The organism is Bradyrhizobium sp. WSM1743, assembly GCF_000473065.1.
Classification (GTDB): Bacteria; Pseudomonadota; Alphaproteobacteria; order Rhizobiales; family Xanthobacteraceae; genus Bradyrhizobium.
The window spans coordinates 1-45,195 of sequence record NZ_AXAZ01000069.1 but is presented as its reverse complement, the minus strand read 5'-3'; the positions used below and the strand labels follow the sequence as shown (position 1 = coordinate 45,195).

Genomic DNA, 45,195 nt, shown 5'->3' with positions numbered 1-45,195 from the left:
GAGCAGGCGACGATTCCCCCCTCAGGACCTCGTTCCGCCCCGTCGGTCCAGGTCCCTCCCTTACCCGACGATTANCGACCCAGAGGNTCCGCCCGCGCGGCCTGAACGCCATGTCCCGAACTCGATCGCAACCATGCACGCCCGCTTGCTTCGGGCGCTCATCAAGACCTTGCCGCGATGTCCGTGCTGTGGCGCCCGCGAAGCATCAAATGGACGTCGACGCCCATGACGCAGTAAGACTAACCCACCCTACAGCGTCACCACGATCTTGCCGAACTGATTGTTCGACTCCAGGAAGCGATGCGCCTCGACGATGTTCTCGAAGCGAAACGTCTTGGCAATGATCGGCTTCAACGTGCGGTCCGACAGCCCGTCGAGAATGAACGCCTTTGCCTTTGCAAGGCGCGCGGGATCGCGGATGATCTCGTGCACGAGATAGCCGCGCAGCGTCAGGCTCTTGCCGAGTACGTTGAAGAGCGGGAACGGCGTCGGCTCGGGGCTCAGGCCGCCATACTCGATCAGGATCCCGCCCGGCGACATCGCGCCTGTCAGTGGCTCGAATGCGGGACCACCGACGGCATCAAATACCACGCGGACGCCCTTCGAACCGGCGATCTCCAGCAGTCGCGCTCCGACAAGCTCCTCGCCTGAGACAACAACGTGGGCGGCGCCGGCATCGAGCAACGCCCGCCGCTTGACCGAGGTCCGCGTCAGGGCGACCGGGACCGCGCCGATCCGGTTCGCAATCTGGATCGCAGCAAGCCCGACACTGCTCGATGCCGCCGTGATGGCAACGATGTCCCCTCGCCCAAGTCCGGCGATGTCGACCAGCGCGCCATAGGCCGTCAGATACTGCATCCACACCGCGGCCGCAGTTTCGAAGCCAAGCTCCGGCGGATGCTTCACAATGAGCTCGGCCGGAAAGGTCGCGAGCTCGGCATAGGCCGGCCATCGCACCATCGACAGCGGCGGGACGATGCTCACGATATCGCCTGGCACAAAGCCGGTCACATCATCCCCGACCGCTTCGACGACGCCTGCCGCCTCCAGACCCAGCCCCGACGGAAATGTCGCGCTCTCGATATACGTCCCCCTTCGCAACAGGGCCTCGGCACGGTTGAGACCGAGTGCCTTGACGCGAATCTGCACCTCGCCCGTTGCCGGCGGCGGGACATCGACGCTCTCGATGCGCAGCACTTCGGGACCACCATGGTGATGAAAGCGAACGGCGCGGGCCATGGATACACTCCAAAACAATTGAACTGAATGGAGCTATGCCGATCCGGGCGAAGGGGATAAATCGCCTAATCAAGCGAACAGTCAAAACCAGGAGTTTTCAATCATGGACCGCCTGACCAGCATGGCCGTGTTCGTCAGGGCCGTCGATCTCGGCTCGTTCGCAGCCGCGGCCGACGCCCTGGAGATGTCGGGGCCGATGGTCGGAAAGCATGTGCGCTTTCTCGAAGACCGACTCGGCGTCCGCCTGCTCAACCGCACCACGCGGCGCCAGAGCCTGACCGAGGCTGGCCAGGCCTATTACGAGCGCTGCCGCGCGGTGCTCGCCGAGGCGGAAGCCGCCGACGCCGTCGTGTCCGACGAGCTCTCCGAGCCGCGCGGCAGGCTGCGCGTGACCATGCCGGCCCTGCTGGGACGGCACTGCATCGCTCCGTTGCTGATAAAGCTCGCGCGGAAATATCCACATCTCGAGCTCGACCTCTCCTTCGGCGATCCGATCGCTGACATCATCGAAGTCGGCTATGATCTTGCGATCCGGACCGGCGATCTCGACGACCAGTCCGGCCTGATCGCGCGGCGCATTGCAAGCCAGCGCATGGTGGTGTGCGGCGCGCGCTCGTATTTGCGCATCAACGGCAAGCCAAAATCGCTCGACGACCTCGCCGCACATCAGGCGATCATCTATCGTCGCTCAGGGCGCGTCAGGCCTTGGCTGTTTCCGCAGCAAGGCGAGCGCCCGCGCGAGATCATGCCCTTGGGCAGGCTGAGACTCGACGATCTGGAGGCGATCGCCGATGCCGCCGCGCAAGGCATGGGGCTCGCCTGGCTGCCCTACTGGCTGGTTCGCGAACGCCTCAACACCGGTGCGCTGGTCAGCCTCTTCGCCGGCCAGCCTGAATTCCTCTACGACTGCCACGCGCTGTGGCCCCGTTCGCCCCGGCTGTCGCCAAAGGTCCGCACCGCCGTGGACACCCTGGCGGCGGCCCTGCCGAAGCTGATGACGTGACGGTGACCTCGCCGGCATTAACTCCCCGTCCACCATCCGGCAGCCGACACGGCCGGTAACCACGAGAATTAACAGACCCTCAACGCACGCCCGACAAATCTATCAATGTTTCTGGAGATTTCGCCGTGGATCTGTTGGTTTTCGAGTTCCTGGGACTGGCTCTGGTCGCCATGTGCGTGATCGTGGTGGCGCTGCCCTGCGCGCGAAAACCCTCGCAGCGGGTCCGTTACGAGTAGGAATTTGGTCGGAAAGTCCCGATCCGGGCCTGATGCAAGGCTCGAATTCGCTTAGAGCCCCTTGACATCACAGCACTTTCGGCAGAACGGCTGATATCACGTGTCATGGGCCGTTCATGGATTTGATTACCACCACCGCTGACCTCGCGGCTGCCTGCAGCCGGCTGGCCAAGCACCCCGTCATCACCGTCGATACCGAGTTTCTGCGCGAGACCACCTATTACCCGCTGCTGTGCGTGGTGCAGATGGCCAGCGCCGAGGAAGCCGTGGTCATCGACGCCCTGGCCGAGGGCATCGATCTCAAGCCGTTCTTCGAGCTGATGGGCAACGAGGGCGTGCTGAAGGTGTTTCACGCCGCCCGCCAGGACATCGAGATCATCTGGCACCAGGCGGGCATCATCCCGCATCCGGTGTTCGACACCCAGGTTGCCGCGATGGTGCTCGGCTACGGCGACAGCATCGCCTACGACGCGCTGGTCGAGAAGGTCACCGGCCACCGTCCGGACAAGACCCACCGCTTCACCGACTGGTCGCGCCGACCGCTGACCAAGGAGCAGATGCATTACGCGGTGTCCGACGTCACCCATTTGCGCGACGTGTTCGCAGCGCTCGACACCGACCTGAAGAAGCGCCGGCGCAGCGAATGGGTCTCGATCGAGATGGAAGTCCTGACCTCGCCCCGCACCTATGATTTCCACCCCGAGCGCGCCTGGGAGCGGCTGAAGACGCGGGTGCGCAAGCCCAAGGACCTCGCGGTGCTGATGGAGGTCGCGGCCTGGCGCGAGCAGGAGGCGCAGAGCCGCGACGTGCCGCGCGGCCGCGTGCTGCGCGACGAAGCCATCACCGACATCGCGAGCCACGCGCCCACCACGCTGGAGAAGCTCGCGCATCTGCGCTCGGTGCCGAAGGGGTTCGAGAAATCCAAATGGGGCGCGGACATCGTCGCCGCGGTCGAGCGCGGGCTGGCGCGGGACTTCTCGAAGTTGCCCAAGCTGGAGAAACCGCGCAACAATTCGAATGGCGCAGCCATCGTCGAGCTGTTGAAAGTGCTGCTGCGCATGACCGCCGAGCGCCACGCGGTCGCAAGCAAGGTGATCGCGACCGTCGACGATCTCGAAGAGATCGCGGCCGACGATGAGGCCGACGTGCCAGCCTTGCGCGGCTGGCGCCGCGAGCTGTTCGGCGACGCCGCGCTGAAGCTCAAGCGCGGCGAGCTGGCGCTGGCGATCGAGAAGGGCCGCGTGGTCGGGGTGCAGCGGGCGTAGGGCTTCGTCGCCAAATTGCAAACGCGGGCCAATTGCCAGACCGTCATCCCCGCGCAACGGCGAAGCCGTTGCGCGGGGGTGACGGCGATGGATTGGGCCCGCTGCCTCCACACCGTCATTGCGAGCGCAGCGAAGCAATCCAGAATCTTTCCACAGAGGCAGTCTGGATTGCTTCGTCGCCAGCGCAAAATTGCTTCGCAATTCTGTCGCGGGCTCCTCGCAATGACGGGGAGAGAGCCCGCTATGCCGGCGTCAGCTTCGCCACTTCCGCCTTCATGTCGTTCAGCACGCCTGAGATCACGTCCACCAGCTCGTCGATCTGGGCCTTGGTCGTGATCAGCGGCGGGCAGATGGCGATGGCATCCAGCATATTGCGCGAGATCACGCCGCGCTCCTGGAGCATGCGGCTGGCGATGCCGCCGACGGCGCCGGGCGTCGCCGCTGCGGTCTTGCGTCCCTTGTCGAGCACGAGCTCGAGCGCTGCGATCATGCCGACGCCGCGGACCTCGCCGACCAGCGGGTGGCTGGCGAGCTCACGCAGCTTGCCCTGCATGTAGGCACCGAGCTCGGCGGCATGTGCGACCAGGCCGCGCTCCTCGATGATCTTGAGGTTCTCCAGCGCAATCGCCGCGCCGACGGGATGGCCGCCCGCGGTAAAACCGTGGCCGAGCACGCCGATCTTGTTGCTCTCGTCGGCGATCGGCTCGAACATGCGATCGTTCAGCATGACCGCCGACAGCGGGAAATAGCTCGAGGTGATCTGCTTGGAGACCACCATCGCGTCGGGCTTGATGCCATAGGTGTCGCAGCCGAACATTTTGCCGGTGCGGCCGAAGCCGCAGATCACTTCGTCGGCGACCAGCAGGATGTCGTACTTCTTCAGGACCTTCTGGATCTTGTCCCAATAGGTCGCCGGCGGAACGACGACGCCGCCTGCCCCCATCACCGGCTCACCGAAGAAGGCCGCGATCGTATCCGGCCCTTCCTTCTGGATCAGCGCGTCGAGCTCCTCGGCGCGTCGCGTGGCGAAGGCTTCCTCGCTCTCGCCGGGAGCACCGTCCTTGTAGAAGTGCGGCGAGCCCGTGTGCAGGATGTTCGGCAGCGGCAGGTCGAACGAGCGGTGGTTGTTCGGAAGACCCGTGAGGCTGGCCGACGCGATGGTGACGCCGTGATAAGCGCGCAGGCGGCTGATCACCTTCTTGCGCTGGGGCTGACCGAGTGCATTGGAGCGATAGGCGATCAGCTTCAGCACGGTGTCGTTGGCTTCCGAGCCGGAATTGGTGAAGAACACCTTGCTCATCGTAACAGGCGCGAGCGCGACCAGCTTCTCGGCGAGGTCGATCGAGGGCCCGTGCGATTTGGCGGAGAACGTGTGGTAGAACGGCAACGCCTGCATCTGCCTGTGCGCCGCCTCGACCAGCCGTTTCTCGTTGAAGCCAAGCCCGACGCTCCACAGGCCGGCCATCGCTTCGAAATAGCGCTTGCCCGTCGCGTCGAAGACATAAGGCCCCTCGCCGCGCTCGATCACCAGGGGGCCTGCCTGCTGATGCGTGCGCGCGTTGGTGTAGGGATGGAGCTGGTAGGCCACATCCCGGGCCTCTTGCGAATTGGGCAGCATGGACATTTGCGGGGATCCTTGAAAGCGTCACGGCGCCGGCGCAGCCGGCGTCATCACTCGATGATCAAGATACTTGGCTATTGCGCCGAGGCAGAACTTGCAACGCCAATGTGTCGGCAGCAAGCGCTCAGCAGCGTTGCACAAAGCCGCACATGACAGGACCGCAGTGGGGAAGTCCTCACGCTGCGCCGTCGTCGTCCCCATCGTCGGTGGCGGCAACGGCCTCCTTCACCTCCACAAGCGCCATCGAGAGCAAATAAACTGTCGTGGGCAGCCCAAGCCTGCGCGCCTTCTCGGCGGCACGCGACAGATCGCTCGCTAGCTCCCTGAGTTCGTCTCCCCGCGACAATTGTCACCCCATCCACCAGTCGCGGCCGCCTACACCGCAACGGCGCCGCTGGTTCTGATCAGTTCGGCGCCGGATTGAATTGTAGCAAAATTCCCGATGACATTCACTACCGCATGCCGGTAGGCGGCGGCATCGTCGGTGCCCGGCTGCCGGCAAGCCACGGCATCAGTGATCACCTGGTAGCGATGACTGCGGTGAAACCCGTCGACGGCGGTGGCCAGGATGGTCTCGTCCAGGGAAAAGCCGATCAGAATGCAGCGCGTGGTGCGGATACTGGACATATAGTCCACAAACCGCGACGAGCTGTAGGCGGACGGCAGCGGGTGCTCGAACGTCATCTCTCCCGGCCGCGGTTTGGTCTGTGCGATCCAATCGGTCAGCCTGGATGACGGATTGAACCAGGCCGCTTGCGCGATGCGCTTCAGATGCATCACCGGCCACAGATTGCCGCGCCACAGAGTCAGGAGTTCCAGGCAACGCGCCGTTGTCGCCTCACCGTCGAGGATGACGTGGCGGCGGCCGGGGGTCAGGTACTCGACCTGAAGATCCGCACAGACCAGGATCGGCGGATCATCGTGGATGGAAGCCAGCATTTTGTTGCGCGCAGCTGCACCCGTTTCAGCGGTCGGCGAGTGCGAGGTCGCGCAGCGGTGAGGTCACCGCCCGCCGCGCCGAGGCATCGAGCACGCCAGGCCGGTCCCAATCGCCCTCGGGACGGATGATCACATAGGGATCGCTGTCCAGCGTGATGGCGTCCGGGCCCGGCTCGATCTCCAGCAGCATCTCCGTGTAGGAGAAATCGGAGAAGGTGATTTTGCGGTTGTGACCGAGCGGCCTGGCGCCGAAATGGGCCCAGAAATCGACCAGCCGGTCCTGCGCCTGGCCGTAGATCTTGCGAAAGCCCTTGCGCTTCACATAGTCGACACTGGCCTGCACCAGCTTGAACGAGACGCGCGAGCGCCGATATTGGTGACGCACCGCGAGCCGCTCGACCTTGGCGAAATCGCCGAAGAAGCGCACCCTCAGGCAGCCCGCCGGCTCGTTGCCGACATAGCCGATGAAATGCGCGGCGACCATGTCGTTGCCGTCGAACTCCTCCTCGAACGGACAATCCTGCTCGGCAAGATAGACTGCCGAGCGGATGGCGGTGACCAGCATGAGATCGCTGGGATCGCGCGCGAGGCGGATGGTGATGGCGCGGGAGTCGGGCTTGGCGAGAGGAATCCTAGTGCCGTGCATCTGCAAAGCTCCTTGCTTGGATGATCGCGCCTGGCATGCGCATCGGCTGCCGATGCCAGGGGCGCTCGTAGCACCAAAGGTCGGGTTGGAAGCTCGGGACGGGCGCAAATCCTGTCGCCTTCATGATGTCGCGTCCGGCCACCGTTGACGGCTGCGCATAGCAATCCGCACCGCGAAACCTTATCTGCCGCAGATGAGCCGCGGCCTTGCCGAGACCGGCGATGCCACGGCCCATCGCCGCGATCGCCCAGATGTAGATGGCGGCGACGTCTTCATTCGCCGATGCGAGATAGCGCGTCTCGGGCGCGGTGAGGCAGATCTCGTCGAGCAGCAGCGCATCGTGTCCGCGGTCATTGAGGAACTGGAAGGCCATGCCGCCGACGAGCTTGCCTTTGCGGCTGAACGTCAGAATACTCTGAGGATCGAGAGTGAAGTATCTCGCAAGCTCCACTGCGCCGATCTGCACGCCCGGCACCAGCCGGTGCGCCATCTCCGAAAGCGCCGCAATTTCGGAAAATTGCGCACAGCGGACGTCGACATCCGGGCTCAGCGGCAAGGCATCGAAATCATGCCTTGCGGCAAACGAGCCCCTTTCCATACTCATAACACGCCTCTATCGTTCGAGGCTTTCATGCCCCGCTATGGCCACGAGCTTAGCGGTTGGGGACCAGGAGTATGCAGCAGTTATTGCACCGGGGTGCTGCGATCATGCAGCACCGTGAAGAAGCCCTGGGCGCGTCCTGGGACGATTTGAAGCTGTTTTTAGCGTGCGCAAAATATAAAAGTTTCCGCAATGCCGCCGAAGAGCTCGGGCTCACCTCCACCACTCTGATGCGCCGCATCGACCGGCTCGAAGAGAGCATCGGGTGCAAGCTGTTCCTGCGCGACCAGAGCGGGCTCACGCTCAGCGATGAAGGCACCGCGATGATCGCCGACGTCACCCATATGGAGCGTCATGCCTTCAACGTCTTCCGCCGCGCCGCGCGATCGTCGAACGACACCTCAGGCACCGTGCGCGTCGCGGTGACAGAAGGCCCCGGCAATTTCTGGATCCTGCCGCGACTGATCGATTTCCAGAAGACCTACCGCAAGATCACGGTCGACCTGCGCTGCGCGATGGAGCAGGCCGACGTCGCGCGGCTCGAATCCGATATCGCGATCCAGCTCGAGCCGCCGACCAATCCCGATCTGATCGTGGCCAAGCTCGGCCGTCTCCACATCTATCCCTTCGTCTCCAAGGAATACGAAAGCCTCTACGGCGTGCCGGCGACGCTCGCCGAGCTGCAGAACCATCGCATCATCAAGCAGAGCGCGCCGCAAGTCGACGACGGCGCCTATGCCCGCGTGCTCGGATTGCAATCGCTGGAAGGCATCGTTGGGATCAAGACCAACTCCTCGGTCGGCGTGCTCTACGCGGTGGAGCGCGGCGCCGGCATCGGCTTCCTGCCGACAGTGTCGATCGCGCTCGGTGCGCCGCTCGTTGCCGTCGATCTCGGCGTCAGCCATCACGCCGATCTCTGGCTCACCTATCACAAGGAGTTCCGCACTTCCGAGCGGCACAAGATCGTGGTCGACTGGCTGAAGAAGATCTTCGATGCCAGGACCTATCCCTGCTTCCGCGACGAGTTCATCCATCCGAACGCGCTGGTGCCGATGATGACGGCCGCGCGCGAGGGGTTTGGACTGGCGGGCTATGTCGCGGCAACGCCGACGTGAGCGCCTTTCTTTTGGAGCATGATCTTATCGGAAAACCGCTACGCACTTTTCCGGATCATGCTTGCGCTCACCATTTGTATTCCAAGCCGACCGTGCCCTGGTGCGAGGTGAGCTCGTTGCGGAACTTGCCGTCGTAATTGACGTAAAGCCGTGCCACGTTGGTCAGGCTGAGCGAAGCCGAGGCACCGGCATCCACGCCGTAACGGCTCTCGCCGATGCCGGGGACGATGATGCTCTGGGCGCCCAGGCTGACCTGAATGGACCCCAGGTCCTGGTGGAAGTTATCGACGAACTTGCCGTAGGCGGACAGGTCCAGGATCTTCTGATCGACGATGAAATAGCGGCCGATCTCGGCCCCGATCATGATGCGCGCGCGCGAGAGCGCCGTCGAGCCGACGTTGAGCGGGCCGAGACCGCCGGCCTCCTGGAACGCGGCACTGGTGGCGCGCACATATTCCAGCGCGCCCTTGGGCACGATGCGCATCTGGTCCTTGGTCCAGTAATAGCTGATCTCAGTCAGCGCGCCGTCGATGGCGGCGCGATAGCCCGCGGTGGCAAGGCCAAGGCCGGTGTCGCGGCTGGAATGGACCTTGCCGAAGCCGTGCACCACGGCAAAGGCCCATGTCCATGGGCCCTTGTCGACCGATCCGGTGAAGCCGAGCTGGGTCAGGTCGAGCGTTGCGGACTGCAGCGCCAGCGGCACGTCGATGTCGGTGTGGCTCTGGTCGATGGAGAATCCGATGTTGACGCCGGGCGCGAGCCGCGCGCCGAAACCGGCGACGCCGCCAAAGGTCTTGCGCTTGTCGCCGACGAAATCCCCTTGCGCATCGGTGCGGACCGAGATGCCGTAGCCCTCGAACCAGGTGCGGTAGCGCGGATCTTCCGTACTCGCCGACGCGCCGCCGCCGCCGGGATTGGTGCGGAACGCCCGGTTGAAACCATTCGATGCCTGATTGCCGAGCCGCTCCAGGAAGTTGGAGCCGAGATTGAGTGTACTGCTGCCGGCTGACTGATCGTAATTGGTCGAGGTCGGCGATGGGATCGGGGTCGGTGACGGCGTAGGCGTAGGAGTCGGGGTCGGCGTGGGCGTCGGACTTTGCGCGTAGCTGGGCGTCACAGCCGCCATCATCACGACCAGCGCAAACGTCATCGCAATCGCAGCCGCGATCCGGCGGACGCGGTCCAGCCCGATCGTCTGCCGTGTCCCGGAGAGCTGCGCGGCGCAGCGCATGACGATGAATCCCGAAGCAAAGTGGCGGCGCGCAAAAATGCAACACGGTCTGCGGCGCTTGCTACGATTTGTGCCGAACTGCCACGGAGGGTCAACCGGTTGGCGCATGACGGCCGAGGCTATTGCACCGATTGTGGTTCCGCTGCCACAGGTCGCAAATTGCGCTTGAAGACACCTGGTCCGGACTTGAAATCCGCGCGCAGCTTGCTAGCGGGCGATTTTCATGTTGCAATATCGGTCACAATCGGAATTGGCCGCTGGACTGTGCGTTTCGCGACATTGAGCCTCAAGACTCGAACAGACTTCCGGAAGCCCGTTTGTGGCGTGGCACGCAAAATGCGGCCGCGTCTTTTTTATATCTAGTGGAGGAGACTAGCGATGCCGCAAAAGGGCACCGTCAAATGGTTCAACCCGACCAAGGGTTATGGGTTCATCAAGCCGAACGGCAGCGACAAGGACGTGTTCGTCCACATCTCCGCCGTCGAGCGTGCCGGACTCTCCACCCTCAATGAGAACCAGGTGGTTGAATTCGACCTCGTGGAGAACCGCGGCAAATCATCCGCGGAGAACCTCAAGGTCTCCTGACGTCTCTCAACTGAACGCGAGAGATCATGACGTTGCCCCCGGCCCTGCCGGGGGATTTTGTTTGGGGATGGAAGGCACAACGAACACAGCGCTTGGCTGGAGCAGCAAATATCACCACCAATCGACAAGAGATGACGAGGGACAAACTCCAACGCCAAGCTTCGGCGCGCGACGAGGGGGTAACCTCCGCTTTTGATGTTTTCGGCTCGGACCTTCCCGACGAGGCATTCGCTGGGGTATTCGACCATCCCCGGCAAATCGGCAGACCGGTCGATCGGCTATTCTACGACCCCGGAATCCCGCGCTGTCGCTAGCTCACCATCGGTGCAACCAAAAAATTCTCCGACGGCCCGCTGCCATCCGTCTTGCACACATCGCCCTCGATGCGGACCTTGCCGGTGGCGAGCAGCCGCAGCGCCTCGGGATAGATGCGGTGCTCGACCTCGAGGATGCGCTCCGACAGCGTGTCCGCCGTGTCGTGGTCGCTGACGGGAACCGCGCCCTGCATCACGATCGGGCCGGCATCGGTCTCGGGGATGACGAAATGTACGGTCGCGCCGGACAACTTCACTCCGGCGCGCAGCGCCTGGCGGTGCGGATCCAAACCGGGGAAGGACGGCAGCAGGGAGGGATGGATGTTGAGCATCCTCCCATACCAGGCCTTGGTGAATTCCGCCGTGAACAGGCGCATGAAGCCGCCCAGACAGATCAGCTCGATGCCGTGCTGGTCGAGCGCGGCCTGCAGCACCTTCTCGAAGCCGGCGCGATCCTTGCCGAACGACTTGCTCTCGATCACCTCGGTCTTCACGCCGCTCGCCCGGGCACGTTCGAGTCCGAGCGCATCGGCCTTGTTCGAAATGACGAGCGATATCTCGGCCGGAAAATCCGCAGCGGCGGCGGCCCTGATCAGCGCGGCCATGTTGGAGCCGCGCCCGGAGATCAGGATGGCGACGCGGCGTCTCATCACAGCGCCAGATCGAGGCGGCCGTTATAGACGACGCGGTGCTCGCCGTCGGCCGGGATCACGGTGCCGAGCTGCGCCACGGTCTCGCCGGCGGCGGTGAAGACCTCGACGACCTTGTCGACCTTGTCAGGCTCGACGATCGCGATCATGCCAATGCCGCAGTTGAAGGTGCGCAGCATTTCCAGCTCGGCGATGCCGGCCTGCGCCGCCAGCCATTTGAACACCGGCAGCACCGGCAGGCGGGCGAGGTCGATGCCGACGCCGAGATGCTTGGGCAGGACGCGAGGGATGTTGTCGGTGAAGCCGCCGCCGGTGATGTGGGCGAGCCCCTTCACCGCGCCGGTCTCGCGGATCGCACGCAGGCAGGATTTGACGTAGAGCCGCGTCGGCGTCAGCAGCGCGCCGCCGAGCGTCATCACGGGCGCGAACGGCGCCTGCGCCGCGAAGCCGAGACCGGATTGTTCCACGATCTTGCGCACCAGCGAGAAGCCGTTGGAATGCACGCCCGACGAGGCAAGACCGATCACGGCATCGCCCGCCGCGATGTCCTGGCGCGGCAGCAGCGTGCCGCGCTCCGCGGCGCCGACGGCAAAGCCGCCGAGGTCATAGTCGCCGTCCTTGTAGAGGCCGGGCATCTCGGCGGTCTCGCCGCCGATCAGGGCGCAGCCGGATTCGCGGCAGCCCTCCGCAACGCCGGCGACGATCGCGGCGGTGGCCTCGGGGTCGAGCTTGCCGCAGGCGAAATAATCCAGGAAAAACAGCGGCTCGGCGCCCTGCACCACGAGGTCGTTGACGCTCATGGCGACGAGGTCGATGCCGATGCCGCCATGCAGGCCGGTCTCGATCGCGATCTTGACCTTCGTGCCGACACCGTCGGTCGCTGCCACGAGGACCGGGTCCTTGAAACCGGCCGCCTTGAGGTCGAACAGGCCGCCGAAACCGCCGATCTCGGCATCCGCGCCCGGCCGTGCGGTGGCGCGCACCATCGGCTTGATCAGGTCGACCAATCGGTTGCCCGCGTCGATATCGACGCCTGAATCGGCGTAAGTGAGGCCGTTTTTGCGGTCGGTCATGCCCGATTTCCAGTGGGTTTGCGGCTGGTTACGTCGAATTCCGGGGACGCGCAATGGCTCGCATGGCGCTCCTCCCTATACTATGTAGAGATATCAACCGGTTCAGCCTCCCGAGGGGCCGGATTCGAGGGTCAGACCGGGTGCCGGGAAGCGCTTTCGTGAGTATTCCGAACATCATTACCCTGGGCCGCATCATGCTGGTCCCGATCATCGTCTGGGCCATCGTGTCGAGCCAAATGGAGGTGGCATTCGCCGTCTTCTTGATCGCCGGCATCAGTGATGCCGTGGACGGCTTCTTGGCCAAGCGCTTCAACATGACGAGCGAACTCGGTGCCCTGCTCGATCCGCTCGCGGACAAGGCGCTGCTGGTCTCGATCTACATGGCGCTCGGCATCTGGGGCGCAATCCCGCGCTGGATCGTGATCTTGGTGGTCTCACGCGACATCATGATCGTCGCCGCCGTGATCGTATCCTGGTTGTTCGACCGGCCGGTCGAGATGAAGCCGTCGAAGGTGTCCAAGCTCAACACCGTGGCACAAGTGGCGTTCGCGGCGCTGGTGCTGGCGGCGCTTGCCTTCGGCTTCAAGCCGGCACCTTATGATATCATCCTGATGGGCCTCGTCACGGTCTTCACGCTCACCTCCGTGTCGCTCTATCTCGTCGAGTGGCTGCGGCACATGAGCACGATCGAGGCCAAATGAGGTTGAGGATGCGGCCCCGCAAAAGGCCAAGTCCGGCACGATTAAGTCCGGCACGATCAAGTCGAACCTCTTCAAACGGGCCGGCGCGCCGGCATGGAGCAAAGCAAGCGTGGCAGGCTGCGTTCATCCCCGACAATTGGCGTTTTCACTTCCGCATGCGGAGAGCCTCAGCCGGGACAACTTCCTCGAAGGCCCCGCCAATGCGGCCGGTCTCGGCCTGATCGACAGCTGGCCGGAATGGCCGAACCGGATCATGTGGCTGGCGGGCCCGGAGGGAAGCGGCAAGAGCCATCTCGCCGCGATCTGGGCCGAGGAAGCCGGCGCTCGCTCGACCATCGCCAGTGCACTGACCGCGGCGGGCGTTCCCGGCGCGCTCGCCACCGGCGCACTGGTGGTCGAGGATCTCAAGGCAAATGACTTTGACGAGCGCGCCCTGTTTCACCTCATGAACCTCGCCCGCGAGGACGGCGCCTACGTCCTCTTCACCGGGCGCGAGGCGCCGGCCTCGCTGGAGATCGAGCTTCGCGACCTGCGCTCGCGCCTGCGGGCCGTTCCGGTGGTCGCGCTGCTGCCCCCCGACGACCAGCTCTTCCGCGGCCTGATCGTCAAATTCTGCGCCGACCGCCAGCTCACCGTCGACGAGAGCGTGGTCGGCTACCTCGCCACCCGCCTGGAGCGGTCCTCGGCGGCCGCCCGACAGGCCGTGGAGCTGCTCGACAGCGAGGCCCTGCGGCTCGGCCGCCCCGTCACCCGGGCGCTGGCCGCCGAGCTGCTCCGGGACCCCTGACCGGCTCGCGTTCTCCCAAAGCGGCCTGAAACCCGCCTTGACGTGGCGCGGCGGCGGAACATCAATGTCATCGAAACGTCATCGCTCTAACACATGCTCCCGCCGATTTTGCGCGTAAGTCGCAATTGGGGTGAACTGGATGGACCGACTTTTGATGGACTCTGCGCAAGCTATTGAAACCAAAGAGAAAGCCCCGGAAACCGAGGGCCTGCCGGCGATCGCATCCAGCCCCGAACGGTTCATCAACCGCGAGCTGTCCTGGTTGCATTTCAACCGCCGCGTCCTGGAGGAATCGGTCAATCCCAGCCACCCTGTGCTGGAGCGGGTGCGATTCCTGTCGATTTCGGCGAATAACCTCGACGAGTTCTTCATGGTCCGCGTCGCCGGCATCAAGGCCCAGGTGCGCGAGGGCATCGCGGAGCGCAGCCCCGACGGTCTGACGCCGTCGGAGCAGCTCGCACTGATCAACCGCACCGTCTCCCAGCTCGCCTCCGACCAGCAGGCGATCTGGCGCGACCTGCGCGGCACGCTGGCCGAAGTCGGCATCGTGCTGGTGGACGGCAAGGACGTCACCAAGGCGGAACGGAACTGGGTCGAGGACTACTTCCTCAACAACGTGTTCCCGCTGCTGACGCCGCTCGCGATCGATCCCGCCCACCCCTTCCCGTTCATTCCGAGCCTCGGCTTCACCATCGCGCTGCAGCTCACGCGCGCCGCCGACGGCAAGCAGATGAACGCGCTGATCCGCATGCCGGGCAAGATCGACCGCTTCATCCGCCTGCCGGCCGACGGCAAGGCCGTCCGGCTGATCTCGCTGGAGCAGGCCACCGCCCTGTTCATCAACCGCCTGTTCCCCGGCTACAATCTGCACGGCCAGGGCGCCTTCCGGATCATCCGCGACTCCGAACTCGAAATCGAGGAAGAGGCGGAAGACCTCGTCCGCCTGTTCGAGACCGCGCTGAAGCGCCGCCGCCGCGGATCGGTGATCCGGCTCGAGATCGACGCCAAGATGCCGGAAGAGCTGCGCAGCTTCGTGCAGCATGCGCTGTCGGCCGCCGACGACGAGGTGTTCCTGGTTGACGGCGTGCAGGCCATGAACGAGCTCTCGCAGCTCACCCGCCTCGACCGGCCCGATCTCGAATTCACCCCCTACGTGCCGCGCCATCCCGAGCGCGTGCGCGAGCATGGCGGCGACATCTTTGCCGCGATCCGGCAGAAGGACCTGATCGTCCACCATCCCTATGAATCCTTCGACGTCGTCGTACAGTTCCTGCAGCAGGCCACGCGCGACCCTGATGTCGTCGCGATCAAGCAGACGCTCTACCGCACCTCCAACAACTCACCGATCGTGCGCGCGCTCGCCGAAGCGGCCGAAGCCGGCAAGTCGGTCACGGCGTTGATCGAGCTGAAGGCGCGGTTCGACGAAGAAGCAAACATCCGCTGGGCGCGCGACCTCGAACGCGCCGGCGTGCAGGTCGTCTACGGCTTCCTCGAATTGAAGACGCACGCGAAACTCTCGATGGTGGTGCGACGCGAGGGCGGCAACCTCACGACCTACGTCCATACCGGCACCGGCAACTATCACCCGGTCACCGCGCGCATCTACACCGACCTCTCCTACTTCACCTCCGATCCGACCATCGGCCGCGATGCCGCGCGCGTGTTCAACTTCATCACCGGCTATGCTGCGCCGAGCGATCTGGAAAAGATGGCAGTGTCGCCACTGACCTTGCGCAAGCGCATCATCGAGCACATTCAAGGCGAGACCGCGCATGCGCGGCACGGCCGGCCCGGCGCGGTCTGGATGAAGATGAATGCGCTGGTCGACCCCGACATCATCGACGCGCTCTACGAGGCCTCCCAGGCCGGCGTCCAGGTCGAGCTCGTGGTGCGCGGCATCTGTTGCCTCAGGCCCGGCATCCCCGGCCTGTCGGAGAATATCAGGGTCAAGTCGATCATCGGGCGCTTCCTGGAACATGGCCGAATCTATTGCTTCGGCATGGGCCAGGGCCTGCCGGGCGCGAAAGCGGCTGTGTATATCTCCTCCGCCGACATGATGCCGCGCAATCTCGACCGCCGCGTCGAGGTGCTGTGTCCGCTGCAAAATCCGACGGTGCATCAGCAGGTTCTCGAACAGATCATGGTCGCGAACCTGAAGGACAACGAGCAGAGCTGGCAGTTGTTGCCGGATGGGTCTTCAACGCGTATGAAGACCGCGAAGGGCGAGGAGCCTTTCAACGTCCACAACTACTTCATGACAAATCCGAGTCTGTCTGGCCGTGGAAAGTCGCTCAAGGAATCCTCGCCGCGTCGTCTCACGCGCCGGACCGAACGCCAACAATCCTGATCGGGGATTTGCGACGTGAAGCAGCCGCGCAAGCGCGGCTCGAGCGTCGCGGTTATCGACATCGGCTCCAACTCGGTCCGTCTCGTCGTCTATGAGGGACTGTCGCGGAGCCTCATCCCGATCTTCAACGAGAAGACGCTGTGCGGCCTCGGGCGCGAGGTGCAGAGCACGGGCCTGCTCGCGCCCGACGCCGTCGACAAGGCGCTGACCTCGCTCAAGCGCTTCCGCGCATTGTGCCGCGTGATGCAGGTCGGGCGCGTGTTCGCGATTGCGACCGCGGCTTGCCGCGACGCCTCCAACGGCCCCGACTTCATCGCCAAGGCCGAGCGCATCTGCGCCGTCAAGATCGAGATCCTGTCGGGCCCGCGCGAGGCACGGCTGTCGGCACTCGGCGTGATCTCCGGCGTGCACCTTCCCGATGGCATCGTCGGCGACCTCGGCGGCGGCTCGCTCGAGCTGATCGACGTGCGCAAGAACGCCGTACGCAGCGGCGTGACGCTGCCGCTCGGCGGGCTCGCGCTCCAGGACCTCGCGCACAAATCGCTCAAGCGCGCCGATCGCATCGTGCGCGAGGAGCTCGACGAGGTGCCGCAGCTCACCGCAGGCCGCGGCCGCACCTTTTATGCCGTCGGCGGCACCTGGCGTGCGCTCGCGCGCATCCACATCATCCAGAGCGGCTATCCGCTCCAGGTGATGCACGGCTATTCGATTTCGGCGGCTGAGGCGCTCGACTTCTCGCGCCGTCTCCGGCGTCTGGCTGCCGCCGACATGCTCGCCGACATCGAGATCGTCGCTGACGCGCGCCGCCCTCTCCTCACCTATGCAGCGCTGGTGCTCGAGCACATCATCCGCGTCGCAAAACCCAAGACGATCGTGTTCTCGACCTTCGGCGTGCGCGAGGGCCTGCTGCACGAGAAGCTGCCGGAAACCGAGCGCAGCAAGGATGGGCTGATCTGCGCGGCCGAGGAGCTGAACCAGTTGCTGTCACGCTCGGCTAAACACGCCCGCGAGCTGATCGCCTGGACCGACCGCCTGGTACGCGTCGTGAAGCTGCGCGAGACCGAAGAGGACCGCCGCTTGCGCCACACCGCGTGCCTGCTCTCCGACATCGGCTGGCGCGTGCATCCCGACCATCGCGGCGAGCAGACGCTCAGCCTCGTCGTCAACGGCAATTTCGGCGCGATCACCCACACCGAACGCGCCTTCGTCGGACTATCGGTGTTCTATCGCTATGCCGGCCTCAGCGAGGAAAACCAGCCGCCGGCCACCATGCAGGAGCTGCTGGCGCCGGGCCAGCTCGAACGCGCACGCCTCTTGGGCGCTGCGTTTCGCGTCGCGCATCTGATCTCGGCGGCGCGTCCGGGCGTCTTGCCCGCCACGCATTTCCGCAGCCAGAGCCGCAACTTGATGCTGGTGTTCGAGCACCGGCTCGGCGACCTCGTCGCCGACCGCGTCGGCAGCCGCTTCAAGCAGCTCGCCCGCCTGATCGGCCGCTCGGGGTCGATCGTGCGGCGATAGACGAGCTGGGCTGCCGGCTCAAAAATCCGTCGACATCGACAATAGCAGGGTTCGCGGCGAGCCTTGCGCCAGTGCGGAGAAGCTTGCGACGCCAGCCCAGTAATTGGTGTCGAACACGTTCTGGACCAGAGCGCGAACCGTGACCGGCCGATTGTTGATGCGCGTGTTGTAGCGCGCGCCAAGATCGAGCCTCGTCCAGGCCGGGACAAGCTGCGTATTTGCCCCATTCAGATATTGGTGTCCGGTATAGATGGTGTTTGCGACCAGCGTCAGTCCGGGGGCGAACGGAGTATCCCATTCGGCGGACAGATTGGCCTGCACCTCGGGCACTCCGATCGGCGTCTTGCCGAGATTGGCCAGCGTGCTCGTCTTCGTCAGCTCCGCGTCGATCAACGTCACGCCTCCAAGAACGCGAATGCCGGGCTGCACTTCTCCGAACACTGTGAATTCCACGCCGCGATTGCGCTGCTCCTGATCAGCCCGGAAGACGTTGCCGGCACCCAGCTGTCCCGACGGCTTGGTGATCTCGAACAGGCTGACCGTGGTTGCGAGCGTGCCGAAATCGACCTTGACGCCTGCTTCCTTCTGCTGGCTGAAATACGGCGCAAGGACCTCGCCTTGATTGAACGCCCCCGTCGGGGCGGTCTCGCCTTTGCTGAGCCCTTCGATGTAATTGGCGTAGAGCGAAACGTTACTCCAGGGTTTGACCACCACGCCGACCAACGGTGTGAACGCCGTCTGGTCGTAGGCCGCGGTCACAGCTCCCGTGGTGGTGTTGTAGTTGTTCGACCTGACGCCCTGCTGCCTGACGCCGATCGTCAGCTGAAGCCGCTCCTGGAGAACCGACATGGTGTCGGCCAGCGCAATGCCGGTCAGCTCGGTGTCCGACAGCCTCGGCACGGTCGCGGGAGCCGAAACGAGCTGCTGGGGACGGGCGATCGGCGCATAGATGTTGGACGACACCGCAGTGCCGTTCACCGAGCCGCGCGAAACCTCGTCCATGTAGTAGCTGCCCTGGAAGCTCACGGCATGACTGATGGCGCCGGTCTCGATCCGGGCCCGCACGCCGGCGTCGGCCACGTTTCTGTCGATGTCGAACTTGAAGCGCCCTGGTATCGATGTGGTATTGCCGGCCGCGTTCAGGATCGTCGGCGTGCCGAACAGACGATCAACCTGGGTCCTACCGCCGCCGGCGTCGGCGAACACCGTCACGGACTCCGTCACATCATATTCGGCGCGTGCCAGCAGGGAGTTGTCGTGAACCTTGGCCCATTCCCAAGCCTGTGTGACGTTGCGCCGTCCGACCGGCGCGGTCGGGACGGCCACGCCTGTTGCGACCAGGAACGGCCTCGTGGGCGCATCGAACTTTTCTTCCTGATCGATGAAGTCGAGCGAAGCTCTGAATTTCTCGCCGCGGTAGTCGAATGCCGCGGAGCCGACATGCGCCTCCCGGGTCTGGTTATCCAGCGGCGTATCGCCATTGTGATAGCTGCCATTGACGCGAATGCCGAATTCGCGGTTCTCGCCGAACCGTCGGCCCACGTCGACATGGGTGCCGAGCTGGGAGCCGGTCGTGTAGTCGGTCGTGACCCGCGTGAGGTCGACATCCCCTGCACGCTTTGGAACGATGTTGATGGTGCCGCCGACGCTGCTGTTCGGCGCCATCCCGTAAAGCAGCGCGGTCGGGCCTTTGATGATTTCGATGCGCTCGACGTAGTCGGTGAAGACACGGTAGTTCGGTGCAACGCCATAGACACCGTTGAAGGCAATTTCTCCGACATTGCCCTCGCCGATCGGAAAGCCGCGGATGAAGAAGGAGTCGAGAATGCCGCCGGTCTGGCCGGTGAAACGGACCGAGGGATCGTTGCTGACGACATCGGCGACCGTGACGGCCTGTTGATCTTCGATCTTCTTCGCCGTGTAGCTCGTGATGTTGAACGGCGTATCCATGAAATCCTTGTTGCCCAGCAAGCCGACCTGGCCTCCCCGCGCAACCTGTCCGCCTGCGTAGGACGGAGGGAGTGCGCCACGCTTCGCCGCACCAGGGGCGGCTTCCGCCTGCATCTTGGCCCGCTCACTTGCGGGCGCAGTTTGACGACCCACCCTTCGGCTGGGGTTGGATCGTGGACGTGCGCGCGGCTTCGGCGCGTCTGCAGTGACGGTCACCGCCGGCAACGTAGCGCCCTGCTGCGTCCCCGTCACAGCGCTCTGCGCACTGGTGCCGTGCAGGACGCCGTCGCAAACCAAGGCGATGGAGGCCACGGAGACCGCAAAGGCTCTCGGGCTGGCGCCTGTCAAAAGTGTTTTGATGCGAGCGGCAAGAACAGCAACAGGACGGCAAATCACTTTCGACGACATCGCACCAGCTTCCGATTTCATGAACATGAACGTCGGAGCGACGTGCCGTGGGAGCCTTCAGCGAGTCAACGAAGGAACCCTTTGTTTTCAGTAGTTTATAATAAGACAATGTCTAAATCGCGTAGTGGTTGCGCAAGGGGACCCTCTACGCAACGCCCACGCGCACGACCGCGCAACGAGGATCCCGCGACGCGCGAGGCGCGCGGTTATACGAACGCAATGATGGGAAACTTCGGCTCTTGCGCCGAGCCTATGCCGGTGATCGCTCGTGTTCTGCCAACGAGGCGAGCGTCTCGGCGACGTGCTTGCCTCTCATCACTGGAGAGGAAGGCCATACCGATTAGCGCTTCAAGGTCACTCCGCTGAGGCCTTGGCGTGGCTTTCGGAGGATTCCAGCGCGGCCTGGATCAGGCTGCGTCGGCGCCAGATGGAGCCGACCACCAGCACGACCACCACGCCGAGCACGGCGCAGAGATATTCGCCGCCTCCGCCGCCATGGCCGAACTGCGGCGGGATGCGCAGCGCGCCGAGCATGCTGTCCAGGGAGGCACCAAGCGGGCCGTCGAACAGCGCGTGCAGCCTCGGCGCGACGCCCGGGTCAGTCGCGATCACCTCGCCCGCGATCCAGCCGAGCAGCGCCGCGCCGGCCCAGACCAGCACCGGCAGCTTTGCGAGCAGCGCCATGATTAGCGCGGCGCCGGCGACGATCAGCGGCACGCTGATGGCGAGGCCGAGGATCAAGAGCGGCACGCTGCCATTGGCCGCGGCGGCGACCGCAATGACGTTGTCGAGACTCATGACGATGTCGGCGACCACGACGATCTGGATGGCCTGCCACAGATGCGAGGCGGACTCGATGTCGTCCTCGTCCTCGTTTTCCGGCACCAGGAGCTTGGCCGCGATCACGATCAGGGCGAGGCCGCCGACGAGCTTGAGATACGGCAGCTCCATCAGGGTCGCGACGATGCCGGTGAAGATGATCCGCAGCATCACCGCCGCGCCGGCACCGAAGATCATGCCCCAGAGCCGGTGCCGCGGATTGAGGCCGCGGCAGGCGAGCGCAATCACCAGCGCGTTGTCGCCGGAGAGCAGGATGTTGATCCAGATGATCTTGCCGACCGCGATCCAGAACGTCGGCGCAGCCATTTCGTTGCGAAACTGGGTGAAGAATGCCCCGATCGTAGCGGGATCGAAGATCTGCCAGAGCCAGTCCACAATGAGTCCTTTCGCCGTCGTCCTAAGCTATCGGCTGACGGATCAGCCGACGATCTCGTTGCCCGAGAAGAACTGCGCGATCTCGACCGCGGCGGTCTCCGGTGCGTCCGAACCATGCACCGAGTTCTCGCCGATCGACTTGGCGTAAAGCTTGCGCACGGTGCCTTCGGCCGCCTTGGCCGGATCAGTCGCGCCCATCACCTCGCGGTACTTGGCGATCGCGCCCTCGCCTTCCAGAACCTGAACCACGACCGGTCCGGAGGTCATGAAGTCCACGAGCTCGCCGAAGAACGGGCGGGCCTTGTGGACGGCATAGAAGGTCTCGGCCTGCTCCTTGGTCATGCGGATGCGTTTCTGCGCGACGATGCGCAGGCCCGCCTTCTCGATCACGGCGTTGACCGCGCCGGTCAGGTTACGCTCGGTCGCGTCGGGCTTGATGATCGAGAAAGTGCGTTCGAGAGCCATAATCTTGTCCTTGGGAAGAAAGCCGTGGTTCGGAGTTGCGGGGCTTATATCGGCGCCTTTGCCGGACGGCAAGCGATCGCCGAAACGGCCTCACAGGCGCTTCGCCGCAGGCACGGGCTCCCCGATTTCCAGCTTGGATGACAACAATTTCACCCAGATGAACCCAATCTGAAACCGCCGTCAGGGTTCGGTTCAGCTTCGCCGGCTTAAGGTTGGGTCCATCGAAACCGAAGCCTGATCATCAGGCGGACCGTTTCGACGGCCTTTCCATCGACGCGGATCGCCCCGCGCCGGCAGTCTTTAGGAGATCACCATGTTGAGGAAACTTTCGCTTGCCGCTGTCGCCGCGGTCGCGCTGGGCGCCGCGCTGGCGCCGACCTCTGCATCCGCCCATTGGCATGGCGGCGGCTGGGGCTGGCACGGCGGTGGCTGGCATCACGGCTACGGCTGGGGTGGCCCGCGCTTCTATGCCCCCGTCTCTTACGGTTATGGCGGCTGCTATGTGCGCCGGCTGGTCCCGACCCCCTGGGGACCCCGCTGGCGGCTGATCAACCGCTGCTACTGAGCCCGTCAGCACCTTCATGAGGGTACCTAAGCCCCCCAAGGTACCTTCCAAGAGAAGCCCCGGCGCTCCCCTCGCCGGGGCTTTGCCTTGAGCGGATAAGGCGCCGTTCATACAATTTTTACGAGAATATCCCGCATTCCCCACGGTCAGCGAAACCATTTCGGCGGCAATGACTTGGTACCGTGTCCTTACTTTGAAAGCACGGAACCTTGCGATGGCTGGGCCCTTTTGCGATGACAGCGAACAGATTGACCGGCGGACCAGCCGCTCGATTTGCGACGCCGTGGGCGAGCGGCTCCAGCAGAGCCTCCGGCCCGAGCCTCGCCTCCCGACACATCTCGAGCAGCTCCTGAACGAGCTGCAGCGGCGCGAGCGCGAGCCGCATTGACGGAAAAACGGGTTGCGTTCGACGCGCCTTGCGGTGACAAGGCCGCATGCTTGCTATCACCGACCTCTCCATCCGCCTCGCCGGACGTCTTTTGATCGACCAGAGTTCCGTGCAGATCACGCCGGGATCGCGCGTCGGCCTGGTCGGACGCAACGGCACCGGCAAATCGACGCTGTTCAAGGTGATCCGCGGCGAGCTCGCGGCCGAGCACGGTTCGGTGACCCTGCCGCCGCGCTGGCGCATCGGCAGCCTGGCGCAGGAAGCGCCGAACGGCCCCGAAAGCCTGATCTCGGTCGTGCTCAAGGCCGACCTCGAACGCGACGCGCTGCTTGCGGAGGCCGAGCACGCGACCGATCCGCACCGGATCGCCGAGATCCAGACCCGGCTCGTCGACATCGACGCGCATTCGGCGCCGAGCCGTGCCGCCGCGATCCTCTCCGGTCTCGGCTTCTCCGCCGCCGATCAGCTGCGCCCCTGCGCCGAGTTCTCCGGCGGCTGGCGCATGCGCGTCGCGCTCGCTGCAACGCTGTTCGCGGCCCCCGACCTTCTGCTGCTCGATGAGCCCACCAACTATCTCGATCTCGAAGGCACGCTGTGGCTGGAGGATCACCTCGCGCATTATCCGCGCACGGTGATCGTGATCAGCCACGACCGCGACCTCCTGGAAAGCTCGGTCGACCAGATCCTGCATCTGGAGCGCGGCAAGCTCACGCTCTACAAGGGCACCTACTCCTCGTTCGAGGAGCAGCGCGCCGCGCGCGAGCTGCTCGATGCCAAAGCGGTCAAGCGACAAGAGGCCGAGCGCGCCCGCCTGCAGTCCTTCGTCGACCGCTTCAAGGCCAAGGCCTCGAAGGCGCGCCAGGCCCAATCGCGCGTGAAGATGCTGGAGCGGCTGAAGCCGATCACGGCGCTGGTCACCGAGGATGTGCGCGAGATCAGCTTTCCCGCGCCGGAGAAGATCCTGTCGCCGCCGATCATCGCGGCCGACAACGTGTCGGTCGGCTACGATCCGGCCAGCCCCGTGCTCAATCGCGTCACCTTGCGCATCGACAATGACGACCGCATCGCGCTTCTCGGCGCCAACGGCAACGGCAAATCGACGCTGGTGAAACTGCTCGCGGGACGTCTCGCGCCGTTCTCGGGCAAGGTGACGCGCGCCGACAAGCTGTCGATCGCCTATTTCGCGCAGCACCAGCTCGACGAGCTCAACGAGGACGCCTCCGCCTACGATCACGTCCGCAAGTTGATGGGCGATGCGCCCGAGGCGAAAGTGCGCGCCCGCGCCGGTGCGATCGGCTTCTCTGGCAAGGCCGCCGACACCAAGGCCGGCAAATTGTCAGGCGGTGAGAAGGCGCGGCTGCTGCTGGGGCTAGCGACCTTCTTCGGCCCCAACATGATCATCCTGGACGAGCCGACCAACCATCTCGACATCGACAGCCGCGCCGCGCTTGCCGAAGCAATCAACGAGTTTCCCGGCGCGGTGATCATGGTCTCGCACGACCGCTACCTGATCGAGGCCTGCGCCGAGCGGCTCTGGATCGTCGCCGACCGCACCGTGACCAATTACGACGGCGATCTCGACGAGTACCGCCGCCTGGTGCTGTCGACACGCAACGCGGAAGCCCCGCGCGAGCGCAGTGCGCCAAGCGAGAAGCCGCAACGCCTGAGATCGGACAATCGCGGCTCGCTGAAGAAGCGCATCGCGGAGGCCGAGGCCGAGATCGCCCGCGTCAGCGAGATCATCGCCAAGATCGACACGGCACTCGCCTTGCCCGACATCTTTGCGCGCGATCCCAAGCAGGCCGCCCAATTGTCGAAAGCGCGCGCCAATGCTGCCGACGCGCTCGCGCGCGCCGAGGAGCAATGGCTGGAGGCGAGCACGCAGTTCGAAGAGGCGGCGGGGTAACGCCCCCAGCGAGAGGGCCGACCATCAAAACGTGCAAAACAACCCCATGCACAGTACCGGCATTATAACACCGCTAAGTTAGCCCTTGATCGAGCTGTTCTTTACCCATTCAGCTGAAGATCTCCAACGCGCCGGAATGGCTCAGTCCGCGTATTGCCCGGCTGCCTTGATGATCGGCGCCCAGCGGTCGATCTCACTCGTCAGCATCGCACCCAACGCCTCGGGCGTCGCCTTGTCCTGCGGGACCGGCTCGGTGTTGATGTCGTTGAATCGGGCAATCAGCGCGGCATCCTTGAGCGCCGCCTGAAGTGCCGCCGTCAGCTTCTGAACCACCGCCGGCGGTGTGCCCTTGGGCGCATAGATGCCGTGCCAGACGCCGAGCTCGAAACCCTTGAGGCCGGCCTCATCGGCCGTCGGCAGATCGGGCAGGCTCTTCAGCCGCTCCTTGGTGGTGATCGCGTAGGCCTTGACCTGCTTGGCCGTGATCGGCCCGGTGGTGTTCGTGGCCTGATCGCAGGTGAGATCGATCTGCTTGCCGAGCAGATCGTTCATGATGGGACCGTTGCCCTTGTAGGGCACCGTGGTGAGCTGCTTCTGGATCGCCGTCATGAACAGCATGCCGCACAGATGCGATGCCGCGCCGAGCCCGGCATTGGCGTAAGTCAACTTGTCGCCCTGCTGTTGGGCGTAGGCGACCAGTTCCTTGAGCGTGTCGGCCGGGAAATCGGGACGCGCGATGATGGTCATCGGCGCGTTGGTCACGAGCCCGATCGGTGCAAAGGCCGTCTTCGTGTCATAGCTGAGATTGCGGTAGAGCGTCGCGGCGGTCGAGATGCCGACATGATGGATCAGCAGCGTGTAGCCGTCCGGCTGGGCGCGGGCGGCGCGGGTCGTGCCGATGGTGCCGCCGGCGCCGGTCGCGTTCTCGACGATGACCTGCTGTCCCAGGGATTTTGCCATGCCGGCCGCCGTCAGGCGCGCGATGGTGTCGGTCGGTCCGCCTGCCGCGAACGGCACCAGCATGGTGATGGGCCTGGTCGGATAGTCCTGGGCGACGGCCGCACTGAGCGGCAGAAGCAGAGCCGATACGAGGGCAATGAACCGCATACTTTCCTCCAAGTTCTTATGGCTCCATATGAGCCTATTCCTGGCCGCAAGACCATCGGGAAAGCAGGATTCAACGAGCGCGTAGCAATCACGATCATGACCGCACCGCCGACGCGCGCCGCCTAATTACGCGAGGAAGGCGTTGAGCTGCTCGAGGAGCAGCTCCGGTGCTTCTTCCGGCAGATAGTGGCCGCAAGGCAGGCTTCCGCCGCGCACGTCCTTCGCCCTGGCGCGCCACGTGTCGAGCACGTCGTAGCTCGACCCCACGACCCCCTTTGCGCCCCACAGCGCGAGCAGCGGGCAACCGATTCTCTTGTCGGAATCTGCCTCATCGTGGATCAGGTCGATCCCGGCAGCGGCGCGATAATCCTCGCAGACGGCGTGCAGCGTCTCGCGGGTGTAGCACCGGCGGTACTCTTCGAGCGCAACCGGATCGATGGCGCCCGGCGTCTTGTTCTGCTTGTTGATATGGGTCTGAAGATAGAATTCCAGATTGTTGCCGATCAAGGTTTCCGGAAGCGGCGCCGGCTGGATGAGAAAGAACCACCACATATAGCGCGTGGCGAACTCCTTGTTCACCTTGGCGTACATCGTCGCGGTCGGCGCGATATCGAGCAGGACCGCCCTGGAGACGGCGTCCGGATGATCAAGCATCAGACGATGCAGGACACGCCCGCCGCGATCATGGCCGACAGCCTGGAAGCGGTCAAAACCGAGCGCGCGCATCACTTCGACCTGATCCCGCGCCATCTCCCGCTTGGAATATGCGATATGGTCAGTGACGCCGTCGGGCTTGCTGGAGTCGCCGTAGCCGCGCAGATCAGTCAGCACCACGGTAAAACGCTCCGCGAGCTTGGGGGCGACTTTGTGCCAGCAAGCCAACGTCTGCGGGTGTCCGTGCAGCAACAGCAGCGGCGGCCCCTCGCCTTTCACGAGCGCATTGATCTCGGCGCCGCCGGTCTTGAGGCGCTTCTGTTGAAACCCTGGCAGCAACTTTTGCAGCGCGTTGGTCGTCACGGCATTGTTCTCCTGAGCGAAAGCACCCGGCGCCAATATGGCCGAACCGAGGGCACCTGTTGTTAACGCGATCGACATCAGATGGCGGCGCGTCAGCCCGGTCTCCGATCGATCGGAGCATGATTCAACCTGTTCGAATTCGAGCATTGCAATTCTCCCCTGGAACATTCGTCCTGCGCGAAAGGCCGCGGCCCGTATCAGGACAGCGACTTCATCAAGAGTGTCGCGATCACGATCATGATTGCACCGCCGACGCGGGTGGCGATCTGGGCGAACGCCATCAGGCCCATGCGATCCGCGGCGCCAAGAATGGCGACGTCGCCGGTGCCCCCGAGGCCCGAGTGGCAGGCGGTCACGATCGCCGCCTCGACCGGAAACATGTTCAGCCACTTGCCGACGAAAAATCCCGACACAATCATCGCCAGCACCGTGGTCGTGCAGATCATGATGTAGCCTGGATTGAAGGAGGCAACGAGCTGCTGCCATGAGACCAGCAATGTCCCCATCGCCACCAGGATCCCGAAAGTAAGGTTGGTCGACATGAACTTGTTGATCTGATAGGCGCCGAGCTCCATCTCGGCCGGTAGCAACCTGGTCAGCTTCAATGCCACCGCGGCGATGATCATCATGATCGGCCCCGGGATGCCGGTGAGCGGCGCCAGGATCATGCCGAGCACGAACAAGCCGCACGACAGTACCATGCCGGCACCGAGCAGTCCGAGATCGATCGGCTGGTCCGGCCGCGCTTCGCCGAGAATGTCGTCGTCTCCGGTCTTGACCAGCATCCCTCTGCCATTGAGGTCGGTCCGCCTCTCGCCAAGGCGGGCCAGCAGGCCCGCGCTGACGATCGCGACGACATTGCCGAGCAGCGCGGCCGGCACCATCTGCGCCACAAGCTCGGCTTGCGATCGATGCAACATCTCGGAATAGGCGATGGACAGCGGCAGGACACCTTCCGCAAGACCGCCGCCGACGATGGGAATGATGACAAAGAAGAACGTATCCTTCGGGCTGTGGCCGAACAGAAGCCCGACGGCGATGCCTGCGGCGACGGCCGCGATCGTGCCGATCAGAAGCGGAACGAACATGCGAATGAAGCCCTGAACCAGGACCCGGTAGGGCATGCCGAGGATCGAGCCTGCGACGAGGCAGGCGATGAAGAAATACTGAAAGTTGGCGGTTCGGAACGTGGTCGTGATCGCCTTCAAGGCCGCATCCGGCACAAGGCCATAGCTCACCAGGGCCGACGGCACGAACAGGCAGAGGATCGCGGTGCCGCCGATCCGGTTCAGCACCGGAATGGTTTGGCCGAGCTTGCCCAGCAGGAAACCGAGCAGCATCAAGACCGAAAGGCCACCGATCACGTCGTTCGGCAGCTTGCCGGAATAGACCGCGGCGACGCAGACGAGAGCTGCCGCGCCGTAGATGCCGACCGGCAACGGGCCAATCTTGAGGCGGGCGAGATTCGTCGCAACCGCAGTCTGCGGCGCCTCAGCCGCGCGATATGTCGTGTCCACCAAGGGTCCCTCCGCTGTTTATGGTTTCTCGTGGCGAGCGGATTCGAGCCGCGCCAACCTCGTGCAGTTCAGACGATCCAGGGGTTCTCCGCCCGATGCCGCGCCTCGAAGGCGCGTATGTCGTCGGCGAAGACGAGCGTGGAGGCGATGAAATCGCGGCCCGTCAGGAAGGCTTCTTTCCTGTCCGGCTCGATGTCGAATCCGATCGAGCGGCGACCGCAATCGAACTGGATCGTCTGCGCGGGAAGGTCGATCGTGACGTCATTGCGCGAGCTGTCGGCCACGGCCCGGGCGAGCCCCGCCACCACGCCGGGATCGAGCGAAATCGTCAACAGTCCGTTGTTGGCGCAATTGTCGTTGAAGATGCCGGCGAAGCTGGTGCCGATCAGCGCGCGAATGCCGAGCTGCTGAAGCCCCCAGACCGCGTGCTCGCGGCTCGACCCGCAGCCGAAGTTGGGGCCGACCACGAGAAAGCAGGCGTTGCGATAGCCGTCCTGATTCAGGATGAAGTCCGGATTGGGCTTGCCGCCGCTGAAGCGCAGCAGGTTGAAGGCGCCCTCGCCGAGCCCGCTGCGGTCCACGCCCTTGAGAAACATTTTCGGCATGATGACGTCCGTGTCGACATTCGGCGCCATCATCGGCGCAGCCACGCCCATGACCTGACCAAACGGAATCATTGGCGCGCTCCTCCCAACAGAGATCGCACATCCGTGATGCGTCCGGTGACGGCTGCCGCGGCCACCATGGCCGGGCTCATCAGGTGCGTGCGCGCGCCCGGCCCCTGGCGGCCCTCGAAGTTGCGGTTGGTGGAGGACGCACAGCGCTCACCCGGCTTCAGGACATCGTCATTCATCGCAAGGCACATCGAGCAGCCGGATTGCCGCCATTCAACGCCGGCGTCGGTGAAGACTTTGGCGAGACCTTCCGCCTCGGCCTGCGCCCTGACCTGGGTCGAACCCGGCACCACGATCGCCCGCACGCCCTCGGCAACGCGGCGGCCGCGAAAGATCTCGGCCGCATCGCGCAAATCCTCGATGCGCGAATTCGTACAGGAGCCGATGAACGCGAAGTCGATCGAAACGGATTGAATGGGCGTTCCCGGCGTCAGGCCCATATAGCTCAGTGCGCGCATAGCCGCGGCCTCGCGATCGGGTGCGGCCTGTTGCGCGGGATAGGGCACAGTGCCAGTCACCGCGATCGCCTGATCGGGACTGGTGCCCCAAGTCACCAGCGGTGCGACCTCGGAGACATCGAGCGTCAGCTCGCGATCGAACCTGGCATCAGGATCGGAGGACAGAGCAAGCCAGCTCCGTGCGGCGCGCTCCCACATCTCGCCCTTTGGGGAACGGGGACGACCCTTGAGATAATCCAGCACCTTCCGATCCGGCGCGATCACGACGCCGCGCGCACCGGCCTCGACGATCATGATCGAGATCACGATCCGGCCCTCGACGCTCATGTTCGAGACGACGGGACCGCTGAACTCCACAGCGTATCCGGTCGCACCATCGGCACCGATCCGCCGGATCACCTCCATCACGATGTCCTTGGGTGTCACGCCGAGCGGCGCTGCTCCCGTCAGGTGGATGCGCATCGTCTTGAGGCGGCGATAGCGTACCGTCGACGTCGCGAGATAGTGCTCGATGTCGGATGTCCCGATGCCGTAGCCGAGGGCACCGAACGCGCCATAGGCGGTGCTGTGGCTGTCGCCGGCGGCGATCACCATGCCCGGCATGACCAGCCCCTGCTCGGGTGCGACCACATGCTCGATGCCCTGCCGCGGATCGAGGATATCAAAGTATTCGATGCCGAAATCCCTGGCGTTCTCGGCGAAGTAATCGACCTGCCGCGCCGCGCCTCGGTCCGGCATCGCGCGGGTGCGCTGAGCCGCGGTCGGGTTGACGTGGTCGACCACCATCAGCGCGGCCTTCGGATTCCAGACCTTGCGCCCGGCGGCGCGCAGCCCGGCAAAGGCCTGCGGACTGGTATATTCGTTGAGCACGGTACGGTCGACATAGAGCAACACGAGACCGCTATCATCGAGATTGCGGACGACATGGGCGTCGACCAGCTTGTCGTACAGCGTGCGCGCGGCCATCGCGCTTTCCTCCCAGAGAAGACTCGCCGCACCGTGCCGCCCGCGGCACTGGAAATCCAATGTCGTGTTCTGATATCGTTATGCAGAGCTTGCATAAGCGATCCGGAGGCCTCGGAATGGAGATCAACTGGCTGCACGATTTCATCGCGGTGGCGACGACACGCAGCTTCTCGCGGGCGGCAGAGCAGCGCAATTGCTCGCAGCCGGCGCTGAGCCGCAGAATCCAGGCGCTCGAGGTTTGGACCGGCGCGCCGCTGCTGGATCGCACCACTCACAGCGTCAATCTCACAGCGGCCGGCGAAGGGTTTCGCGAGACCGCGGAGGACGTCCTGCGCCGGCTCTCCGCCGGTCGGCTCGACGCTCAGGAGCGGGCCCGCGGCGCGTCCGACGTGCTGAAATTCGCATCGACCAACGCGCTGTCGCTGACCTTCTTTCCCGACTGGCTGCGCGGCATCGAGACCAAGCTATCGTTCGTGCCGAACGTGCAGCTCGTCGCCAATCACATGGAGGCCTGCGAGCGGATATTGCTGGCCGGCGATGCGCATTTCCTGCTCTGCCATTACCACCCGTCGGCGGCCACGGCGCTGGCGCCGTCGCATTTCCGCTCGCTGCATGTCGGGGACGACAGGCTCATTCCAGCATCGGTGCCGATGTCGGGTCGAAGCCGCAAGCCACGTTTCAAGCTGCCTGGCACGGCAGCCGCGCCGGTCCCCTTCCTGAGCTTCCGCCCTGAATCGGGCATGGGACGAATCCTCGAGGCCGTACGCGCGACCTCGCCGCTGGACGCGCATCTGCGCGCAGCCTTCACCTCTCACCTCGCAAAGCTGCTGGTGACGATGGTCCAGGCCGGCCGCGGCATGGCGTGGTTGCCGGAAAGCCTGATCGCCGATCAGCTCGCCTCGGGCGAGATCGTCGCCGCAGGCGGACCGGAATGGTGCGTGCCGATCGAGATCCATGTATTCCGGCCGAAGCTTCGCCTGGCACAGGCCGCCGAGGCGTTTTGGCAGCACATCGCGAAAAGCAGCCGTCAGACCTAACAGAGCCGCGTCCGCGCGCTCCCCTTTACGCCGACTTCTTCTTCGCTTTCGGCTTCGCCGCCTTCGGCGTCGGTTGCGGCTCGGGATTGCCTTCGATCGAGGACAGGCGGCCGGACGTGAACGTGTAGATGCCGGCGCGCGGGCCGGTGGTCCAGGTGACGACGGCAACGCGGCGGCCGATGGCGTCGTTGGAGAGGTTGACGCTCGAAGGCGCGCCGATGCCGCGTACCACGTCGCATTCAGTGTGGCCGAGCGCGACCGTGCCGCCGACCGGCGCGGGTGCCGTCGTCGAGGCATTGGCATCGGCCGGTCCGGGCGGCGGCGCCATGCCGGGACAGGCGCCGTCGGCGCTGACGAGGTCCTCGGGTCCTACGGGCTTGTCAGGAGTCAGCGGCGGCGATTCGATCGAGATGTTCTTGATGAAGAGACGGCCGGGTCTCTGAAACCATTCGGCGTCCTTCGACAACAGATCGGTCCCGCCCGAACAGCCCGCGAGCAGCGGTGCTACGGCAGCCAACGCAATCATGAGCGAGCCGGGAAGCTTTTGATGTCGCACGATAAACTAATTCCCCGCGTGAAGGACCAGCCCTAAGCGATTGTCCCAACATCCCTTTGCGGCACGAAGGTGGCCGAAGCCAGCATCGCCCGAAAAGTGCAAATTATCATTAATTGCGGCTAATTGCGCTTCTGCCACCGGCCACGCTCATCGGCCTGCCAATAGGTGACATCAAATCCCTTCGCCTTGCAATCCGTCCAGGCCGTGCGGGCGAGCGCAAGCGCGTCCGGGTCATCGCCGTTGAACAGCAGCACCATGCGCTCATAGCCCTGTGCGTCCTCCGGCAGCGCGGCATTGTCGATCAGGAAGCGGACATTGGCACCGTTGGGATTGCCGCCCTCGATCGCCAGCACGATCGGCTGATCGGCGGCATCGTTCGCGCGCCATGTCGCGTGCGGCAGGAAGGAATCGTCGCGATAGGTCCACAAATGCCCGTCGAGCGCATCGGCGCGCTCCTCCGAGGTCGACTGCACCACGACACGCCAGCCGCGCTCGAGCGATTTCTCGAGAAGCGGCGGCAACACATTCTCCACCGTCATGTTTTGCAGATGGTAGAACAGCACTTCAGTCATGTCAGGTCATTTGCGCTCGTAATGGTCGGCGACCAGGCGATCGAGCAGGCGGACGCCGTAGCCGCTTCCCCAGCTCTGGTTGATGTCGGTCTTCGGCGCGCCCATGGCGGTGCCGGCGATGTCGAGATGCGCCCAGGGCACCCCGTCGACGAAGCGCTGGAGAAACTGCGCTGCCGTGATCGAACCGCCATGGCGGCCGCCGGTGTTCTTCATGTCGGCAAACTGGGAATCGATCAGCTTGTCGTATTCGGGGCCGAGCGGCATCCGCCAGACCTTCTCCCCGCTCTCGATGCCGGCCGTGAGCAGCCGGTCGGCAAGCTCGTCGTTGTTGGAGAACATGCCGGCATGCTCGGTGCCGAGCGCCACCATGATCGCGCCGGTCAGCGTCGCCAGATCGACCATGAATTTCGGCTTCACCTTCTTGGCGACGTACCAGAGCACGTCGGCCAGCACGAGGCGGCCCTCCGCGTCGGTGTTGATGATCTCGATGGTCTGACCGGACATCGAGGTGACGATGTCGCCCGGCCGCTGCGCGTTGCCGTCCGGCATGTTCTCGACGAGGCCGATGGCGCCGACCGCGTTGACCTTCGCCTTGCGCGCGGCGAGCGCATGCATCAGGCCGACGACGCAGGCTGCGCCTCCCATGTCGCCCTTCATGTCCTCCATGCTGCCGGCCGGCTTGATCGAGATGCCGCCGGTGTCGAAGCAGACGCCCTTGCCGACGAAGGCGACCGGTGCCTCGTCCTTCTTGCCGCCATCCCAGCGCATGATCACGGTGCGGCTCGGCCGCGCCGAGCCCTGGCCGACGCCGAGCAGCGCGCCCATGCCGAGCTTCTGCATCGCCTTGACGTCGAGCACGTCGACCTTGACGCCGAACTTGCGGAGCTGACTGGCTCTTCGCGCGAATTCCTCGGGGAAAAGCACGTTCGGTGGCTCGTTGACGAGGTCGCGCGCAATGACCACGCCATCGATGACGTGGCCGGCCGAGGCAAACACCTTCTTCGCAGCACCGGCATCGCCGACCGCGAGCGAGACGTCGGCACGCGCGCCGCCCTCCTCGCCGTCCTTCTTCTTGGTCTTGTAGCGATCGAACTTGTAAGCGCGGAGTCGCAGGCCCGAGGCGACCGCAACCGCCTGCTCGCTCGTCATGGCGCCATCAGGCAGCTCCGCCATGATGGTCATGGCGCTGGTGCCAGCGGGCAGCTTGCTCGCGGCCACCCCGCCGAATTTAAGGAGATCATTCGCCTTCAGGCCGGTCGCCTTGCCGGCGCCGATCACGATCAGCCGGGTCGCCTTCACCCCCTCGGGCGCCAGAATGTCCAGCGCGGCGCCACTTTTCCCTTTGAAGGCGGCGGCAGTAGCCGCGCGCTTCACGAGGTCGACGGCGCCACCCAGCGCCTTGGCCGTCGCCGGGCCGAGCTTCAGGCCATCGTCGCAAAACACGACCAGGATGCCACGGGGGGCGGCAGACAACGGGACAAAGCCGACCTTGATGGCATCGGACATGGATAACTCCTCCAAAACATGGGGCTTTTCGTCGTTCGGGAGTTCCAGTCACAAACCGGCTGAACGGCGATTCACTGAGGCTTCCCCCACTATGGGCCAGCGGCCCGCCCGATGCCAAGCGCCGCCGTGGCCGCGGGGCCACAACGACCGAAATATTAACCATGTAATGAGGGTGCCATGGGGCAGCCATTTTGTTGACGGATCAAAGGGATGGTAGTGAGAGAATGAACCGCCGGAAGGGCTGTTGGCCGACCTTGGGGATCCCCTGACGGGGATTGGTTGGACCGCCGGAATTCTGGTCGACATTGGGGCTTGGTGGGAATTCGTGCGATAGCGCATGGGGTCGATCGATAGGTATATCTTCCGCACGACGCTGGCGTCGTTTGCGCTGGTCCTGGTCAGCCTCACCGGCGTGATCTGGATTACGCAGGCGTTGCGCGGCATCGACCTGATGACGAGCCAGGGTCAGACCATCCTCACCTTCCTCGGCATCACCAGCCTCGTGATTCCGGCCTTGGTCCTGATCATCTCGCCGATCGCGCTGATGATCGCGATTTCGCACACGCTGAACAAGCTCGCGACCGATTCCGAGATCATCGTGATGAATGCCGCCGGCTTCTCGCCGTTCCGGCTGTTCTATCCGTTCTTCTACGCCACCTGCGTGGTGGCGTTGCTGGTCGCCTTCATCGCGGCCTATCTCGCCCCCGACGGCATGCGGCGGATCAAGCAGTGGGACGCCGAGATCACCGCCGACGTGCTCACCAACATCCTGCAGCCCGGTCGCTTCGCCCAGCTCGACAGGAACCTGACGATCCGGATCCGCGAGCGCCTGCCCGGCGGCATTCTCGCCGGCATCTTCATCGACGACCGCCGCGATCCGAACGAGCGCGTCTCGATCGTCGCCGAGCACGGCGAGGTCGTGAAGAACGAGACCGGCTCGTTCCTGGTGCTGGAGACCGGCAATCTCCAGCGCTTCGAGGCGGGCAAGCGCGATCCTGCGCTGGTGGCGTTCGGCCGCTACGGCTTCGATATGTCGAAGTTCTCCAACCAGGGCCGCGACGTCACCCTCGGCATCCGCGAGCGCTATCTGTGGGAGCTGTTCTCGCCGTCAGAGAACGACCCCGTCTACAAGCAGATTCCCGGCCAGTTCCGCTCGGCCCTGCATGACGGCATCCTGGCGCCGATCTATCCGTTCGCCTTTGCCGTGCTGACCTTCGCATTCCTGGGGGCGCCTCGCACCACGCGCCAGAGCCGCAATTTCTCGATCGCCTCCTCGATCGTCGCGGTGTTCGGCCTGCGCATGGCCGGCTTCGCCTGTTCGGTGATGGCGGTGAAATCGCCGGGCGCGGTGCTGGCCCAATATGCGATGGTCGTGGGCGCGATCGGGATCGGGCTCGCCATGATCATCGGCGGCGTCGTGGTCGAGCCGCCGCCTGGCCTGATGGAGGCCATCAACAGGTCGAACGCACGGATCGCGCGGCTGTTCGGACGTCCGGCCACCGCATGAGCATGCTCACCAACACACTCGGGCGCTATTTCGCCGGCCGCTTCGTGGTCGCGGCGCTCGGCGTCTTCGGTGGCATTTTCCTGCTGCTGGTGCTGGTCGACTACATCGAGATGGTGCGCAAGACCTCAGGCCTGGCATCCGCCTCCGCGATCATGGTGGCCGAGACCTCGCTGTTCCGGGTGCCGCAGCTTTTGGAGAAGCTGACGCCGTTCTGCATGCTGATCGGCGCCATGACCTGCTATCTCGCCCTCTCCCGCCGGCTCGAGCTGGTGGTGGCGCGCGCTGCCGGCATCTCCGCCTGGCAGTTCATCTCGCCGGCGCTCGGCAGCGCGCTCTTGATCGGGGTGATCGCCACCGTCGCCTACAATCCGATGTCGGCCAATTTGCGCGAGCTGTCCAAGCGGATGGAAGCCGAGCTGTTCGGCTCGGCGCCCGGCGGCGGCATCCAGGACGCCTCCGGCTTCTGGCTCAATCAGGTGACCAACGACGGCCAGACCATCATCAATGCGGCGCGCAGCGAGCAGCAGGGTATCCGGCTCACCGGGCTCACGCTGTTCCGGTTCGACCCGGACCAGCACTTCAAGGAGCGGGTCGAGGCGCGCGAGGCGACGCTCGAGGCCGGCCGCTGGCTGTTCAAAGGCGTCCGCCGCTTCTCGCTGGACGCACCGCCGATCGACCAGGCCAGCCTGGAGATCCCGACCACGCTGACCGAGGCGCAGGTCCGCAACAGCTTTTCCACCCCTGAGACTGTGTCCTTTTGGCAACTACCGAGCTACATCCGCTCGTCGGAAAGCTCGGGCTTCGCGACAGCCGGATACCGACTCCAGTATCAGAAGCTTCTGGCACAGCCGTTTTTGCTCGCGGCCATGGTGATGCTCGCGGCCTCCGTGTCGTTGCGCTTCTTCCGGATGGGCGGCGTGCAGAAGATGGTTTTGAGTGGCGTGGGCGCAGGCTTTCTGCTCTACGTTCTGTCGAAAGTAACTGAGGATTTGAGCAAGGCTGAGTTGATGCATCCGATCGCTGCGGCGTGGTTGCCCGTTGTGGTGGGCGGCCTCACCGGCTTTTTGGCCTTGCTCTATCAGGAGGACGGATAGTGACTGCCGTCCACCGAGGGCTCGTGTCTCGTTTGACGCGGCGTACATTGGTGCGCGCGAACGGGTGCGGCTTGTCCGTCCGCAGGCTCCTGATTGCCGTCGTCGCCGCCGCCTCGCTCGGCGGGTTGATCGACGCTGCCGCCGTGGCGCCGGCCCAGGCCCAGAGCTTCACCTACAATCCGCTGCCGCCGCGTCCGAAGCCGCCGAAGGCGGCCAACGACAACCAGATGCTGGTTCAGGCGACCGAGGTCGATTACGACTACAACAATTCGCGCGTCTCCGCGGTCGGTAACGTCCAGCTGTTCTACAACGGCACCAGCGTCGAGGCCGACCGGGTCATCTACGACCAGAAGACCAAGCGGCTGCATGCCGAAGGCAACATCCGCATGACGGATGCCGACGGCAAGATCACCTATGCGGAGATCATGGATCTCTCCGACGATTACCGCGACGGTTTCGTCGATTCGCTGCGCGTGGACACCGCCGACCAGACCCGCATGGCCGCGAGCCGCGCCGACCGCTCCAGCGGCAACTACACGGTGTTCGAGAACGGCGTCTATACCGCCTGCGCGCCGTGTAAGGACGATCCGAAGAAGCCGCCGCTATGGCAGGTCAAGGGTGCGCGCATCATCCACGACCAGCAGGAGAAGATGCTGTATTTCGAGACGGCGCAGCTCGAATTCTTCGGCGTGCCGCTCGCCTACATGCCCTATTTCTCGACCCCCGACCCGACCGTGAAGCGCAAGTCCGGCTTCCTGATGCCCGGCTACTTCCCGGGCACGACGAACACGGGCTTCGGCGTGGAGGTTCCCTATTATTGGGCGATCGCGCCCGACATGGACGCAACCATCACCCCCCGCTTCATGACGCGGCAAGGCGTCATGCTGCAGGGCGAATTCCGCCAGCGCCTGATCGACGGCGCCTACCAGATCCGCGCTTACGGCATCGACCAGCTCGATCCCGGAGCATTCGCCGGGCTGCCCGGCGACCGCCAGTTCCGCGGCGCCGTCGACACCAAGGGCCAGTTCGCGCTGAACGACAAATGGGTCTGGGGCTGGGACGGCGTCCTGATGTCCGACTACTATTTCTTCTCGGACTACCGGCTCTATCAGTACCGTGATCCGCTCGGCTCGTTCCTGCTGCTGCCGACGGAAGCGCTGTCGCAGCTCTATCTGACCGGCGTCGGCAATCGCAGCTTCTTCGATGCGCGCACGATGTACTGGCTGAGCTATTCCGGCAACCAGAGCCAGGTGCCGATCGTCTATCCGGTGATCGACTACTCCAACGTGCTCAACTATCCCGTCTTCGGCGGCGAGTTCAGCTACAAGACCAATTTCGTGAACCTGTCGCGTGACGATGCGGTGTTCGATCCGATCACGACGGTCGCCAACACCAACGGCCTGTGCACTACGGCGTCGGCCGATCCGCTGGCGCGCATGCCCTCGCAGTGCCTGCTGCGCGGCTTCCCGGGCACCTACACGCGCCTCACGGCGGAAGCGCAGTGGCGCAAATCCTTCACCGATCCGTTCGGCCAGATCTGGACGCCGTTCGCGAGCCTGCGCGCCGACGCGATCAACTCCTCGGTCTCCAACCAGCCCGGCGTGTCGAACTACCTGCCCGTCGGCGACACCCAGGCGTTCCGCCTGATGCCGACCGTGGGCCTGGAGTACCGCTATCCCTTCATCAACATTCAGCCCTGGGGATCGACCACCGTCGAGCCGATCGCGCAGATCATCATCCGGCCGAACGAGACCTATGCCGGCAAGCTGCCGAACGAGGACGCCCAGAGCATGGTGTTCGACGCCTCGAACCTGTTCAGCGTCGACAAGTTCTCTGGCTACGACCGCGTCGAGGGCGGTGGCCGCGCCAATGTCGGCGTGCAGTCCACCACGCAGTTCGACAAGGGCGGTGCGGTCAAGGTGCTGTTCGGCCAGTCCTACCACCTGTTCGGCCTGAACTCCTTCGCGGTCCAGGACACCATCAATACCGGCCTGGATTCCGGCCTCGACAAGCCGCGGTCCGATTACGTCGCGAGCGCCAGCTACTCGCCCAACAGCACCTACACGTTCAGCGTCCGCTCCCGCATGGACGAGCAGACCTGGAACGTGCAGCGTTTCGAGGCCGAAGGCCGCGCCAACTTCAATCGCTGGTCGGTCGCCGTGCTGTACGGCAATTACGCAGCCCAGCCGGAGCTCGGCTATCTGACCCGCCGCGAGGGTATCCTGACCTCGGGCTCGATCAAGATCGCGACCAACTGGGTGGTGTCGGGCTCGGCGCGCTGGGACCTCGAGGCCAACAAGATCAACCAGTATGTGCTCGGTGCCGGCTATGTCGACGATTGCTTCGTGCTGGCGGCGAACTATGTAACTTCGTATAGCTATTCCGCGGGCACCGCACCGCCCACGTTGAGCCACGCGTTCATGTTCCAAATCGGCCTGCGCACGCTGGCGACCTCGTCGACGACCAGCAGTTCCGCCGGCCTCCAGTGAACGGGATTGAAGTGCCGGCCGCGCTTGCCCCACCACGACGCGGCTGACATGCGAGCGACATCATGACGACCCCATTGCCTGTCTTCCGCCTCCTTTTCGCCATCGGTGCCGGGCTGATGCTGACCGCCCTGCCCTCGCGGTCGCATGCGCAGAACATCGTCGTCATGGTCAATGGCGATCCGATCACCGATTTCGACATCGAGCAGCGCTCCAAGCTCGACCAGCTGACGACGCAGAAGACCCCGAGCCGGCAGGACGTCATCAACGAGCTGATCGACGACAAGGTGAAGCTCAAGGAAGGCAAGAAGTACGGCGTCGATCCCGGCATCTCCGACATCAACCAGTCCTATGAAGGCATGGCGCAGCGCATGCGCATCTCGCCGGATCAGCTCACCAAGTCGCTCGAATCCAAGGGCGTCCGCCCGGAGACGCTGAAGGGCCGCATGAAGGCCGAGATGGTCTGGACCAGCCTCGTGCGCGGTCGCTTCAAGGAGAAGCTGCTGGTCGGCGAGCGCGACGTCGCGCAGGCCGTGCAGGCCCAGACCGGCGACAAGCTCCAGATCGAGGGCACCGAATACAAGATGCAGCCGATCGTGCTGATCGTGCCGCGCGGCTCGTCGGCGGCGTTCATGGAGACACGGAAGAAGGAAGCCGAGACCTATCGCGCGCGCGTCGGCAGCTGCGAGGAAGCCAACTCGCTGTTCCGCTCGACGCCGAACGCCACCATCCGCGACAGCGTCACCAAGACCACCGCGGAGCTGCCCGAGCCGCTGCGCAAGGTGCTCGACGATACGCCGATCGGCCACCTGACCGCGCCCGAGGTGACCAAGGCCGGCATCGAGATGGTGGTGCTGTGCTCGCGCAAGCCGACCATGATCGACACGCCGAAGAAGCGCGAGGTCCGCGAGAAGATGTATCAGGAGAAGTACGAGAAGACCCAAAAGGCCTATCTCGACGAGCTCCGCAAGGCGGCGATGATCGAATATCGCAATCGCTGATGGTCAAGCCTTCCGCAGCGCGCTCGGCAAAACCCCTCGCCCTGACCCTGGGAGAGCCCGCCGGCATCGGCCCCGACATCACGATCGCAACCTGGCTCAGGCGCCGCGAGTTGAACCTACCCGCCTTCTATCTGCTCGGCGACGAGGCGCTGATCGCGCGTCGCGCCAAAGCGCTCGGCGCCGACGTCAGGATCGCCGCGGTGAGCCCCGGTGAGGCCGCTACCGCCTTCACCGATGCCCTGCCCGTGGTCGCGACCGGCGAGCGCGCGAGCGCCGAGCCCGGCAAGCCCGACGCATCCAGCGCGCCGGCCGCGCTCGCCTCGATCCGTCAGGCGGTCATCGACGTGCGCGCGGGCCGCGCCGGCGCCGTCGTCACCAACCCGATCGCCAAGAGCGTGCTCTACCGCGCCGGCTTCCGCCATCCCGGCCACACCGAATTCCTCGCCGAGCTTGCCGCAGAGAACGGCCGCGTGCCGCAGCCGGTGATGATGCTGTGGTCGCCACAGCTCGCCGTGGTGCCCGTGACCATCCACGTCTCGATGCGCGATGCGCTGGGAGAGCTCACCAGCGAGCTGATCGTCTCGACCGTCCGCATCGTCGCGACCGAGCTGAAGTCGCGCTTCGGCATCGCAAAGCCGCGCATCGCGATCTCCGGGCTGAATCCGCATGCCGGCGAGGACGGATCGCTCGGACACGAGGAGCAGACCGTCATCGCTCCCGCGCTGAAAGTGCTGCGCAACGACGGCATCGAGGCCAGGGGCCCGCTGCCCGCCGACACCATGTTCCACGAGGCGGCGCGACAGACCTACGACTGCGCGGTCTGCATGTATCACGACCAGGCGTTGATCCCGATCAAGACCATCGCCTTCGACGACGCGGTCAACGTCACGCTCGGCCTGCCCTTCATCCGCACCTCGCCCGACCATGGCACGGCGTTCGACATCGCCGGCACCGGCAAGGCCAATCCGGCGAGCCTGATCGCGGCGCTCAAGCTTGCGAGCCGCATGGCCGCTTCGCAAAGCTGATGAGCGCCATCGACGACCTCCCGCCGCTGCGCGAGGTCATTCGCCAGCACGCGCTGTCGGCCAGGAAATCGCTTGGCCAGAACTTTCTGCTCGACCTCAACCTGACTGCGCGCATCGCGCGCGCGGCCGCGCCGCTGGACGAGGCGACCATCGTCGAGATCGGCCCGGGCCCGGGCGGGCTGACGCGGGCGCTGCTCGCGCTCGGCGCCCGCCGCGTCATCGCCATCGAGCATGACGAGCGCGCAATCCCGGCCTTGCAGGATATTTCGGCGCACTATCCTGATAGGCTCGAGATCGTGCATGGCGATGCCATGACCTTCGATCCGCGCCCGCTGCTGTCAGGCGAACGCGCGAAGATCGTCGCCAACCTGCCCTACAACATCGCGACCCAGCTTCTCATCAACTGGCTCACCGTCGAGCCCTGGCCGCCCTGGTACGACATGATGGTGCTGATGTTCCAGCGCGAGGTCGGCGAGCGCATCGTCGCGCGCGAGGACGAGGAGGCCTACGGCCGGCTCGGCGTGCTCGCCAACTGGCGCTGCGAGACCAAGATCCTGTTCGACATTTCGCCGTCCGCCTTCGTGCCGCCGCCGAAGGTCACCTCCTCTGTCGTGCGCCTTAAGCCGCGCGCAGAACCGCTGCCCTGCGATCGCAGGCTGCTCGAGCAGGTCGCGGCCGCTGCCTTCGGCCAGCGCCGAAAAATGCTGCGGCAAAGCCTGAAATCGCTGGGCGTCGATCCCGCGCGGCTCGCGAGCGCCGCCGGCGTCGATGCGACGCGGCGCGCGGAGACCATTCCCATTTCCGGCTTTGTTGCCATGGCGCGTGAATTGGCGGATATACGAAGCGAAGCTGAATAATCGGAATTTCGGAGGAAGGAATATGGCCTTGATGCGCAGGCAGTCCCTGGTCAAGTTCGACGCGCCGTTGTGCGAGACCATCGTCGACACGCCGAAGCCGCAAGGACGCGAGGTGCTGGTGCGCATCGAGCGCTGCGGCCTCTGCCATTCCGACCTGCACATCCAGGACGGCTATGCCGATCTCGGCGGCGGCAAGAAGCTCGACACCACGCGCGGCATGACGCTGCCCTTCACGCTCGGCCACGAGATCGCGGGCGTCGTCGACGAAGTCGGTCCCGACGTAGAAGCCAGCCTCGTCGGCGCAAAGAAAGCTGTCTTCCCGTGGATCGGCTGCGGCCAATGCCGCGACTGCGCCAATGGCGACGAGAATCTCTGCGTCAAGCAGCGCTTCCTCGGCGTCTCCATCGACGGCGGCTTCGCCACCCACGTGCTGGTGCCCGACGCCAAATATCTGCTCGACTACGATCCCCTGCCCGTCAACCAGGCCGCGACCCTGATGTGCTCCGGCGTCACCGCCTATGGCGCGCTCAAGCGCCTGGTCGACCGTCCGCGCCAGCGTAACCTCTTGCTGATCGGGCTCGGCGGCGTCGGCATGATGGGCCTGTCGTTCGCGCAGGCGATGTTCAAGCAGCCGATCACGGTTGCGGACCTCTCACCGGCCGCGCGCGAGACCGCGCTGAAGAACGGCGCCGCCGTCGCCTACGATCCGGCCGAGCCCGAGGTCATCAGGCGCATCCTGAAAGAAACCGAAGGTGGCTTCGACGAGATCGTCGATTTCGCCGGCAACGAGAAGTCGATGGCGTTCGCGGTCGCGGTCGCTGCGCGCGGCGGCAAGATCGTGGTGTCCGGCCTGATGGGCGGCCAGTTCACGCTGCCGATGGTGCAATGGGTCTACAAGCGCATGACCATCGAAGGTTTCATGGTCGGCACGCTAGCTGAGGCCCACGAGCTGATGGCGCTGGCACGCGCCGGCAAGATCAAGCCGACGCCGATGCGCGAGGAGCCGATGGGCGACGTCCAGAAGTGGATCGACGAGCTTCGCGCCGGCAAGGTCGTCGGCCGCATCGTCCTGAAGAACTGACCCACTCCGGCGGCCGGACCGATGCAAGTCTCACCCGCCGCGCGGGAACGCCTGCGGCCGCGCCGCGTTGGCAGCCCATGTCGATCCGTTGCACCGTCGAGAACGCATTCTTCATCGCCTGGAGCTTCCTCGAGAAGAGTGGCGAGCTCGGGCCGCCTGATGTGTCCGCAAACGTCATCCTCGATGCCATCGAAGCCCAGCTCAGGACCGGCGAGCGCCGGCCGTTGATGCTCGCCAACAGGGCGATCGCCATCTACCGCGAGCACGTCGCGCGAAACTGCGCCCCGGACCGACGCGAAGTACGGCTTGGATAATGGTCTTCGCTCGGCTGCCGTGGCGCCGATCAGGACGCCGTCGCAGACGTTCACTGCTGAAGCCGGTGCCGGACGCCCGTAGTTCTCCGGCCGAGAACAGAGTTCAATCTCATCGAGAACGAACGGCACCATTTGGAACGCCGCGAACGTCCATTGCGTTGATCTCACATCAGACAACGATGCAGTCGATGCGCATGACAAAGCCGTTGACGAAAACGATCCGACCTGTTCCCGAGCAGAACCGGAGTCCCAAGGGCGCCGGCAGCGCGCCGTCAGTTCCCGTCGACACCACCAAAGGCCGCCGCGACGACGAGAAGCAGAACATCCGCGAGCAGGCTGCGCATGGCAACCTCACCCAGAACACCAGCAACAGGCGCATGGGATAGACGATGAAGCAAGCGTTGGACGTGACGACTCTCGGCCGATGGTACGATCCCATCTCGGAGCGCTGGATTGAGCCGCGCGATACGCGGACCGCGACGTCGCCGGGTACGGAGGACGACGCCGTCCGCGAGCGTCAAAGGAGATTGCAGGTCGAACGCATCTGGCGCGCGCTGGTCGATTGCTGCGCGCGCGAGTGAGGCAAGTGATACGATTGCAAGGCCGTCGCCATCGATGGCGCCCGCCACGCCGCAGACACCATTATTTTTTCTTGTCGTCGGTCCTGTTCTCGCCCTTGGAGGTATCTTTCATACCGGGTCGATTGGCCCGGTTTACATTCATGCCGGTGGTGTCCATCGCTCCCTTCTCCGTGGCGCCGTTGGTGTTCTCCGGCCTTTCCATGCCGCTCTGCGGAGCGGGCCCGGTATTCTGGGCGGTGACGGACCCTATCATGGCTGCAAACGCGATCGCTGCGGTGAGCGCTTTCATGGGCATCTCCCTCGTCCTATGAATGACGTGCCCGGGAGAGAGTTGTTCCCGTGTTCCAGCCGGGACCGCGCACTGGCCGGTCCCCGCTCACAGCGTCGACTGACGCATCAGGTGCAGACAGGCCGGACTGAAGTCCCCGAGCCGCTGCAAGCACGGCCGTAGGATGGGTGGAGCGAAGCGATACCCATCGTTTCAGCCGCACAGGAGATGGGTTTCGCAAGGGCTCAACCCATCCTACGGGCTGCGGAGACTTGCGGATTTTACGCCTGATTATCTGAGCTGAGCGCGGGGTGCATGAACGTGTGATTATCCGTCGCGGCTTCGTCTGCCACGCGCTGAGCAGCGGCCCGCCGGTCCCCAGCACACGGCATGACGTCTCCTCAGCCGCGATTCAACGGCGGCGGAGGTGAGAAGTTTCCAGGTGCAACGGTCTTCATGGGGAGCAAGGACCCCATCCATCACACGGCTGCTCGGTCGAGCGATGCGGGAGCAGCGATTTCAGCTAAGGGCCCAGGCCGTGTGAAAATCCGGCGACTTGGGGCGCTCCGGCGCATTTCGTGGCCGCCGCGCTTCTCATTCGGTGGAATCGACCTCTTGTCATCTCAGTGGCAACCAGGAGCTTCGTGTAGGCGCTGATTTGGTCGCGCAGAGGCCGCCCTCACGCCTGCATCGCCTCCAGCAATCCGCCTAGGCCAACGATCATCATCACGCGCTTCATGTTGTAGGCGAGCACGTTGAGCGCCATCTCGGCGGCCACCTTTGGCAGCTTTTTCGTGAGAAAG

At 64.6% G+C, this 45,195-nt stretch carries 42 protein-coding genes; 21 read left to right on the top strand and 21 right to left on the bottom strand.

Annotated elements, in window-relative coordinates:
* Positions 1-249: 249 nt before the first annotated feature.
* The gene (locus tag YU9_RS0131030) at positions 250-1,239 is read right to left on the bottom strand and encodes a zinc-dependent alcohol dehydrogenase family protein (RefSeq protein WP_027576289.1); all 990 of its coding nucleotides are present in this window, start codon (positions 1,237-1,239) and stop codon (positions 250-252) included.
* A gap of 103 nt (positions 1,240-1,342) precedes the next feature.
* Between YU9_RS0131030 and YU9_RS0131025 the strand changes: the two genes are divergently transcribed.
* Together YU9_RS0131025 and rnd are read left to right on the top strand one after the other, a co-directional pair.
* Positions 1,343-2,242 (top strand): LysR family transcriptional regulator, encoded by a 900-nt coding sequence (locus YU9_RS0131025; RefSeq protein ID WP_027576288.1) that lies wholly within the window; start codon positions 1,343-1,345, stop codon positions 2,240-2,242.
* Between the two features lie 352 nt (positions 2,243-2,594).
* The gene (rnd, locus tag YU9_RS0131015; RefSeq protein WP_027576287.1) at positions 2,595-3,743 is read left to right on the top strand and encodes a ribonuclease D; all 1,149 of its coding nucleotides are present in this window, start codon (positions 2,595-2,597) and stop codon (positions 3,741-3,743) included.
* 241 nt (positions 3,744-3,984) lie between these two features.
* On the opposite strand, the gene YU9_RS0131010 is transcribed toward rnd, so the two are convergent.
* The 5 genes from YU9_RS0131010 to YU9_RS0130990 form a co-directional block, all read right to left on the bottom strand.
* Complete coding sequence (locus tag YU9_RS0131010; protein ID WP_027576286.1) at positions 3,985-5,367, bottom strand: aspartate aminotransferase family protein; 1,383 nt, start codon at positions 5,365-5,367, stop codon at positions 3,985-3,987.
* A 172-nt stretch (positions 5,368-5,539) separates the two neighbouring features.
* Positions 5,540-5,710, bottom strand: coding sequence for a hypothetical protein (locus YU9_RS49285; RefSeq protein ID WP_198028325.1), 171 nt, complete (start codon positions 5,708-5,710; stop codon positions 5,540-5,542).
* Between the two features lie 29 nt (positions 5,711-5,739).
* Complete coding sequence (locus tag YU9_RS0131000) at positions 5,740-6,303, bottom strand: isochorismatase family protein (RefSeq protein WP_027576285.1); 564 nt, start codon at positions 6,301-6,303, stop codon at positions 5,740-5,742.
* Positions 6,304-6,328: 25 nt separating this feature from the next.
* Positions 6,329-6,949 (bottom strand): GNAT family N-acetyltransferase, encoded by a 621-nt coding sequence (locus YU9_RS0130995; protein ID WP_027576284.1) that lies wholly within the window; start codon positions 6,947-6,949, stop codon positions 6,329-6,331.
* Entirely contained in the window at positions 6,936-7,553 is a 618-nt protein-coding gene (locus tag YU9_RS0130990; protein WP_027576283.1) for a hypothetical protein, read from the bottom strand. The genes YU9_RS0130995 and YU9_RS0130990 overlap by 14 nt, the downstream gene beginning before the upstream one ends.
* 71 nt (positions 7,554-7,624) lie before the next feature.
* Here YU9_RS0130990 and YU9_RS0130985 point away from each other — a divergent pair, with 71 nt between their 5' ends.
* Positions 7,625-8,665, top strand: a complete 1,041-nt coding sequence (locus tag YU9_RS0130985) for a LysR family transcriptional regulator (protein WP_027576282.1) — start codon at positions 7,625-7,627, stop codon at positions 8,663-8,665.
* Positions 8,666-8,732: 67 nt separating this feature from the next.
* Here the strand turns inward: YU9_RS0130985 and YU9_RS0130980 are convergent, their stop codons facing one another.
* On the bottom strand, positions 8,733-9,896 hold the full coding sequence (locus YU9_RS0130980; protein WP_027576281.1) for an autotransporter outer membrane beta-barrel domain-containing protein: 1,164 nt from the start codon (positions 9,894-9,896) through the stop codon (positions 8,733-8,735).
* A 378-nt stretch (positions 9,897-10,274) separates the two neighbouring features.
* Between YU9_RS0130980 and YU9_RS0130975 the strand changes: the two genes are divergently transcribed.
* Positions 10,275-10,481 carry a cold-shock protein gene (locus YU9_RS0130975; protein ID WP_027576280.1) on the top strand — a complete coding sequence of 69 codons (207 nt, stop codon included), beginning with the start codon at positions 10,275-10,277 and terminating at the stop codon, positions 10,479-10,481.
* 310 nt (positions 10,482-10,791) lie between these two features.
* Here YU9_RS0130975 and purN read toward each other — a convergent pair whose 3' ends face one another.
* Positions 10,792-11,445, bottom strand: a complete 654-nt coding sequence (purN, locus tag YU9_RS0130965; RefSeq protein WP_027576278.1) for a phosphoribosylglycinamide formyltransferase — start codon at positions 11,443-11,445, stop codon at positions 10,792-10,794.
* Positions 11,445-12,518 carry a phosphoribosylformylglycinamidine cyclo-ligase gene (purM, locus tag YU9_RS0130960; RefSeq protein WP_027576277.1) on the bottom strand — a complete coding sequence of 358 codons (1,074 nt, stop codon included), beginning with the start codon at positions 12,516-12,518 and terminating at the stop codon, positions 11,445-11,447. The genes purN and purM overlap by 1 nt, the downstream gene beginning before the upstream one ends.
* A gap of 158 nt (positions 12,519-12,676) precedes the next feature.
* Here purM and YU9_RS0130955 point away from each other — a divergent pair, with 158 nt between their 5' ends.
* The 4 genes from YU9_RS0130955 to ppx all read left to right on the top strand — a co-directional run bounded on the left by YU9_RS0130955 (position 12,677) and on the right by ppx (position 17,871).
* Complete coding sequence (locus YU9_RS0130955) at positions 12,677-13,219, top strand: CDP-alcohol phosphatidyltransferase family protein (RefSeq protein WP_027576276.1); 543 nt, start codon at positions 12,677-12,679, stop codon at positions 13,217-13,219.
* Positions 13,220-13,328: 109 nt separating this feature from the next.
* A complete protein-coding gene (locus tag YU9_RS0130950; protein ID WP_027576275.1) occupies positions 13,329-14,006 on the top strand; it encodes a DnaA ATPase domain-containing protein in 678 nt (225 codons plus the stop codon).
* Between the two features lie 154 nt (positions 14,007-14,160).
* Complete coding sequence (locus YU9_RS0130945; RefSeq protein ID WP_027576274.1) at positions 14,161-16,353, top strand: RNA degradosome polyphosphate kinase; 2,193 nt, start codon at positions 14,161-14,163, stop codon at positions 16,351-16,353.
* 15 nt (positions 16,354-16,368) lie between these two features.
* A complete protein-coding gene (gene ppx, locus YU9_RS0130940) occupies positions 16,369-17,871 on the top strand; it encodes an exopolyphosphatase (protein WP_027576273.1) in 1,503 nt (500 codons plus the stop codon).
* Positions 17,872-17,889: 18 nt separating this feature from the next.
* Here ppx and YU9_RS0130935 read toward each other — a convergent pair whose 3' ends face one another.
* From YU9_RS0130935 to ndk, 3 genes are all read right to left on the bottom strand, one after another.
* A complete protein-coding gene (locus YU9_RS0130935; protein ID WP_084299129.1) occupies positions 17,890-19,935 on the bottom strand; it encodes a TonB-dependent siderophore receptor in 2,046 nt (681 codons plus the stop codon).
* Between the two features lie 648 nt (positions 19,936-20,583).
* Positions 20,584-21,444 (bottom strand): TerC family protein, encoded by an 861-nt coding sequence (locus YU9_RS0130930; protein ID WP_027576271.1) that lies wholly within the window; start codon positions 21,442-21,444, stop codon positions 20,584-20,586.
* Positions 21,445-21,486: 42 nt separating this feature from the next.
* Positions 21,487-21,909, bottom strand: a complete 423-nt coding sequence (gene ndk / locus YU9_RS0130925) for a nucleoside-diphosphate kinase (protein ID WP_027576270.1) — start codon at positions 21,907-21,909, stop codon at positions 21,487-21,489.
* A 313-nt stretch (positions 21,910-22,222) separates the two neighbouring features.
* On the opposite strand from ndk, the gene YU9_RS0130920 reads away from it, so the two are divergent.
* Together YU9_RS0130920 and YU9_RS0130910 are read left to right on the top strand one after the other, a co-directional pair.
* Complete coding sequence (locus YU9_RS0130920; protein ID WP_027576269.1) at positions 22,223-22,474, top strand: hypothetical protein; 252 nt, start codon at positions 22,223-22,225, stop codon at positions 22,472-22,474.
* Between the two features lie 434 nt (positions 22,475-22,908).
* On the top strand, positions 22,909-24,768 hold the full coding sequence (locus YU9_RS0130910) for an ABC-F family ATP-binding cassette domain-containing protein (protein ID WP_027576268.1): 1,860 nt from the start codon (positions 22,909-22,911) through the stop codon (positions 24,766-24,768).
* A 141-nt stretch (positions 24,769-24,909) separates the two neighbouring features.
* Here YU9_RS0130910 and YU9_RS0130905 read toward each other — a convergent pair whose 3' ends face one another.
* The 5 genes from YU9_RS0130905 to leuC form a co-directional block, all read right to left on the bottom strand.
* Positions 24,910-25,875 (bottom strand): tripartite tricarboxylate transporter substrate-binding protein, encoded by a 966-nt coding sequence (locus YU9_RS0130905; RefSeq protein ID WP_027576267.1) that lies wholly within the window; start codon positions 25,873-25,875, stop codon positions 24,910-24,912.
* Positions 25,876-26,001: 126 nt separating this feature from the next.
* Positions 26,002-27,039, bottom strand: coding sequence for an alpha/beta fold hydrolase (locus YU9_RS0130895; RefSeq protein ID WP_371259220.1), 1,038 nt, complete (start codon positions 27,037-27,039; stop codon positions 26,002-26,004).
* Between the two features lie 50 nt (positions 27,040-27,089).
* On the bottom strand, positions 27,090-28,409 hold the full coding sequence (locus tag YU9_RS0130890) for a 2-hydroxycarboxylate transporter family protein (RefSeq protein WP_156952230.1): 1,320 nt from the start codon (positions 28,407-28,409) through the stop codon (positions 27,090-27,092).
* A 68-nt stretch (positions 28,410-28,477) separates the two neighbouring features.
* The gene (gene leuD, locus YU9_RS0130885; protein ID WP_027576264.1) at positions 28,478-29,086 is read right to left on the bottom strand and encodes a 3-isopropylmalate dehydratase small subunit; all 609 of its coding nucleotides are present in this window, start codon (positions 29,084-29,086) and stop codon (positions 28,478-28,480) included.
* On the bottom strand, positions 29,083-30,507 hold the full coding sequence (gene leuC, locus YU9_RS0130880) for a 3-isopropylmalate dehydratase large subunit (protein ID WP_027576263.1): 1,425 nt from the start codon (positions 30,505-30,507) through the stop codon (positions 29,083-29,085). Before leuC ends, leuD begins: the two co-directional genes overlap by 4 nt.
* A 116-nt stretch (positions 30,508-30,623) precedes the next feature.
* Here leuC and YU9_RS0130875 point away from each other — a divergent pair, with 116 nt between their 5' ends.
* Complete coding sequence (locus YU9_RS0130875; RefSeq protein ID WP_027576262.1) at positions 30,624-31,544, top strand: LysR family transcriptional regulator; 921 nt, start codon at positions 30,624-30,626, stop codon at positions 31,542-31,544.
* Positions 31,545-31,569: 25 nt separating this feature from the next.
* On the opposite strand, the gene YU9_RS0130870 is transcribed toward YU9_RS0130875, so the two are convergent.
* From YU9_RS0130870 to YU9_RS0130860, 3 genes are all read right to left on the bottom strand, one after another.
* Positions 31,570-32,061, bottom strand: a complete 492-nt coding sequence (locus YU9_RS0130870) for a hypothetical protein (RefSeq protein WP_027576261.1) — start codon at positions 32,059-32,061, stop codon at positions 31,570-31,572.
* Between the two features lie 158 nt (positions 32,062-32,219).
* The gene (locus YU9_RS0130865; RefSeq protein ID WP_027576260.1) at positions 32,220-32,672 is read right to left on the bottom strand and encodes a DNA polymerase III subunit chi; all 453 of its coding nucleotides are present in this window, start codon (positions 32,670-32,672) and stop codon (positions 32,220-32,222) included.
* A gap of 6 nt (positions 32,673-32,678) precedes the next feature.
* A complete protein-coding gene (locus YU9_RS0130860; RefSeq protein ID WP_027576259.1) occupies positions 32,679-34,178 on the bottom strand; it encodes a leucyl aminopeptidase in 1,500 nt (499 codons plus the stop codon).
* A 337-nt stretch (positions 34,179-34,515) separates the two neighbouring features.
* On the opposite strand from YU9_RS0130860, the gene lptF reads away from it, so the two are divergent.
* The 10 genes from lptF to YU9_RS42970 all read left to right on the top strand — a co-directional run bounded on the left by lptF (position 34,516) and on the right by YU9_RS42970 (position 44,124).
* Positions 34,516-35,685: an LPS export ABC transporter permease LptF gene (gene lptF, locus YU9_RS0130855; RefSeq protein ID WP_027576258.1), complete on the top strand. Its 1,170-nt coding sequence runs from the start codon at positions 34,516-34,518 to the stop codon at positions 35,683-35,685.
* Positions 35,682-36,779 (top strand): LPS export ABC transporter permease LptG, encoded by a 1,098-nt coding sequence (lptG, locus tag YU9_RS0130850; RefSeq protein WP_027576257.1) that lies wholly within the window; start codon positions 35,682-35,684, stop codon positions 36,777-36,779. Before lptF ends, lptG begins: the two co-directional genes overlap by 4 nt.
* Entirely contained in the window at positions 36,779-39,268 is a 2,490-nt protein-coding gene (locus tag YU9_RS0130845; protein WP_027576256.1) for an LPS-assembly protein LptD, read from the top strand. Before lptG ends, YU9_RS0130845 begins: the two co-directional genes overlap by 1 nt.
* A 62-nt stretch (positions 39,269-39,330) precedes the next feature.
* A complete protein-coding gene (locus YU9_RS0130840) occupies positions 39,331-40,266 on the top strand; it encodes a SurA N-terminal domain-containing protein (protein ID WP_027576255.1) in 936 nt (311 codons plus the stop codon).
* Positions 40,266-41,291 (top strand): 4-hydroxythreonine-4-phosphate dehydrogenase PdxA, encoded by a 1,026-nt coding sequence (gene pdxA, locus YU9_RS0130835; protein ID WP_027576254.1) that lies wholly within the window; start codon positions 40,266-40,268, stop codon positions 41,289-41,291. The genes YU9_RS0130840 and pdxA overlap by 1 nt, the downstream gene beginning before the upstream one ends.
* Positions 41,291-42,148: a 16S rRNA (adenine(1518)-N(6)/adenine(1519)-N(6))-dimethyltransferase RsmA gene (gene rsmA / locus YU9_RS0130830; protein ID WP_027576253.1), complete on the top strand. Its 858-nt coding sequence runs from the start codon at positions 41,291-41,293 to the stop codon at positions 42,146-42,148. The genes pdxA and rsmA overlap by 1 nt, the downstream gene beginning before the upstream one ends.
* 22 nt (positions 42,149-42,170) lie before the next feature.
* Positions 42,171-43,229 carry an alcohol dehydrogenase gene (locus tag YU9_RS0130825; protein WP_027576252.1) on the top strand — a complete coding sequence of 353 codons (1,059 nt, stop codon included), beginning with the start codon at positions 42,171-42,173 and terminating at the stop codon, positions 43,227-43,229.
* Positions 43,230-43,306: 77 nt separating this feature from the next.
* Positions 43,307-43,543, top strand: coding sequence for a hypothetical protein (locus tag YU9_RS0130820; RefSeq protein WP_027576251.1), 237 nt, complete (start codon positions 43,307-43,309; stop codon positions 43,541-43,543).
* Positions 43,544-43,737: 194 nt separating this feature from the next.
* Positions 43,738-43,929: a hypothetical protein gene (locus YU9_RS0130815; protein ID WP_036018585.1), complete on the top strand. Its 192-nt coding sequence runs from the start codon at positions 43,738-43,740 to the stop codon at positions 43,927-43,929.
* Between the two features lie 3 nt (positions 43,930-43,932).
* A complete protein-coding gene (locus YU9_RS42970) occupies positions 43,933-44,124 on the top strand; it encodes a hypothetical protein (RefSeq protein ID WP_036018574.1) in 192 nt (63 codons plus the stop codon).
* A 61-nt stretch (positions 44,125-44,185) separates the two neighbouring features.
* Here the strand turns inward: YU9_RS42970 and YU9_RS42965 are convergent, their stop codons facing one another.
* Positions 44,186-44,413 (bottom strand): hypothetical protein, encoded by a 228-nt coding sequence (locus tag YU9_RS42965; protein ID WP_156952227.1) that lies wholly within the window; start codon positions 44,411-44,413, stop codon positions 44,186-44,188.
* Positions 44,414-45,195 lie beyond the last annotated feature (782 nt).

Excerpts from the sequence above, each read along its gene's own strand:
- leuD (WP_027576264.1), bottom strand. The coding sequence starts at position 29,086 with ATGATTCCGTTTGGTCAGGTCATGGGCGTGGCTGCGCCGATGATGGCG.
- YU9_RS0130875 (WP_027576262.1), top strand. The coding sequence starts at position 30,624 with ATGGAGATCAACTGGCTGCACGATTTCATCGCGGTGGCGACGACACGC.
- YU9_RS0131010 (WP_027576286.1), bottom strand. The coding sequence starts at position 5,367 with ATGTCCATGCTGCCCAATTCGCAAGAGGCCCGGGATGTGGCCTACCAG.
- rnd (WP_027576287.1), top strand. The coding sequence starts at position 2,595 with ATGGATTTGATTACCACCACCGCTGACCTCGCGGCTGCCTGCAGCCGG.
- YU9_RS0131025 (WP_027576288.1), top strand. The coding sequence starts at position 1,343 with ATGGACCGCCTGACCAGCATGGCCGTGTTCGTCAGGGCCGTCGATCTC.
- purM (WP_027576277.1), bottom strand. The coding sequence starts at position 12,518 with ATGACCGACCGCAAAAACGGCCTCACTTACGCCGATTCAGGCGTCGAT.
- pdxA (WP_027576254.1), top strand. The coding sequence starts at position 40,266 with ATGGTCAAGCCTTCCGCAGCGCGCTCGGCAAAACCCCTCGCCCTGACC.
- YU9_RS0130985 (WP_027576282.1), top strand. The coding sequence starts at position 7,625 with ATGCAGCAGTTATTGCACCGGGGTGCTGCGATCATGCAGCACCGTGAA.
- YU9_RS42965 (WP_156952227.1), bottom strand. The coding sequence starts at position 44,413 with ATGAAAGCGCTCACCGCAGCGATCGCGTTTGCAGCCATGATAGGGTCC.
- YU9_RS0130905 (WP_027576267.1), bottom strand. The coding sequence starts at position 25,875 with ATGCGGTTCATTGCCCTCGTATCGGCTCTGCTTCTGCCGCTCAGTGCG.
- YU9_RS42970 (WP_036018574.1), top strand. The coding sequence starts at position 43,933 with ATGAAGCAAGCGTTGGACGTGACGACTCTCGGCCGATGGTACGATCCC.
- YU9_RS0130895 (WP_371259220.1), bottom strand. The coding sequence starts at position 27,039 with ATGCTCGAATTCGAACAGGTTGAATCATGCTCCGATCGATCGGAGACC.
- lptG (WP_027576257.1), top strand. The coding sequence starts at position 35,682 with ATGAGCATGCTCACCAACACACTCGGGCGCTATTTCGCCGGCCGCTTC.
- YU9_RS0130945 (WP_027576274.1), top strand. The coding sequence starts at position 14,161 with ATGGACTCTGCGCAAGCTATTGAAACCAAAGAGAAAGCCCCGGAAACC.
- YU9_RS0130860 (WP_027576259.1), bottom strand. The coding sequence starts at position 34,178 with ATGTCCGATGCCATCAAGGTCGGCTTTGTCCCGTTGTCTGCCGCCCCC.
- YU9_RS0130820 (WP_027576251.1), top strand. The coding sequence starts at position 43,307 with ATGTCGATCCGTTGCACCGTCGAGAACGCATTCTTCATCGCCTGGAGC.
- YU9_RS0130865 (WP_027576260.1), bottom strand. The coding sequence starts at position 32,672 with ATGACTGAAGTGCTGTTCTACCATCTGCAAAACATGACGGTGGAGAAT.
- YU9_RS0130995 (WP_027576284.1), bottom strand. The coding sequence starts at position 6,949 with ATGCACGGCACTAGGATTCCTCTCGCCAAGCCCGACTCCCGCGCCATC.
- YU9_RS0130920 (WP_027576269.1), top strand. The coding sequence starts at position 22,223 with ATGTTGAGGAAACTTTCGCTTGCCGCTGTCGCCGCGGTCGCGCTGGGC.
- rsmA (WP_027576253.1), top strand. The coding sequence starts at position 41,291 with ATGAGCGCCATCGACGACCTCCCGCCGCTGCGCGAGGTCATTCGCCAG.
- ndk (WP_027576270.1), bottom strand. The coding sequence starts at position 21,909 with ATGGCTCTCGAACGCACTTTCTCGATCATCAAGCCCGACGCGACCGAG.
- YU9_RS0131030 (WP_027576289.1), bottom strand. The coding sequence starts at position 1,239 with ATGGCCCGCGCCGTTCGCTTTCATCACCATGGTGGTCCCGAAGTGCTG.
- YU9_RS0130935 (WP_084299129.1), bottom strand. The coding sequence starts at position 19,935 with ATGCAGGCGGAAGCCGCCCCTGGTGCGGCGAAGCGTGGCGCACTCCCT.
- leuC (WP_027576263.1), bottom strand. The coding sequence starts at position 30,507 with ATGGCCGCGCGCACGCTGTACGACAAGCTGGTCGACGCCCATGTCGTC.
- YU9_RS0131000 (WP_027576285.1), bottom strand. The coding sequence starts at position 6,303 with ATGCTGGCTTCCATCCACGATGATCCGCCGATCCTGGTCTGTGCGGAT.
- YU9_RS0130910 (WP_027576268.1), top strand. The coding sequence starts at position 22,909 with ATGCTTGCTATCACCGACCTCTCCATCCGCCTCGCCGGACGTCTTTTG.
- YU9_RS0130975 (WP_027576280.1), top strand. The coding sequence starts at position 10,275 with ATGCCGCAAAAGGGCACCGTCAAATGGTTCAACCCGACCAAGGGTTAT.
- YU9_RS0130980 (WP_027576281.1), bottom strand. The coding sequence starts at position 9,896 with ATGCGCTGCGCCGCGCAGCTCTCCGGGACACGGCAGACGATCGGGCTG.
- purN (WP_027576278.1), bottom strand. The coding sequence starts at position 11,445 with ATGAGACGCCGCGTCGCCATCCTGATCTCCGGGCGCGGCTCCAACATG.
- YU9_RS0130815 (WP_036018585.1), top strand. The coding sequence starts at position 43,738 with ATGACAAAGCCGTTGACGAAAACGATCCGACCTGTTCCCGAGCAGAAC.
- YU9_RS0130840 (WP_027576255.1), top strand. The coding sequence starts at position 39,331 with ATGACGACCCCATTGCCTGTCTTCCGCCTCCTTTTCGCCATCGGTGCC.
- YU9_RS0130825 (WP_027576252.1), top strand. The coding sequence starts at position 42,171 with ATGGCCTTGATGCGCAGGCAGTCCCTGGTCAAGTTCGACGCGCCGTTG.
- YU9_RS0130990 (WP_027576283.1), bottom strand. The coding sequence starts at position 7,553 with ATGAGTATGGAAAGGGGCTCGTTTGCCGCAAGGCATGATTTCGATGCC.
- lptF (WP_027576258.1), top strand. The coding sequence starts at position 34,516 with ATGGGGTCGATCGATAGGTATATCTTCCGCACGACGCTGGCGTCGTTT.